Raw genomic sequence first — 57,671 nt, forward strand, 5'->3', positions numbered from 1 at the left:
TTAAGTCAGAGAAAGACCAGCATATCCTCCGCTCGGGCTGAAAAAGAGCAACAGCGACTGTTATTTGAAGGCGATTATCCGGTTTTAGCCTGCGTGGCGAAACGCAAAGGATTTCCGCGACCGTATATTGGCCATCACGGTCAGGCCATTGCCGACTCGCCCTGGTCAGCCATGCAATCGACGAGGCAATAATGCACGGCCGCCTGCTGAACGCCCAACTGCTGAGCACCCTTGCCGGCGTAGGAGCAACCCAGGCGGCGAAACTTGCCCGTATCGGCCTGGAAACAGTAGAAGATCTGTTACTTCACTTACCGTTACGCTATGAAGACCACACTCATCTTTATCTCATCAACGACCTGCTGCCGGGTATTTATGCCACGGTAGAGGGTGAAATATTACGTTGTGATGTGACTTTTGGTCGCCGCCGAATGCTGACCTGCCAGATCAGCGATGGCAGTGGCATGCTGACATTGCGTTTTTTCAACTTCAATGCGGCAATGAAAAATAGCCTGTCACCAGGACAACGGGTGCTGGCTTATGGTGAAATTCGACGCGGTAAACTTGGTGCCGAAATCATTCACCCCGAATACCGGGTTCAGGGTGATAACACACCAGTAGAATTGCAGGAAACCTTGACGCCGGTGTATCCCACCACCGACGGTATTCGTCAGGCCACGCTGCGCAAACTGACGGATCAGGCACTCTCACTGCTGGATACCAACCCGATTGACGAGCTACTGCCGCAGGAGCTCAGTCACACGCTTATCAGCTTGTCCGACGCACTGCGCATATTGCACCGACCACCGCCAGACATGCAATTAAGCGAACTGGAGCAAGGCAAGCATCCAGCTCAGCAGCGATTAATAATGGAAGAACTGCTGGCCCACAATCTGAGTATGCTGGCGGTACGCGCAGGTACGCAACGCCACCAGGCATTACCACTACCGCCCGATAACAGCCTCAAGCTACGTCTGTTAGCCGCCTTGCCATTCACACCCACTCAGGCACAGGAACGGGTGGTGGCAGAAATAGAAAACGATATGAGCCGGCCATTCCCGATGATGAGACTGGTTCAGGGGGACGTCGGTTCTGGCAAAACCCTGGTCGCGGCCCTCGCTGCGCTAAGAGCGATTACCCACGGTAAGCAGGTGGCGCTGATGGCCCCGACCGAACTTCTGGCAGAACAGCATGCCAATAATTTTCGCCACTGGTTTGCACCATTGGGTATTGAGGTAGGTTGGCTGGCGGGTAAACAGAAAGGCAAAGCTCGGCAAAACCAACAGGATGCCATTGCCAGCGGTCAGGTTTCCATGGTGGTGGGAACGCACGCGATCTTCCAGCAACAGGTGCAGTTTAACGGACTGGCACTGGTAATTATTGATGAACAGCACCGTTTCGGCGTGCATCAGCGGCTGGCATTGTGGGAGAAAGGTGAAGAGCAAGGATTCCATCCTCATCAACTCATCATGACCGCTACACCCATTCCACGCACGCTGGCAATGACAGCTTACGCTGATCTGGATACGTCGATCATTGATGAGCTACCTCCCGGCCGGACACCAGTGACCACCGTGGCAATTCCTGATTCCCGACGCAGCGACATTGTTCGACGAGTTGAACATGCCTGCCAGCAGGAAGGTCGCCAGGCCTATTGGGTTTGTACGTTGATTGAAGAATCCGAACTGCTGGAAGCACAAGCAGCAGAAGCCACCTGCCAGGGGCTGCGGGAAGCGCTTCCCGGACTGACTATCGGACTCGTGCATGGCCGAATGAAGGCACAGGAAAAACAGGATGTCATGGCGGATTTTAAGCAAGGCAACATCCAACTGTTGGTGGCCACGACAGTAATCGAAGTAGGGGTCGATGTTCCTAATGCCAGCCTGATGATTATCGAAAACCCGGAACGACTGGGACTGGCACAACTTCATCAGTTGCGGGGACGTGTAGGTCGCGGGGCCATCGCGTCTCATTGCGTCCTGCTTTACAAATCACCGCTGAGCAAAACGGCCCAAAAGCGCTTGCAGGTACTACGCGACAGCAACGATGGTTTTGTGATTGCACAACGGGATTTGGAAATCCGTGGCCCCGGCGAACTTCTGGGTACCCGGCAAACCGGTAACACCGAATTCAAAGTAGCTGATTTACTGCGCGATCAGGCATTGATCCCTCAGGTACAACGGACCGCACGACATATCCACGAAAACTATCCCGAACACGCCAAAGCGCTAGTCGAACGCTGGCTGCCAGAACGAACGCGTTATACCAACGCGTAAACGCGCTCTCGTTAACGGCCGTCGTTATCCCTATTAATTATAATGAAATTGTTGAATCCCTTCCTTTCAAGATAGAAACGCTATTCCGCAAACGATTGCTTTTGTGAAGCAGATCATTAAAATGCGCTTTTTGTCGTTCAGGAGTGCCAGACGCCATGAGTACCACCACCACCGAGCATCTTCAGGCAGAATCAACCGCCGCAACCCAGCACAGTGAACTGATTTACCGTCTGGATGACCGGCCTCCTTTGCCGCAAACCTTATTTGCTGCCTGCCAGCATCTGCTGGCGATGTTTGTAGCCGTGATTACACCCGCATTGCTGATTTGTCAGGCACTTGGTTTACCCGCACAGGATACCCAGCACATTATCAGCATGTCGTTGTTCGCTTCCGGTCTGGCCTCCATTTTACAAATCAAAACCTGGGGACCGGTAGGTTCTGGCCTGCTATCAATCCAGGGCACCAGCTTTAACTTTGTTACCCCGCTGATTATGGGGGGAATGGCGCTGAAAAATGGCGGAGCGGATGTGCCCACCATGATGGCAGCCCTGTTCGGTACGCTGATGGTGGCATCTTGCACCGAAATTCTGCTTTCCCGCGTACTGCATCTGGCACGCCGCATCATTACCCCGTTGGTTTCCGGCATTGTAGTAATGATTATCGGTCTGTCACTGATTCAGGTCGGCCTGACGTCTATCGGGGGTGGCTTTGCCGCCATGAGCAATCACACATTTGGTGCTCCCAAAAATCTGTTACTGGCGGCCATTGTGCTACTGGTGATCATTCTGCTTAATCGCCAGCGCAACCCATATCTGCGTGTTGCATCGCTGGTTATTGCTATGGCTGTAGGCTATATCGTGGCCTGGCTGATGGGGATGTTGCCTGCCGCCGCACCCGCTGGCCAGAGCACGCTCATTATGGTGCCAACGCCACTCTATTACGGCCTGGGTTTCGACTGGAACCTGTTGATTCCATTGATGCTGATATTCATGGTGACATCACTGGAAACCATCGGCGATATTACCGCCACCTCCGATGTATCAGAACAACCGGTAAGCGGCCCACTGTATATGAAGCGGCTGAAAGGCGGCGTATTGGCCAATGGACTGAACTCCATGCTTTCCGCTGTATTCAACACCTTTCCCAACTCCTGTTTCGGGCAAAATAACGGGGTTATCCAGCTCACCGGTGTCGCCAGTCGCTATGTCGGTTTTGTTGTTGCACTGATGTTGATCGTCTTGGGACTGTTTCCGGCAGTGAGCGGCTTTGTGCAGCATATTCCAGAGCCGGTACTTGGCGGAGCAACCATTGTCATGTTTGGTACTATCGCCGCTTCTGGGGTACGCATTGTCTCTCGTGAACCACTGAACCGTCGCGCCATTATGATTATTGCACTGTCGCTGGCAGTCGGTCTCGGCGTATCTCAGCAACCATTGATTTTGCAATTTGCACCAGACTGGCTGAAAACCCTACTCTCTTCGGGTATCGCCGCTGGGGGAATCACCGCCATCGCGCTGAATCTGGTGTTCCCGCACGAGAAAGAATAAGCGCCAGCTTCCAGAAATTTTTCATCTAACATTATAATAGGGGTCGATGATGCAACATCGACCCCTATTTATTGTCTGTAAGATGATTATCTATTGAGCCTACCGGGTAATTACGGCATAAAGCATATATATACCTGACGACTGGCATGGACTTACGCAATGAAATTTATCGGGAAATTGTTTCTCACTCTGCTGTTATTGGCCTTGTTGTTACTGGTGGTGTTCTACGTATTAATGCAAACCGCGTGGGGAGCAAACTGGGTCACCAAGTGGGTGAATCAGCACACCGAGTACCAATTATCATTAGGCAAAATCGATCATAATTGGTCTTCTCCCAGCCATATTCTGTTGCAGGATGTGATTTTTGGTCATAAAAATCAGCCAGCTACAATAGTCGCAAAACAGATCTCCATCGGACTAAGTATCCGCCAGATTACTGACCCCAGTCACATTACCAGCCTGCAACTGAAAGGCGGAACCCTCAATCTGGATCAGACCAACATCACACTGCCAATCGATGCCGATACGCTACAACTAAGCGATATGGCACTACATGCACAGGATAGCAACTGGCAATTGAATGGACAGCAGATAAACGGCGGTATTATGCCGTGGAAACCGGAAGCCGGTTACTTGCTGGGTAAAAAAGCCAACTTTCAGCTCAGTGCCCGCTCTTTGATACTGAACAACATTCCGGCCAGTCAGGTACTGGTGCAGGGAGAAATCAATGGCAATCAGTTGGCACTGAACAACTTTGGTGCGAATGTCGCCCGAGGTGAACTCACTGGCAATGCTATTCGTACCGAAGATGGCAGCTGGCAGATCAACAATTTGCGACTTAGCAATGTGCGTTTTCAAACTAACCAGACACTGGCTGATTTCTGGCAGCCCCTGACTCAGCTTCCAGCACTGACAGTTAACCGTTTTGATCTTATTGGCGCCCGTATGGAAGGGAAAAACTGGGCCTTTAACGATTTGGATGTCACCTTGCAGAATGTAACATTCAAACAGAACGACTGGCAGAGTGAGGACGGTTCGCTGTCGTTCAACGCCACTGACATCATCAATGGCCAAATGCATTTGGTCGACCCCATTGTCAGCCTGGATCTATCCCCGCAAGGGCTGGCAATCAAGCAATTTTCTACTCGCTGGGAAGGTGGGCTATTACGTACTGACGGCACCTGGCAGCGTAGTAACCACCGGTTGGATTTAAATGAATTTATTGTAGCGGGTATGGAGTATACCTTGCCTGGCGATTGGCGTCAGCGCTGGCAACAGGCATTACCTTCCTGGTTGTCGGAAGTGTTTGTTAAAAAGTTTTCCGCCAACCGTAACCTGCTGATTGATATCAACCCGGATTTCCCATTCCAGCTTACCGCACTGGATGGCTTTGGTAACAACCTGCTGCTGGCGCGCGATCATCAATTGGGAATATGGGGTGGATCACTGAACCTTAATGCCAGTGATGCCACATTCAACAAGATAGATGTCCGCCACCCGTCATTGGTACTGAATGCCAATAATAACCAAATCACACTCACCGATTTGAGCGCGTTTACCCAGACCGGACTGCTGGAAGCCAAAGGTATTATCAATCAGCAACCGACCCGGAATTTTACGCTGGAGTTAAATGGCAAGGCCGTTAATTTTGGCATTCTCTCCCATTGGGGATGGACAACACCGCCTGCGCTACCGGCAGGTAATAGCAATTTTCAGTTGCACCTGACAGGCAAACTGGACGCCAGCATGCCATTGAAACCTACACTAAATGGCATGTTACAAGGAATGGATGGAAAAGGACTCCCGATCCGACAGGAAATGCGTCAAGGTACCGTCTTAGAAAACACACCGACAGAACAAAACAATAACCAACAATAAAGCTATCACCAATTGAGTGACGCTGAGTTGGTTGATTTTCACTGCCAAGTGGATTCCGGTAATCGCTGGGGGATCCACTTGGTTATAACATATTGATTAAAATGATTTTATTGTGAAAATAATCATCGGGTAATAAAAGATTGAGCATTTGCTTTAACGAATGGCTGAGCCCCCTTCCTCCAGCGGCTCATCCGGCATCGCGGGTAACACGATGTAAACCCCTTGGAACAGAGCACCTTTGTTCTCGTTTCCAAATAGTTCAACATCCAACTGTACCCGTGCCTTGCGCCCTCTGGCCAGCCGATCCAGATTGCCACTCAGTGACCCCAGATCAGCGACAGCACTTGGCCTGCCAGTTACCGGGGTACTATAACGGATATGCGCGTCTGCCAGAATAATGGTCCCCCCCAGTTGTCTCTCACGTAGTAACAGCCAGATCAATCCCCACCCCGTCAGGGTTGCCAGTGAAAACATACTGCCAGCAAATAGCGTTTGATGCGGATTCTGATTACCAACCTCCGGCATGGTGGTAATGAATTTCTGCCCGGTATACTGACTGATGCGCACACCCATTTTTTCACTTAACGGAATATGTTCATACCAGGCCTGCTGCAACTGACCGCACCAATCGGGACGGTGCAAAATATCATCCAGCGTCTCCACCGGTTTAATCATCAGAAAGTGGCGCACTGGTGTAGTCAATGGTGTCGTAATTTCGCCCTGATTGATGAATCCCAGTTTGGCAAAAAAATCCACAGCATCCTCACGAGCGCTACACACGACACGCTTAACCCCTTCCTGACGCGCCACCGACTCCAGCGCCATTGCCATCAACGTCCCCAGACCTTTACGGCGTACTCCCGGATGAACAGCCAGAAAACGGATGGAAGCCTCATTGTCAGCATTAATAGACAGTCGTCCCACCGCTACCAGTTGCCCTTGCTCATCAACAATCGTCTGATGATGCGCTAGCGCGTCATAAGCATCACGCTCAGATCCCAGTGGCTGATGCAACGGTTTACGCAACATTTCCCAGCGAAATTGATAGTAAGCATCAAGATTTTCGGCGCTTTCAGGCACTCTCAGGTGATACATAGACACAGCCTCGCTAAACAAAGAATTTCTACATCTGGCCTAAACCTGTAACCAGAAGGTTACTGGTCCATCATTCACCAGCGCGACTTTCATATCTGCAGCAAAACGACCAGTTTCGGTAGCAATACCACGCTCACGGCATTGCCCGATAAAATACTGATACAGGCGGTTCGCCTCATCCGGCGATGCCCCACGGGAGAAACTGGGGCGCATCCCCTTTTGCGTATCCGCTGCCAACGTAAATTGAGAAACTACCAGCAAACTACCTCCAGCCTGTTGAACATTCAGGTTCATCTTGTCATTTTTATCGCTGAAAATGCGATAACCAGCGACTCGCTCACAAAGTCGGGCCGCCTTTTTTTCATCATCCCCTTGTTCAACAGCCAGTAACACCAACAATCCCGAATCAATTTCACCAACCACCGATTCATCAACCGTAACACTGGCACCCGATACCCGCTGAATTAACGCGATCATAGAAACGTTGCAACTCCTGTTTAAAATACCTGAACGGCAGCGCATACTTCCGCGCAGGCAGCAGAATCAACAATATGAGCTATTTACTAAAAACGTTATATTTTTGGGCAAAAAAATCAGGGATTACCTTTCGGTCACTCACCAGTATCGACTGAATGCCAAGTTCAGAAGCCGCCGTCACATTAGCAATATTATCATCAAAGAAAATGGCATTATCCGCCGTGACAGCTTCCTGGCGCAGTACATGGTGGTAAATATCCGCTTCTGGTTTGCGAAATCCGATTTCCTGAGAAAGGTACAGATGATCTACGGCTTGCTGTATTTGCGGATATTGAGTTGGCCAGAAATCACAATGCAAGCGGTTGGTATTGGAAAGGATGACCACCCGGTGTCCTTCCTGACGCAAACGCTGCATAATCTCCAATACTTCAGCCCGCAGAGAAACAAATATCGCTTGCCACCCCGTCGAGAACTGTTCAAAGCTAAGGCTAATACCCACTTCATGACACACGCGGGATGCGAATTCCTCATCACTGATCTCGCCACGCTCATGCCGCTCAAAGGTGTCCCCCATAACGAAACGTTCGCGTAACATTGCTAGCGGTACGTTACCAAGATGGCTCCACACACCGAAAACCCGATTAAAATCAATGTCGATGATGACATTGCCCAAATCAAATATATACAGCATGTTTCCTCCCGATTTAACCATAGATTCTCACTTTAGTGGGAAAAATCAGAACTGAACAGCATAGATGATCAAGATAATAATGAGATTGAAAATGGTGCAACATACGGAGAACTAACCGAATAAAGAAAAAAGGCCCCAAAATGGGGCCTTTTGGCGAAGCAAAATAAGATGATTAGTCTTCTTTTGTGGTGCGATTAGCGCGACGGCGATCGTTTTCCGTCAAATGACGTTTGCGAAGACGGATGGAGTGCGGAGTCACTTCCACCAGTTCGTCATCATCAATAAATTCAAGCGCCTGTTCCAGAGACATTTTAATCGCCGGTACCAGTGTCGTGGCTTCGTCAGTACCGGAAGCACGCATGTTGGTCAGCTTCTTACCCGTCAGGCAGTTCACTGTCAGGTCGTTAGAGCGGGTGTGAATACCGATGATCTGGCCTTCATACACTTCAGCACCATGGCCCAGGAACAATTTACCGCGATCCTGCAAGCTGTATAGCGCATAAGCAACGGCTTTACCCTGCCCATTGGAGATCAATACGCCATTCTGACGCTGGCCAATTTCCCCCGGACGCACATCATCATAATGGCTAAAGGTGGAATACAGTAGACCCGTACCCGACGTCATGGTCATAAAGTCGGTACGGAAACCGATCAATCCACGGCTTGGAATCACGTAGTCCAGACGCACACGGCCTTTGCCATCAGGGATCATGTCTCGCATGTCACCTTTACGTATACCCATGGCTTCCATCACAGAGCCCTGATTCTGCTCTTCGATGTCCAACGTCACTTGCTCAAATGGCTCCTGACGACGACCATCAATAGTACGGAAGATAACTTTCGGACGGGATACCGCCAGTTCAAAACCTTCGCGACGCATATTTTCAATCAATACAGACAGATGCAGCTCACCACGGCCTGAAACACGGAATGCATCTGGATCTTCTGTTTCTTCCACGCGCAGTGCTACGTTATGCACCAGCTCTTTGCGAAGACGGTCCAGAATCTGACGTGAAGTCACAAACTTACCTTCTTTTCCGCAGAACGGTGAAGTATTGACGCAGAAGAACATGGTTACTGTCGGTTCGTCTACCGTTAACGGTGGCAGCGCTTCAACAGTAGAAGTATCGCAGATGGTGTCGGAAATATTCAATTCACCCAGGCCGGTAACCGCCACAATGTCGCCCGCTTCTGCCAGCGTACTTTCAATACGTAGCAGACCCATATGACCAAGTACCTGGCCCACTTTACCGTTACGTACTTTGCCCTGGCTGTCGACAATACTAACCTGCTGGTTTGGTTTCACCACACCACGCGAGATACGACCGATACCGATAACACCAACATAGTTGTTGTAATCTAACTGGGATATCTGCATCTGGAACGGGCCGTTGAGGTCGACTTTAGGTGCTTCAACGTATTTTACGATGGCTTCAAACAGCGGAGTCATGTCGTCCGCCATATCATTATGATCCAGACCCGAAACACCGTTCAGTGCGGATGTATAAACAATCGGGAAATCCAGTTGCTCATCAGTCGCGCCAAGGTTAACAAACAGGTCAAAAACCTGATCGACAACCCAATCTGGACGCGCGCCCGGGCGGTCAACCTTGTTGATCACCACAATGGGTTTCAGGCCATAGGCAAAAGCTTTCTGAGTCACGAAACGCGTCTGCGGCATCGGGCCGTCCATCGCGTCCACCAGCAGCAGAACCGAATCAACCATGGACATCACGCGCTCAACTTCACCGCCGAAATCGGCGTGACCTGGCGTATCCACAATATTAATACGGTAGTTATTCCAGTTGATGGCGGTATTTTTAGCGAGGATAGTAATTCCACGCTCTTTTTCCAAATCATTGGAGTCCATGACACGTTCGGTGGGATCATTACGATCATCACCCAACGTACCGGACTGTTGCAGCAACTTATCGACCAGGGTGGTTTTCCCATGGTCAACGTGCGCAATAATAGCGATGTTACGCAAATTTTCGATCACAGCTTTGCCTCAGGCATTTTAGAAATAGCGCGCTATTGTACACGTATTAATCGAGGGACTAAACAGGATCACAAACATCTACCCTAAACAACCTGCCGTTGCCGGGTTTGTGATCACTTTCACGGTGCAATTACGCTACAAACGAGTTGTAACGCACCAAAATAGAGCATCAAGTTTAAAACAAAGCTCCATTTTGGTGCATTACACTATAATAGTGCAAAGGGGTATGACACAAAAAGCCAGCAGGAATGCCCTTTAGCACGAATTAAAAAAGTTGGCACACTTTTAGCTTTAGTTTACTCACGGTAACAACATCATTCCACAACGATATTCGTTCCACGACGATAAATGACACAATCGGGAGAACCAAGTATGTCTGCAGAAAATGTTTTGACGATGCTGAATGAACATGAAGTGAAGTTTGTTGATCTTCGCTTCACTGATACCAAAGGTAAGGAACAGCACGTCACTATTCCAGCACATCAAGTCAATGCTGACTTTTTTGAAGACGGCAAAATGTTTGATGGTTCTTCGATTGGTGGCTGGAAAGGTATCAACGAATCAGACATGGTATTAATGCCCGATCCGACTACTGCAGTTCTGGATCCTTTCTTCGAAGAAACCACACTGAACATCCGTTGCGACATTCTGGAACCAGCCACAATGCAGGGCTACGATCGCGACCCGCGTTCTATCTCTAAACGCGCCGAAGATTTCCTGCGCTCTTCTGGTATCGCGGATACCGTACTGTTCGGGCCTGAGCCGGAATTTTTCCTGTTTGACGATGTCCGTTTCGGCAGCAGCATTTCTGGTTCACACGTATCTATCGATGACATCGAAGCGGCGTGGAATAGCAGCAAACAATATGAAGGTGGCAACAAAGGCCATCGTCCGTCAGTAAAAGGTGGTTACTTCCCGGTTCCACCAGTAGATTCATCACAGGATCTCCGTTCGACCATGTGTCTGACCATGGAACAGATGGGCCTGGTTGTTGAAGCTCATCACCATGAAGTAGCGACTGCCGGTCAGAACGAAATAGCCACCCGCTTCAATAGTATGACCAAAAAAGCTGACGAAATTCAGATTTACAAATATGTCGTACATAACGTAGCTCACGTGTTTGGTAAAACGGCAACCTTCATGCCAAAACCAATGTTCGGTGACAACGGCTCAGGTATGCATTGCCATATGTCTCTGTCCAAAGACGGTGCCAACCTGTTCTCTGGTGATAAATACGGCGGTCTGTCTGAAACAGCGTTGTACTACATCGGTGGTATCATTAAACACGCGAAAGCCATTAATGCCTTGACCAACCCAACAACCAACTCTTACAAGCGTCTGGTCCCAGGGTATGAAGCACCGGTCATGCTGGCCTACTCAGCCCGTAACCGCTCTGCTTCGATTCGTATTCCAGTCGTTTCCAGCCCGAAAGCACGCCGTATCGAGGTCCGTTTCCCGGATCCTGCTGCCAACCCGTATCTGGCCTTCGCAGCTCTGCTGATGGCTGGCCTGGACGGTATCATCAACAAAATCCATCCTGGTGATGCCATGGATAAGAATCTGTATGATTTACCGGCAGAAGAAGCGAAAGAAATCCCAACTGTAGCGGGTTCACTGGAAGAAGCACTAAATGCGCTGAATGCCGACCGTGAGTTCCTGACCCGCGGTGGCGTGTTCACTGAAGACTCAATTGATGCTTACATCGAATTGCGTAAATCAGAGGACGACCGTGTTCGTATGACACCACATCCGGTCGAATTCGAACTGTACTACAGCGTTTAATAATCACGCGTCGACGGCAGGAGAGATACGATGATGTTTAAGCTGCCGTCACACAAAATTTTTATGTTTTGTTTTTGTTGCCGTGGAAACTTTTCAGCCCATCTTCGGATGGGTTTTTTTCTCCACCGGCGTCATATTGTCGCCACATAATATCTATCATTCAGAACATAATGCACTGACATAGTGCGGGAGTCTGCGTTATGGCAACAGGCACGCTGCCCGATGCTGGGCAGATCCTCAATTCTTTGATTAACAGTATTTTACTGCTGGATAAAGATCTGGCAATTCACTACTCCAACCCAGCGGCACAGCAACTTTTAGCACAAAGTTCCCGAAAGCTGTCAGGGACACCGCTGCCGGAGCTACTAGGCTATTTCTCGCTGAATCTCGACCTGATGCGCGAAAGCCTCGACTCAGGACAGGGCTTTACCGATAACGAAGTTACCATCGTGGTAGATGGTAAGGCTCATATCATGTCGCTCACGGCCCAACGGATACAGAATAATTTCATCCTGTTGGAAATGGCGCCAATGGACAACCAACGTCGTCTAAGCCAGGAGCAACTACAACACGCCCAGCAACAAGCGGCTCGCGATCTGGTGAGAGGCCTGGCACATGAGATCAAAAACCCACTTGGTGGGTTACGCGGGGCAGCACAGTTACTTTCCAAAGCACTGCCAGATCCTGAGTTGAGGGAATATACCAAAGTCATCATTGAGCAAGCAGATCGTCTGCGTAATCTGGTAGACCGGTTATTAGGACCACAACAACCTGGCTTGCACGTTACGCAGAGCATTCATCAGGTTGCCGAACGCGTATTCCAACTGGTATCTCTGGAAAAAGCAGACAATGTTACGCTGGTCAGGGATTACGACCCGAGCCTGCCAGAACTGACACATGACCCGGATCAAATTGAGCAGGTATTACTTAACATTACCCGCAATGCACTACAGGCTCTGGGGGAAGAAGGCGGCACCATCACTATCCGTACCCGGACTGCATTTCAATTGACGCTACATGGTGTGCGTTATCGTCTGGCAGCCCGTATTGATATTGAAGATGATGGCCCAGGTGTTCCGGCTCAACTACAGGATACGCTGTTCTATCCTATGGTTAGTGGGCGGGAAGGAGGAACCGGCCTGGGATTGTCGATAGCCCGGAATCTTATCGATCAACATTCCGGTAAAATTGAATTCAACAGTTGGCCAGGTCATACCGAGTTTTCGGTTTATCTGCCCATTCGCCAGTGAGGTTCATGATGCAACGAGGGATAGTCTGGATTGTCGATGACGATAGCTCCATCCGTTGGGTGCTTGAACGCGCACTGACCGGCGCAGGTTTAACATGCGCCACCTTTGATAATGGGAATCAAGCCTTAAGTGCACTGGCAACCCAAACACCGGATGTCCTGCTTTCCGATATCCGCATGCCCGGCATGGATGGTCTGGCATTGCTTCAGCAGATAAAGCAACGCCATCCGATGCTGCCGGTCATTATCATGACTGCACATTCCGATCTTGATGCGGCAGTCAGCGCCTATCAGCAAGGTGCGTTTGATTATCTACCCAAACCTTTTGATATTGATGAAGCTGTCGCGCTGGTGGAGAGGGCCATCAGCCACTACATGGAACAACAACAACCAGTTCGTAGTCAGCCCATTAGCGGACCAACAGCAGATATTATCGGCGAAGCTCCGGCCATGCAGGATGTATTTCGTATTATTGGCCGCCTTTCCCGATCATCTATCAGCGTTCTGATTAATGGTGAGTCAGGAACCGGTAAAGAACTGGTCGCTCACGCGCTGCATCGCCATAGCCCTCGCACCAAGGCTCCATTTATTGCTCTGAACATGGCCGCTATCCCTAAAGATCTCATTGAATCTGAGCTTTTTGGTCATGAAAAAGGCGCGTTTACTGGTGCCAACCAGATTCGGCAAGGTCGTTTTGAGCAGGCTGATGGTGGGACACTGTTTCTCGACGAAATTGGTGACATGCCACTGGATGTACAGACCCGTCTACTGCGCGTACTGGCCGATGGACAATTCTATCGCGTTGGAGGTTACGCCGCTGTAAAGGTGGATGTCCGCATTATTGCCGCCACCCACCAAAATCTGGAGTTGCGGGTACAGGAAGGCAAGTTCCGTGAGGATCTATTCCACCGTTTAAATGTTATTCGTGTCCATTTACCTCCATTGCGCGAACGCCGGGAAGATATTCCCCGGCTAGCCCGCTATTTCCTGCAAGCCACAGCCAAGGAGCTTGGTGTTGAGCCTAAAAATCTTCATCCGGAAACAGAAGCAGCGCTGACCCGCTTACCCTGGGGGGGTAACGTGCGCCAGTTGGAGAATACCTGTCGCTGGCTTACCGTTATGGCTGCAGGCCAAGAAGTCTTGATTCAGGATCTGCCGCCAGAATTATTTGAAACTACCGCGCCAGATTCCACTGTGCATGTGTTACCTGATAGTTGGGCCACGTTGTTGGCACAATGGGCTGACAGGGCATTACGTTCCGGTCATCAAAACCTGTTGGCAGAAGCCCAACCTGAAATGGAGAGAACGCTGCTAACCACCGCACTGCGTCATACTCAAGGTCACAAACAGGAAGCTGCTCGTTTGCTGGGATGGGGTCGAAACACTCTCACCCGGAAACTCAAAGAGTTGGGAATGGAATGACCATTATCGCCACGTTTTGTTGTGCCAAAATGAATCAGTTCAACTGGTGATAAAAAGTACAATACAACGCACGAAATTGTTGGTAATTTGTACTTTACATGGTTCATACCCGCAGTATGATCGTGTCGCTGACAGGAGAGGGGAACCATGCTGGAATCACTTATTCACATAGTGACACATGGCGCAGAAATCAGCAGTACGGTAGGCAATACACCGGAAACTGCCATTGCTGCTGTTCTATGTGCCGCGCTGATCAATTTCTTTAGCTAGCAGACAAGTAAGTTAAGGATATAACGTAAAAACAGCCGCTAAAGGCTGTTTTTTGTTTTAAATAACCCGAGAAAATTGCTGCGTTCGCATCTTGTTACGCAGATAAGTATCAAAGCACATACAGATATTGCGGATCAGCAATCGTCCTCTAGCCGTAACAGTGATACCTTGTTCCTGGATTTCTACCAAGCCATCTTCCGCCATGGGTACCAACAAACGTAAATCGTCAGCAAAATAGGTACTAAAATTGATACCGAACTCTGCTTCAATGACTGCATAACTCAACTGGAAATTGCAAATCAGCGTTTTAATCACATCACGACGGATACAATCGTCTCGGGTCAATGTCAAACCACGCCACAGCGCATTACCCGTCTGTTTCACTTGTGAATAGTAAAGCTTCAGCTCTTTCTGGTTCTGAGCATAACTATCGCCCATCATGCTAATAGCCGAAACTCCCATGCCAAGCAAGTCGGTATTCCCCTGCGTGGTATAACCCTGAAAATTACGGTGTAGTACGCCTTCCCGCTGGGCAATTGCTAATTCATCGTCTGGTCGGGCAAAGTGATCCATACCGATGAACTGGTAGCCTGAGCTGGTCAGGGTTTCTATGGTTTGCTGAAGAATATCCAACTTCTGCTCAGCACTGGGCAGATCAGATTCTTTAATTTTACGTTGAGCAGCAAATAAGTCCGGTAGATGAGCATAATTAAAAACACTGAGTCGGTGTGGATTCAGTTCGATAACACGCTGTAACGTAAAAGCAAAACTTTCTGGAGTTTGTTTAGGTAATCCGTAAATCAAATCAATATTGGTGGAAGAAAAACCCAACGCTTTGGCTCGATTGATTAGGGCAAAAATAAAGGGCTCATCCTGCTCACGGTTCACCAACCGCTGAACATCCTTATTGAAATCCTGAACGCCCATACTCAGGCGATTAAAACCTTCGCTATACAGATGATCCAGAATATCCAGTTCAATTTCACGTGGATCAATTTCCAGCGATATTTCTGCCTGCTCAGAAAATGCAAATTGCTCTCTCAGCAATCCCATCAGCCTGCTAATCTGATTTTTATTCAGATAAGTTGGTGTGCCTCCGCCCCAGTGCATCTGTGTAACCGTGCGGCCAGCAAACAACTTTGCACGATGTCGGATTTCTTGTTCCAATACATCCAGATACTCATCTGCTTTATGCAACTGGCGAGTCACTAGTTTATTGCAACCGCAGAAATAACACAGACGATGGCAAAAAGGGATGTGCAGATACAGTGACAATGGCCGTTGAGGATAACGCTTAGTGGCTCGTTGAAAAGCGGATTCATCGTAACTTTCGCTAAATTCCAGCGCCGTGGGATATGAGGTGTAACGTGGCCCAGAATAATTATATTTTTGTATCAGGGCCAAATCCCAGTCAATCGTCTGCTCAAACATACAGCTCACTCCTTTCGGTATCGTTTACTGCGCGATTGTCTTTGCGGCATTAACCGCCGTTTGGAAAAAACTGCCGCATGCAGCCGATGTTTCCGTTTTGACAGGCACCACAGTTTAACTAACAGACTCAGCAAAAAACATGTAGTCAGAAAGGTTATAAGTAGAAATAGTCCTTTTATCATTAATTATCTTTCGGGTTATTACGCTTAAGTAGCTGAAGCATATCTTCTTCCGGCTCCTCTTCGTCGTCATCCCCTAACTCAATCCCTAATAGCTCCATCAATATGTCGATGCGGTCCAGTTTCTCATCAACCCAGGATTGATCTTTCGCGCTGAGTGTTTCACCTTTTTCCAAACGATCCAGCAGATCATCCAGACGCGAATCATTTTCCAACATGCCTAATTCTTCTTCCGGAGAAAGCTTCTCCAACTTTTCAGCCTTTGGTGCTACCACCTTCATTGGTGCAGCAGTATTGGCAATTAACGATACCGGTTTTTTGCTGCCAATGCGTGGATCGACTATCTTACTCTGACCAGATGATTTGCTGGCGTTACTACCTTCCTGAGTACGGTTACCAGAAGTATGACCTCGATGCTTTTTCTGGCGCTTACGTTCGCGGGCTTCGATATTCAATTCTTCACGACTTTTTCTCTTTATTTTTGGCTTGGTGGATTTATCACCCGGCCCTTTAACTGGCTGTTTCATAGCTTCGCTCTCAAATTCTGAAATACATATAATGTAGGAGATTGCGGCGGAATCTAGCAGAAAGTGTATCAATAAAACAGTATTCAACTTCATTGAAGATACTTTTCTTCTCTCAACTCATTTCACCTACTGGCGTAAATGAACCAGTACGGATAAACACCGTCTTTTATTGTCAGTTACAGGTATAATCTTCACCTATTATTGATCCAGACAGAGACGAAGATTGTGACCCACCAATATAACTACCATGTGACCCGTTTCGTCATCAGTGCCCCTGATATCCGCCATCTGCCCGCCGATAGCGGTATTGAAGTCGCCTTTGCTGGACGTTCAAATGCCGGTAAGTCCAGTGCACTCAACACATTAACCAATCAGAAAAACCTGGCCCGCACCAGCAAAACCCCAGGTCGGACTCAATTGATTAATCTATTTGAAGTAACCGAAGATGTGCGCCTGGTCGATCTGCCCGGTTACGGCTATGCCGAAGTGCCGGAAGAAATGAAACGAAAATGGCAGAACGCTCTGGGTGAATATCTGCAAAAGCGTAACTGCCTGAAGGGATTAGTGGTATTGATGGATATCCGCCACCCACTGAAAGATCTCGATCAACAAATGCTGGAGTGGGCTGCTACTGTCCATCTTCCGGTTTTAGTGTTACTGACCAAAGCCGATAAACTGGCTTCTGGAGCCCGCAAATCACAGTTAACAATGGTACGAGAAGCCGTATTGCCGTTTATGAGCGATATCCAAGTGGAAACTTTCTCTTCCCTGAAGAAAACAGGTGTAGATAAATTACGTGAGAAATTAGATAGCTGGTTCAGCACATTGGACTCTGCGACAGAAGAAATACCAGCCGAATAATACTGATTGTTGCCAGTAGATGGCGTTAACGACATTTTCTGGCAAAAGGCGATAGCATCTGCATCTACTACATTACCACTATCGCCCGCTATTCCACATAATTCCCATAAAAAACGCCCCGGTCAGAAAACTGACCGGGGCGGCTAACATTCAGCCAAATCCGATTACGTGAAGTAAAAGGTCTGAAAGATAGAACATCTTACCTCTGTACCCTACGCCTCTAACTCTACCCTATTTTTTCACTGGAACAAAGGATTTTTTGTTGTTTAATTTCATAAAAAGTGACTACCATTTAAACAAAACCAAACTTGATCACACTATCCTGTAGCTTAATTACATAAAGACCACATTTTTACGATGTAACCGTTTAATACAAAATTATACAAGAAGCAATGCTGTACGCTTTGTCATCAAGCTCTGTATAAACAAACAACATCAGCAATGCAGGTTAATGCGCCTGATCCCAGTTTTGACCAGTACCAACAGCTACCAGCAACGGCACGTCTAATTGCATACTCCCTTCCATCAGCGCTTTAATTTGCTGCCTGGCCACGTCCAATACGGAATCATGCACCTCAAAAACCAGTTCATCATGGACCTGCATTATCATTTTGATTAACGGTTCTTCCTGCTGCTGTAACCAATCGTCAATCGCGATCATCGCTTTTTTAATAATATCCGCAGCGGTCCCTTGCATAGGCGCGTTAATCGCCGCTCGTTCAGCCGCTTTACGGCCCATAGCGTTACGGGAGTGAATATCCGGTAAATAGAGACGTCGACCGTCCAGCGTCGACACATATCCTTGTGCGGCCGCCTGCTGACGTGTCCGTTCCATATAATGCTGTACACCTGGATAACGCTCGAAGTAAAGATCCATGTAACGCTGAGATTCTTTACGCGGAATATTTAGCTGGCGCGATAACCCAAAGGCACTCATACCATAAATCAAACCAAAGTTAATTGCCTTGGCACTTCGCCGCTGTTCGCTGGTGACATTATCAAGTGGGATACCGAACACCTCAGAGGCCGTTGCGCGGTGAATATCCTTACCTTCTGCAAACGCCTTAAGCAATCCAGCATCCTTAGAAAGGTGCGCCATAATCCGCAACTCAATCTGCGAGTAGTCCGCCGCCATAATGCTGTATCCTTTCGGCGCAATAAATGCCTGACGAATACGACGACCTTCATCATTACGGACTGGAATATTCTGCAAGTTAGGGTCACTGGAAGACAAACGTCCCGTTGCTGTTACTGCCTGATGATAAGAGGTATGTACTCGTTTAGTTAGCGGGTTAATCATCAACGGTAATTTATCGGTATAAGTGGATTTCAGTTTTGCCAGCCCACGATGTTCCAAAAGAAGCTTTGGCAAAGGGTAGTCCAGCGCTAACTCAGCCAACACTTCTTCATTGGTGGAAGGTGCGCCCTTCGGGGTTTTTTTGATAACCGGCAGTTGCAGTTTTTCATAAAGAATAGCGCCTAATTGTTTGGGGGAAGATAAATTAAATTCCTCTCCTGCAAGCTCATACGCTTTCACTTCCAACTCCGCCAGGCGTTGTGTCAGTTCCCGCGAATGCTCTGCCAGAATAGTAGTATCAATCAGCACCCCAGTGCGTTCCATCCGGGATAACACCGGCACCAGTGGCATATCTATATCCTGAAAAACTTTGCGCAATTCAGGTTGCTGCTTCAGCTGTTCCCATAGTTTCTGGTGCAGATGCAAAGTGACGTCAGCATCCTCAGCAGCATAGGGTGCAGCCTGTTCCAATGCAATCTGATTGAAAGTTAGCTGGTTTTTCCCTTTTCCGGCAACTTCTTCAAAACTAATAGTTTTGTGGTTCAAATAACGCGCAGACAGGCTGTCCATATCATGACGGCCAGCAACACTATCCAACACATAGGATTCCAGCATGGTATCAAAAGCAATACCGCGTAGCTCAATACCATGGCGCATCATCACACCCTTATCAAACTTTAGATTCTGACCAATCTTCAGTAAGCTGGCATCTTCCAGCAGCGGTTTGAGTGCGGCCAATACCTTTGTACGATCGAGCTGTTCAGGTGCATCCAGATAGTCGTGAGCCAAGGGCAGATATGCAGCCTCACCCGGTTTAATCGCGAATGACATCCCTACCAGATTAGCAGCAAGGGTGTCCAGGCTGTCTGTTTCCGTATCAAAAGCAAACACCTCAGAGCTCTTTAAACGCGTTATCCAGTCCTGTAAGGTTTTTTCATCCAGAATAGTGACGTAATTGTCTCGAGACAGAACGCTTACTTTTTCTTCTTGCGTCTTTTCTTCCATCTTTTTTATTACTGCCGGCACGGCCAGGTTACTTTTTTTATCCTGTAACCATGTTCCGGATTCAATATCAATTAACCAACGCTTAAATTCGTAATGACCAAACAGATCTCTCAGTTCAACAACATTTGGCTCATTAACAGTTAATTGATCGCAATTCAATTCAAGTTCAACATCCGTTTTGATAGTGGCCAATTTATAGGAGAGATAGGCGATCTCTTTGTGCTGTTCTAGCTTGGCCGCTATGGTTTTCGCCCCACGAAAAGACAAACCAGCAATTTTATCCAGATTTTCATACAGTGAATCCAATCCGCCCAATCCTTGTAACAACGCCTGCGCGGTCTTTTCACCGATCCCGGGTACGCCAGGAATGTTATCGGAAGAGTCTCCCATCAGGGCAAGAAAATCGATAATCAACTCTGGAGGAATACCATATTTATTGCACACTTCTTCAGGACCAAGAATACTATTGGTCATCGTATTGATCAGCGTGATATTGGATGTAACCAACTGAGCCATATCTTTATCACCGGTACTAATCAATACCGGTATACCGGCTCGTTCTGCTTGTAAAGAAAGAGTGCCGATAACATCATCTGCCTCTACACCAGAAACCACCAACAAAGGTAACCCCATCGCCGTCACCATACGGTGTAAAGGCTCTATCTGTTCGCGCAGATCGTCTGGCATCGGAGGACGGTGAGATTTGTAATCTTCAAATAGTTCATCACGAAACGTTTTACCTTTAGCATCAAACACCACCGCCACATGGCTGGGATGATACTGGAGTAATAAGCTTCGCAGCATGTTAAGTACACCATACATCGCCCCAGTAGGTTCACCTGCGCTATTGGTTAACGGGGGAAAAGCATGATAAGCACGATATAAATAGGATGAACCATCCACCAGAATCAAAGGGTTTTCAGTAATCTGAGCCATAATTTGTAGCGATCATTGTTTTTTGTCATGGGGTTAAGCATGCCATAGGTGACGGCAAGAAACGAATGTTAACGCGTTATTGTGAAGATTTTTGCATAATACTTCGCAAATCAAAGCTGTGGATAAGTTTGTGAATAGAAAATGAGTAAATAATTTCACAGTACATTATTAGTTCTAGTTATATTAATTAATGATTTAAAATCAATAAATTAAAAACAATACTCAGTTTACGTGTGAGGGAATTATTTTTGTGGATATATATATAAAATCAAATAGACAGATGTGAATAAAAATGTTTTTTGGATATAACTGCGGTGTTAAAAATAAATAACGGCCATACCAGGTTCAACGGCGTGACCGTTATAATTAAGATTATTTTTTGGTGAGCAAATATTTCACTACATCGGCATATTGCTTCACGTAAATATCCATTGAACTGGTATCCAGTCCGTCATTTTTTATCATGTATTTGCCATTAACAAATATGGATGGGACACCACGTAGCTGTAAATCTGCGGCCGCTTTTTCCTGTTGGACAACCAAAGATTTCACCACAAAGCTATTTAATGCACTGTCATACTCTTCCCCTGTTACACCGGCATCGATGAAAACCTGACGAATATCTTCCGGCTTCTCTACGGTTTGAGTTTTTTGAACAGCATCAAACATCAGTGGGCTAATCTTATCCTCTATACCCAAGGCAATAGCAACAGCCCAGGCTTTAGTCAATTCTTTTCCTAAAGGCCCTAGAAAATCAACGTGGTATTTAGTGATTTTAATACCGGTTGGCAGCTCTTTTTGTATTGCATCAGGAATATGATAAATCCGAGCAAACTGATAACAATGCGGACAATAAAACGAAAAAAACTCCAGAACCTGCGGCTCCTGAGTTTCCGGCCTATCCAGCGTAACATATTGCTTGCCATTACTAAAATCAGCAGCTGATGCACTAAATGCCATTATGACACCAATCAGTAAAAGCCATATTTTCTTCATATCAGTTTTCTCTCTATTTAATAACTTCAGTACATCGTCATCAGTTGCAAAGGTGGTTCCTGCAACAGTTTAACCTGCTCAGTAAAGGTAATTACCTGTTTTGACCAAAAATCAGCGTCCTTCATCCACGGAAAGCTCCGGGGAAAAGCAGGATCTAGCCAACGACGGGCCACCCAGGCCAAATAATGAACCATTCGCATCGCTCGTAATGGCTCAATAAGCGCAAGTTCTGTTTCATCAAAAGACGCAAATTCGCTATAAGCCTCTAGCAGAATATCCAACTGAATACGCTGCTCACGACGTTCACCATGCAAGAGCATCCATAGATCCTGAATGGCCGGTCCATTTCGTGCATCATCAAGATCCACAAACAATGGCCCATCGCGCCATAGAATATTTCCTGGATGGCAGTCTCCATGCAGACGCTTGGCTACCCAGTCAGTACGCCAGTACCGCTTTACCTCATTGATTAAACGATCGGTCGCCAGCAGAAACACGTCACGCAGAGCAGCTGGAATAAGAGGGCATTGTGCCAACGTATTACGTGGTTCATACAAATATTCATCCAAACCAATAGTCGGACGTACTTTAAACAGTGATTTATTCCCGATTTGATGGATACGCCCTAAATAACGACCAACGCCTTCCAGTTGCTCATCATTATCCATTTCGTATTGCCGCCCACCAATGCTTGGAAAAACCGTAAAAAAGAAGCCTTCATGTTCATTAAGCATCTTTTCCTGCAAAGACAATGGTGCAACAACAGGGATGTCATCCTCAGCTAACTCACAAGCGAATGCATGCTCTTCAGTAATTTGCTCAGCCTTCCAGCGTTGAGGGCGGTAAAACTTCACAACGTACCGTTTTCTGTTCTCATCGCTGAATTGGTATACTCGGTTTTCATAGCTATTTAGCGCGGTTAAACCAGAGTCAACTCGCACCCCAACAGACCACAACGCATCCATGATCAAATCAGGAGATAGTGTCTGAAAATTAAAAACTGAATCGCTTATCACTGCCATTTTAGGGGACTCAACTCCGATCAATAAACAAAATGGGATAAATACCCCGATATATCAATCCTTAATAACGCCACGGGCTCGCAGTAATGCCGTTTTGAAATCAGCCTCATAATCCTTCTGCAAACCAGGAATAGGCTGCGTTTCGTTCGTGTCACGCATCTTTAAATGATAAATAAGGATATCATCAGTGAGATCGCTAAGCGCCCCCTCAAACCCGGCTTCATGTGCAAGTTTTTGTAAAAATTGCACAAGATTCATATCCGGCTCTTTTTGCCAGGCCGGATGCAACAATTCGATTAACTCATTTACACGATGACATTTCATGGTGGACTCCTGAAGATTAAACCGTCAAAAATAGTAAGTCTTAGTAGTATGAAGAAAGCACTTGGCCTTTAGCCATACTTTTTCGAAAATAACACATCATTTACTTATAGGCTGAGCAACATGATCACAGGTGTCATTCTGGCCGGGGGCCAGGCAATCCGCATGGGGGGGAAAGACAAAGGGCTAATGGAGCTTGATGGCAAACCTTTGTATCAACTTATTCTCTCTCGATTAGCACCGCAAGTTGATAAAATAATTATCAACGCTAATCGTAATCAGGTTATTTATCAGCAAAGCGGGTATCCGGTTGTCAATGATATAAACAAAAATTATGCAGGTCCTTTGGCCGGTGTACTGACTGGCTTGGTAACGGTGAAAACAGAGTGGGTGATATTTGTCCCTTGTGACGTTCCGGCTTTACCACTGGATTTGGTCTCACGCCTTTGGCAAGGTCGTGGAGATAAAAAAGCAGCCTATGCAACTGATGGCAACCGTGAGCACCCTACATTACTGCTAATCCATACCAATCTCGCATCAGCCCTTGATGAATATCTGGCAAAGGGTGATCGTAAGTTAATGTTGTTCCTTAATAAAATAGACGCCCAATCTGTTTCTTTTTCTGATCAGCCTCAGGCTTTTCGTAATTTCAATACCACCGATGACCTGCAACTGTGGCATAAGGATCGTTATGATATTTAAACATCCTCCGTTATTGGCTTTTGCTGCTTACAGTGGCACGGGGAAGACAACGCTGCTTAAACAACTTATCCCATTGCTGAAAAACTCAGGTATACGTGTGGGCCTTATTAAACACACTCATCATAATATGGACATCGATACCCCGGGAAAAGATAGCTATGAATTGCGTAAAGCAGGAGCAGAGCAAACGCTCGTCGCCAATACCGAGCGCTGGGCATTAATGACAGAAACACCGAAACAACAAGAACCAGATCTACATTATCTAGCCAGTCGAATGGATACATCAACGTTGGATTTGATTCTAGTTGAGGGTTTCAAACAAGAGAAGATAGACAAAATAGTTCTGTTTCGCCGCGCAATAAATCGATCTTTTACCGATATTATCGATAGTTTTACTCTCGCGGTAGCCAGTGACGAAAAACTGAATACCACGCTCCCTCTGCTTGATATTAACCAACCAACACATATTGTCAGTTTTATTTCCCACTGGCTTGAAGCAAAAAAGAATAATTAACACAAAAACCCACAATATCCACTGAAGGTTTGCCGTTATTTGATACTGACCCGGCGACAGCATGCTGGTCAGATATCCCATCGCGCATGCCGGCTGCATCAACACTACCGACGTGAAAAAGCCCTCTGCTTTCACAGAGGGCTTCGTCTTGTTGAATGCCTGGCAGTTCCCTACTCTCACATGGGGAGACCCCACACTACCATCGGCGCTACGGCGTTTCACTGCTGAGTTCGGCATGGGGTCAGGTGGGACCACCGCGCTATCGCCGCCAGGCAAATTCTGTTTCATTCCGACCGTCACACTTTTGCGCAACCATCAGAACCAATCTCGGAACATCGCTGAAAATATCTTTGCGTCTCTCTTCCAAAACACCTTCGGTGTTGTAAGGTTAAGCCTCTCGGGTCATTAGTACTGGTCAGCTCAACGCATCGCTGCGCTTACACACCCAGCCTATCAACGTCTTCGTCTTAAACGTCCCTTCAGGGGCCTCTAAGGCCCAGGGAAGACTCATCTCGGGGCAAGTTTCCCGCTTAGATGCTTTCAGCGGTTATCTCTTCCGCACGTAGCTACCGGGCAATGCAATTGGCATCACAACCCGTACACCAGTGGTGCGTTCACTCCGGTCCTCTCGTACTAGGAGCAACCCCCCTCAATCTTCCAACGCCCACGGCAGATAGGGACCGAACTGTCTCACGACGTTCTAAACCCAGCTCGCGTACCACTTTAAATGGCGAACAGCCATACCCTTGGGACCTACTTCAGCCCCAGGATGTGATGAGCCGACATCGAGGTGCCAAACACCGCCGTCGATATGAACTCTTGGGCGGTATCAGCCTGTTATCCCCGGAGTACCTTTTATCCGTTGAGCGATGGCCCTTCCATTCAGAACCACCGGATCACTAAGACCTGCTTTCGCACCTGCTCGAGCCGTCACTCTCGCAGTCAAGCTAGCTTATGCCTTTGCACTAACCTCCTGATGTCCGACCAGGATTAGCTAACCTTCGTACTCCTCCGTTACTCTTTGGGAGGAGACCGCCCCAGTCAAACTACCCACCAGACACTGTCCGCAACCCGGTTTACGGGCCCACGTTAGAACATCAAACATCAAAGGGTGGTATTTCAAGGTTGGCTCCACGCAGACTGGCGTCCACGCTTCAAAGCCTCCCACCTATCCTACACATCAAGGCTCAAGGTTCAGTGTCAAGCTATAGTAAAGGTTCACGGGGTCTTTCCGTCTTGCCGCGGGTACACTGCATCTTCACAGCGAGTTCAATTTCACTGAGTCTCGGGTGGAGACAGCCTGGCCATCATTACGCCATTCGTGCAGGTCGGAACTTACCCGACAAGGAATTTCGCTACCTTAGGACCGTTATAGTTACGGCCGCCGTTTACCGGGGCTTCGATCAAGAGCTTCGCCTTGCGGCTTACCCCATCAATTAACCTTCCGGCACCGGGCAGGCGTCACACCGTATACGTCCACTTTCGTGTTTGCACAGTGCTGTGTTTTTAGTAAACAGTTGCAGCCAGCTGGTATCTGCGACTGCGCAACGCTCCATCCGCCAGGGACTTCACCTCGCACAGCGTGCCTTCTCCCGAAGTTACGGCACCATTTTGCCTAGTTCCTTCACCCGAGTTCTCTCAAGCGCCTGAGTATTCTCTACCTGACCACCTGTGTCGGTTTGGGGTACGATTCGATGTTACCTGATGCTTAGGGGCTTTTCCTGGAAGCGTGGCATTTGTCACTTCGACACCGTAGTGCCTCGTCATCACGCCTCGGCGTTAATAGCGCTCCGGATTTGCCTGGAGCACCCACCTACACGCTTAAACCGGGACAACCGTCGCCCGGCCAACATAGCCTTCTCCGTCCCCCCTTCGCAGTAACACCCAGTACAGGAATATTAACCTGTTTCCCATCGACTACGCCTTTCGGCCTCGCCTTAGGGGTCGACTCACCCTGCCCCGATTAACGTTGGACAGGAACCCTTGGTCTTCCGGCGTGCGGGTTTTTCACCCGCATTATCGTTACTTATGTCAGCATTCGCACTTCTGATACCTCCAGCAATCCTCACAGACCACCTTCAACGGCTTACAGAACGCTCCCCTACCCAACAACGCCTAAGCGTCGCTGCCGCAGCTTCGGTGCATGGTTTAGCCCCGTTACATCTTCCGCGCAGGCCGACTCGACCAGTGAGCTATTACGCTTTCTTTAAATGATGGCTGCTTCTAAGCCAACATCCTGGCTGTCTGGGCCTTCCCACATCGTTTCCCACTTAACCATGACTTTGGGACCTTAGCTGGCGGTCTGGGTTGTTTCCCTCTTCACGACGGACGTTAGCACCCGCCGTGTGTCTCCCGTGATAACATTCTTCGGTATTCGTAGTTTGCATCGAGTTGGTAAGCCGGGATGGCCCCCTAGTCGAAACAGTGCTCTACCCCCGAAGATGACTTCACGAGGCGCTACCTAAATAGCTTTCGGGGAGAACCAGCTATCTCCCGGTTTGATTGGCCTTTCACCCCCAGCCACAAGTCATCCGCTAATTTTTCAACATTAGTCGGTTCGGTCCTCCAGTTAGTGTTACCCAACCTTCAACCTGCCCATGGCTAGATCACCGGGTTTCGGGTCTATACCTTGCAACTTGACGCCCAGTTAAGACTCGGTTTCCCTGCGGCTCCCCTATTCGGTTAACCTTGCTACAAAATATAAGTCGCTGACCCATTATACAAAAGGTACGCAGTCACCCTGATTAATCAAGGCTCCCACTGCTTGTACGTACACGGTTTCAGGTTCTGTTTCACTCCCCTCGCCGGGGTTCTTTTCGCCTTTCCCTCACGGTACTGGTTCACTATCGGTCAGTCAGGAGTATTTAGCCTTGGAGGATGGTCCCCCCATCTTCAGACAGGATATCTCGTGTCCCGCCCTACTCGTCGAACTCACAGCAAGCGCATCTTTGTGTACGGGACTATCACCCTGTACCGTGCGACTTTCCAGACGCTTCCACTGATGCACAAACTGATTCTGGTTCTGGGCTCTTCCCCGTTCGCTCGCCGCTACTGGGGGAATCTCGGTTGATTTCTTTTCCTCGGGGTACTGAGATGTTTCAGTTCCCCCGGTTCGCCTCATGTCACTATGGATTCATGACATGATAGTGTGTCGAAACACACTGGGTTTCCCCATTCGGGTATCGTCGGGTATAACGGTTCATATCACCTTGCCGACGCTTTTCGCAGATTAGCACGCCCTTCATCGCCTCTGACTGCCTAGGCATCCACCGTGTACGCTTAGTCGCTTAACCTCACAACCCGAAGGTGTTTCTTCTTTTCTGAATGGCTGCGCCTCATGAATACTGCGTTGTGCCGTACTCGGTATGCTCATGGACATCACGTCCACTGCGCTTCCTCCGTGCGGTACGCCTTGTCTTCATCGGGCTCGCTCATTCATCGATTCGGAATATCCGGGATGCGATTATTTGAGAGACTCTGATACAGCCAACTCCCGCCATCAAGGCAGGTTTCGCTGTATCGTTTCAATTTTCAGCTTGTTCCAGATTGTTAAAGAGCAAATAACATAAACCTGACTATCGCTAATCAGCTTTAGGTTATCGTCGACCGTGCCTTTCACCCACTGTCATTTTTGGCGTCCCCTAGGGGATTCGAACCCCTGTTACCGCCGTGAAAGGGCGGTGTCCTAGGCCTCTAGACGAAGGGGACACATCATGTCGGCTTCGCTGACGCGCGCTCTGTTTTCATCAGACAATCTGTGTGAGCACTTCACACAACGGCTATCTTTGGTAAGGAGGTGATCCAACCGCAGGTTCCCCTACGGTTACCTTGTTACGACTTCACCCCAGTCATGAATCACAAAGTGGTAAGCGCCCTCCCGAAGGTTAAGCTACCTACTTCTTTTGCAACCCACTCCCATGGTGTGACGGGCGGTGTGTACAAGGCCCGGGAACGTATTCACCGTAGCATTCTGATCTACGATTACTAGCGATTCCGACTTCATGGAGTCGAGTTGCAGACTCCAATCCGGACTACGACGCACTTTATGAGGTCCGCTTGCCCTCGCGAGTTCGCTTCTCTTTGTATGCGCCATTGTAGCACGTGTGTAGCCCTACTCGTAAGGGCCATGATGACTTGACGTCATCCCCACCTTCCTCCGGTTTATCACCGGCAGTCTCCCTTGAGTTCCCGCCATTACGCGCTGGCAACAAAGGATAAGGGTTGCGCTCGTTGCGGGACTTAACCCAACATTTCACAACACGAGCTGACGACAGCCATGCAGCACCTGTCTCTCAGTTCCCGAAGGCACAAAACTGTCTCCAGTCTCTTCTGAGGATGTCAAGAGTAGGTAAGGTTCTTCGCGTTGCATCGAATTAAACCACATGCTCCACCGCTTGTGCGGGCCCCCGTCAATTCATTTGAGTTTTAACCTTGCGGCCGTACTCCCCAGGCGGTCGACTTAACGCGTTAGCTCCGAAAGCCACGGCTCAAGGCCACAACCTTCAAGTCGACATCGTTTACAGCGTGGACTACCAGGGTATCTAATCCTGTTTGCTCCCCACGCTTTCGCACCTGAGCGTCAGTCTTCGTCCAGGGGGCCGCCTTCGCCACCGGTATTCCTCCAGATCTCTACGCATTTCACCGCTACACCTGGAATTCTACCCCCCTCTACGAGACTCTAGTCTGTCAGTTTTGAATGCAGTTCCCAGGTTAAGCCCGGGGATTTCACATCCAACTTAACAGACCGCCTGCGTGCGCTTTACGCCCAGTCATTCCGATTAACGCTTGCACCCTCCGTATTACCGCGGCTGCTGGCACGGAGTTAGCCGGTGCTTCTTCTGCGGGTAACGTCAATGAAACACTCTGTTAAAGTGCTCCCCTTCCTCCCCGCTGAAAGTACTTTACAACCCGAAGGCCTTCTTCATACACGCGGCATGGCTGCATCAGGGTTTCCCCCATTGTGCAATATTCCCCACTGCTGCCTCCCGTAGGAGTCTGGACCGTGTCTCAGTTCCAGTGTGGCTGGTCATCCTCTCAGACCAGCTAGAGATCGTCGCCTAGGTGAGCCATTACCTCACCTACCAGCTAATCCCATCTGGGTTCATCCAATGGCGTGAGGCCCTAAGGTCCCCCACTTTGGTCTTGCGACGTCATGCGGTATTAGCTACCGTTTCCAGTAGTTATCCCCCTCCATCAGGCAGATCCCCAGACATTACTCACCCGTCCGCCGCTCGCCGGCGGGGAAGCAAGCTTCCCCCCGCTGCCGCTCGACTTGCATGTGTTAGGCCTGCCGCCAGCGTTCAATCTGAGCCATGATCAAACTCTTCAATTTAAGATTTGTTTGATGTGCTTCCGAAGAAGCGATGCTCAAAGAATTTATAACTGTTTATTCGTAATGAATTTACTGTCAGTCACTCTTCAAGTCTTTTCGTATTGATTACGATAGGGTCCTGTGAGTGCCCACACAGATTGTCTGATTATATTGTTAAAGAGCGTTCGTCGCGGCGCTGCCGCTGACGTGAGGTCGCGTATACTACGCCATCCTCTTGCAGAGTCAACGAATAATTCGTTTTTCCCGGCCTGACTCGGCGTTGTGTTGTTCACCAGCACCGGGTCAGTGGAGGCGCATTATAGGGACTTCCTGACAGGCCGCAATAGGTATTTATCACAAAAATGATCGTTTGCTGCATTCCACAGCAAAATGCCGTTTTATACCCTTTTTCGCACAGGGTTATCCACAATACTTTCCAGAACTGAAATTTGACGAGCGTCACGCAAACGTTTTCGCTACAATTCGTCCCCTGATAAAATAGGTGCCCAATATCGAGCGTTACCTGAATATTTATCTAGAAGCCCCCATTTTTGCTTTCTACATACGCAATATTCACGTGGCGCTCTTTACATTACGAACCTAAGCCAAGGGATCAAACCATCATGCAACAACGTCGTCCTATCCACCGCGCTCTGCTCAGTGTTTCAGACAAAGCCGGCATCGTCGAATTTGCTCAGGCACTCTCACAACGAGGTATTGAGCTACTCTCTACTGGTGGTACCGCACATTTGCTGGCCAACGCCGGTCTGCCTGTCACCGAAGTATCGGATTACACCGGATTCCCGGAAATGATGGATGGACGGGTCAAAACACTGCATCCCAAGGTACACGGCGGCATTTTGGGTCGACGCGGTCAGGATGATGGAATTATGGAACAACACGGTATCAAGCCGATCGACATGGTAGTGGTAAACCTTTATCCGTTTGCCCAGACAGTTGCCAGGGAAAATTGCTCACTGGAAGATGCCGTGGAAAATATTGATATCGGTGGCCCAACGATGGTGCGCTCCGCCGCCAAGAACCATAACGACGTGGTCATTGTGGTTAAAAGCAGCGATTACAACACCATTATTCAGGAAATGGATGCCAATCAGGGTTCCCTGACCTATAAAACCCGTTTTGATTTGGCGATTAAAGCCTTTGAACATACCGCTGCGTACGACAGTATGATCGCCAACTATTTTGGCAGCATGGTACCGGCTTACCATGGTGATACCACTCAGCCGTCTGGCCATTTCCCCAGAACACTGAATCTGAACTTCATCAAAAAGCAGGATATGCGCTATGGTGAAAACAGCCACCAACAAGCAGCGTTCTATATAGAAGAGAAAATCTCCGAAGCCTCTGTGGCCACCGCTCAACAGCTACAGGGCAAAGCACTCTCCTACAACAATATTGCAGATATCGATGCAGCGCTAGAATGCGTGAAAGAATTCGACGAACCTGCCTGTGTTATCGTCAAACATGCCAACCCTTGTGGCGTCGCCATCAGTACTTCCATTTTGGATGCTTACGAACGCGCCTATAAAACCGACCCAACCTCAGCCTTTGGCGGCATTATTGCGTTCAACCGTGAGTTGGATGCCGACACAGCTAAAGCCATTATCAGCCGCCAGTTCGTGGAAGTGATCATTGCACCTTCTGCCAGTGAAGAAGCGTTGCAGGTAACTGCCACGAAGCAGAACGTCCGTGTTCTGACCTGCGGACAATGGCAGCAGAAGGTATCCAGTCTGGATTTCAAACGCGTTAATGGCGGCCTGCTGGTGCAAGATCGTGATCTGGGGATGGTGGATGCGTCGCAACTACGCGTAGTAACCAAACGTCAGCCAACCGATGCTGAACTGCGTGATGCGTTGTTCTGCTGGAAAGTCGCCAAATTTGTCAAATCCAATGCGATTGTCTATGCCCGCGACAATATGACCATCGGTATTGGCGCTGGCCAGATGAGCCGTGTTTACTCCGCCAAGATCGCTGGCATCAAAGCCAGTGACGAAGGACTGGAAGTCAAAGGTTCCGTGATGGCATCCGATGCATTCTTCCCGTTCCGCGACGGTATTGATGCCGCTGCCGCAGTGGGTATCTCTTGTGTAATTCAGCCCGGGGGCTCTATTCGTGATGATGAAGTCATTGCATCTGCCAACGAGCACGGAATTGCTATGCTGTTTACCGATATGCGCCACTTCCGTCATTAATCCGGGATTATAACCATGAATATTTTAATTATTGGCAATGGTGGGCGTGAGCACGCGCTGGCCTGGAAAGCCGCTCAGTCATCGCTGTCTGACAAAGTCTATGTGGCTCCGGGTAACGCCGGTACCGCGCTGGAACCAACACTGGAGAACATCAGTATTGCCGCGACGGATATTCCCGCATTGGTGTCTTTCGCCCAGCAAAACGCTATCGGCCTGACCATCGTTGGTCCAGAAGCACCATTGGTGATTGGCATAGTGGATGCTTTCCGTGCTGCGGGATTGAAAATCTTCGGACCGACGCAGGCAGCTGCACAACTGGAGGGATCCAAGGCATTCACCAAAGATTTTCTGGCACGCCATCATATTCCGACAGCGGAGTATCAAAACTTTACCGAAGTTCAGCCAGCACTGGAGTATATCCGCCAACGGGGTGCGCCTATCGTAATCAAAGCAGATGGTTTGGCCGCGGGTAAAGGTGTTATTGTCGCCATGACGCTGGAAGATGCGGAAAATGCTGTAACCGACATGTTGGCAGGCAATGCGTTTGGTGACGCAGGTCACCGTATCGTGGTAGAAGAGTTTCTGGACGGTGAAGAAGCCAGCTTTATCGTTATGGTAGATGGCGAACATGTGCTACCGATGGCGACCAGTCAAGATCATAAGCGAGTTGGTGATAAAGATACTGGCCCCAATACCGGGGGCATGGGCGCTTACTCTCCAGCACCGGTGGTCACGGATGAAATTCACCAGCGCGTCATGGAACAAGTGATTTGGCCAACCGTGCGTGGTATGGCCACCGAAGGAAATGTGTATACCGGTTTTCTGTATGCCGGTTTGATGATCTCCGCCGATGGTCAACCAAAGGTAATTGAATTTAACTGTCGTTTTGGCGATCCGGAAACCCAGCCAATCATGTTGCGCCTGCGTTCTGATTTGGTCGCATTATGCCTGGCCGCCTGTGAAGGCAAGTTAGATAAAACAAGCTCTGATTGGGACGAACGTCCATCTTTAGGGGTGGTACTGGCAGCGGGAGGTTATCCAGCGGATTACCGCACCGGTGACGTGATTAACGGCCTCCCCGCTCAGGAAGTAGCGGATGGGAAAGTCTTTCATGCGGGTACCGTGTTAAACGGTAAAAATGTGGTAACCAATGGTGGTCGAGTCTTATGCGTTACTGCTCTGGGTAATAGCGTGGCAGCTGCACAGCAACGAGCCTACGAGCTGGCGAAAGATATTCATTGGGATGGCTGCTTCTGCCGTCAAGATATCGGTTATCGCGCTATCGACCGCGAAAAAGCCTGATTTATCTTCCAGGTGGGCCCTCTGGGCTCACCTCTCCACCCCACCTCGCGAGCTTCCCATCTCCGCCAAATTTACATCACATTAATTTTGCCAGGGATGTCACTATCTCCGGCTTGGAGATAAATAACGTATGTCACTCCCACATGTCTATGGTTTTGGCAGTAGGTTCCCAACGGCAAAAATCGGTGTTCACCACTAACAACAACTGCGAACCTTCAGGGGACTCCAGCCAGGCAATACTGAGCACACCGGTCGAGTGCTGACGACGTTGGGCAATCCACGACAAAGATGAGCGATCCAGATCCGGGCGTACCAGTTGCCCATTGCAGGTCATTACTTGATTATTCTGCCATATGCCCTGTTTGAGCTGTATATTACCTACCCGCAATGCATCACTTAACTCCAGCATACGTTTGGCATCAAACTGATACAGCGCTATTTCATCCTCAGACAAAGACTCTCGGTGTTCAGGAAATTGACGTTGCATATAGCTGACGGTGCCATTGGCATCAAAACGCAAACGGGTCTCTTCTTTTGGCGGTCCAGATTTACTTTGTTGGATTTCGCGCACGGTACCCTGCTGGAACCGGGAATGGGTAATTTGCGTATTCTGGCCCTGATGCGGACTATAAACCGTCATCAGCGTCGTGACATGTTGCTGAACATCATCTTTACGCCATAAACGCACGACACCGCGATCAGCAAGATATCCTCCCGCATAGAAGTCTGATGGAGGCGAATGGGAACTACAGGCGGTCATCAGCATGACGCCCACCCCAATACAGATGCTGCGAAAGAAAAACAAAAGGGGCATATTCGCCCCTCTGTTTAAACCTTTTCCCAACATACCGTTATTTTACAGCGTCTTTCAATGCTTTACCGGATACAAAAGCAGGCACATTGGCAGCAGCAATTTTGATTTCTTTACCCGTTTGCGGATTGCGGCCAGTGCGCTCATTACGATGATTGACTTTGAAAGTACCAAAACCGACTAATTGTACTGCATCACCTTCTTTCAGAGACTCAGTAATCGCCGCCAGAGTCGCTTCCAACGCTGCTTTGGCGTGAGCCTTAGAAAGGTCAGCTTTATCAGCAATTACATCAATCAGTTGAGTCTTATTCATAAGTTATCCTTACAGTGTGTTTATCACTTGCTAAGCATCGAGTGCGCCGGAAATGCCATAACAGCGATCTCCTGCATACACGCACCGACAGCCACTTTTTTTACGCTCCCCAAATGTAGACCAGACAGGGTGCGGATGTGAAGTCTCACAGGCCATTTCAGGCCTTAAATCACGTTTTACCGTGTTATTGGTATAAATTTATCCCAATATTACTGCTACCGTCCTCACGCAAGTCTGCGCGCAGCCCTTTTATCAATTCTATATCACGCTCTTCGCAGGCTGCCAACAAACGAAAAATCTCCCATTGAATGTCCCATTCCTGTTCAATAGCGGGCAGAATTTTCAGTTCTTCATCTGTCATTTCCCGACCCGCCTGCGTCATTTCCAGCATGGCCACAGTACGAATGGAAGTTTCACTGATAGCAATGGTATGTTCCAGTGTTTCACCGCTTAAACGGGAGTGAACAAGTTCTCCCAAAGCAATACAGGCATCAATCGCGGGGTAAACGCCGTAAATATCATAATTTTCAGCAGACGGGACCGCATCTTCAAGTTTTTCCAACTGATTATCAAAGTTGACTTTGACATCCTTGACCACCAGCGTTTCCCAGACCAGGTCGAGGATACGCCGGTAGACCTGAGCATCACCGAAGCCGGTTTGCTGGCAAAATTCATGATAATTAGGGTACATCCGCTCACAAAGGCATGCCATAAAAGTGACATGTTGCCAACTTTCCAGTTTTTCCAAACGCAAATGAATAGGGTTACGTAACATCGGTCATCTCACATAAATTATGGGCGGGAGTGTACCTGAAATCAGGCCAATGCCCTATTCCTGAATTCCTAAAGTGCGTTTATCAGTATTATTCATCATCACTGCTGCTGCCAGCGCTGGAAGGTCTTCCGATTTGATGCCACGGCATCCGCCCAGCGGGTCGGCTCAGGTAAACGGTAGCCACGAACACAGCGCGTTACCCATGCTAACGCGGTATTGATACTGACGCGATGTCCAGTGGAAACAAACAGCGGATTACAACGTACCTTGCTTCTCCACACCCACCCGATCTGTTCACCATGATCAAACAGCGGCTGCTGGCTGCCCACGGGTTCTTCCAGCGGAGAAAACTGGCCGCATAGCCGGCGCTTCGCCACGCCAATGGTAGGTATATTTACCAGCAGGCCAAAGTGGCTGGCCACACCAAAACGACGGGGATGGGAAATACCGTGACCATCCACAAACAGTAAATCAGGTCGATGTTGCAATTTTTCCCACGCGGCCAGCAGCGCTGGATATTCGCGAAAAGAAAGGAAGCCGGGGATGTAAGGCATGATCGTAGGGATACGGGCAATCTGATATTCCACCAGCATCAGCGACGGATATTCAAGTATCACAATCGCCGCTCGTGTCACCGCGCCTTGCTGCTCGAATCCTACATCAGCACCAGCGATATAAGCAGGTTGCTCAAACGGTAAATTATCACGGCAAATGACCTGTGATGCCTTGTCGAGTTGCTCTTCACGCAGTGCCTGAATATCCATCATGCCATCCGATGATAGGGAGCCGATAACCGATGCACCGCATCAACAAAAATGCCTGGATTTTCAGGCGGCACATCCTGATGAATACCGTGTCCCAGATTGAATACATGGCCACTACCGGAGCCGAATCCATTCAGTATTGTCGCCACTTCCTGCTCGATCCTGGACGGAGAGGCATACAGCATGGAAGGATCCATATTCCCTTGCAGAGCGACACGATTTCCCACCCGATGTCGGGCCTCGGCAATATCGGTGGTCCAATCCAGTCCCAGCGCGTCACAACCAGTACCGGCCATGGCTTCCAGCCATTGACCGCCGCCTTTGGTAAACAGAGTGACCGGTACTCGTCGTCCCTCATGTTCACGCAGCAGTCCATCAACAATTTTATGCATATAATGCAAGGAAAACTCGCGGTAATCTGCACAACTCAGCGCGCCACCCCAGGTATCAAAAATCATCACAGCCTGCACACCGGCCTTAATCTGGGCATTCAGATACAATGTGACGCTATCCGCCAGCTTATCCAGTAACAGATGCAATGTATCCGGTGAGGTAAACATCATTTTCTTAATAACGGTGAAAACTTTACTGCTACCGCCTTCTACCATGTAGGTTGCCAGCGTCCACGGGCTACCGGAAAAACCAATCAGCGGCACGGTACCCGCCAGATTTTTACGGATAGTACGTACCGCATTCATCACGTAGCCCAGTTCCAGTTCAGGATCCGGTACCGGCAATTTTTCCACATCCGCATGACAAGTGATTGGCGAAGTAAATCTCGGCCCTTCACCGGTTTCAAAATAGAGCCCCAGTCCCATGGCATCGGGAACCGTGAGAATATCCGAAAATAGAATGGCCGCATCCAGATTATAACGACGCAGCGGTTGCAACGTCACCTCACAAGCCAGATCGGCATCCTTGCACAGTGACATAAAATCTCCGGCCTGTTCCCGTATAGCACGATATTCAGGCAGATAACGACCTGCCTGACGCATCATCCATACTGGGGTCACATCCACTGGCTGACGTAACAGCGCACGCAAATAGCGATCGTTTTTCAGATCAGTCATATTTTTTCCTTTAGTATCAACTCACTGGCATCGTTATTATTGGCAACCATCTACAACCAAACCGTGTGACCACGAAATTCAGCGCCACCAGGTGTTACGAACCTGTTCAATCGTCAGCCTCGCGGCACAGCACTACGGTATCTTCAATCAGACGACGAGCCACCGTACCCGGTGGCGGTAATTCCGGCAACCGATCATAACGGAACCAGGCTGCATCCCGCAGTTCTGAAGGGTCTGCTTGCAGCTCTCCCCCCGCATATTCCGCCATGAAGGCCATCATCAATGAATGAGGGAACGGCCAAGGCTGGGAGCATACATAGCGCAGATTTTTGACATGGACATGACTCTCTTCCATGACTTCTCGCGCAACTGCCTGCTCCAGCGTTTCACCCACCTCTACAAAACCCGCCAACGTGGTATACATATTGCCGCGATGGCGCAAATGCTGGGCCAGCAGAATTTTATCCTGATGCTGGATGGCCACGATCACACAAGGAGCAATCTGTGGGTAATAACGTTCCTTACAGTGTGAACACAGGCAGGCCAGCTCTGTAGTACTGGTGTGCATTTCATGTCCGCAGTAGCCACAAAAGCGATGCGAACGATAGAACTCAGCCAACTGTACACCCCGTCCCGCCAGATGGAACAGACCGGCATCCTGGCTCAGCAACTGACGCACTGATCCCATGCTGTCCGTCATAGAACGTGATACTAGCCATACCAGCACGCCCTGCCACTCGCCGATCTGGCGGGCGCGAAAATTCTGCAAATCCCATTGCGCGGCGGTTCCCTGCGGCAATTCGCCCTGTGGTAACCAGATCTGATTACCATGGCTGACGACCCACCAGCCGCTTTCATCACCTTTTAGTATCAGTTCCATACTTTTAATGCCTCACTCATTACCAGATTGACATTTTACAGCTATGTTTAATGGATAATTACACTGCTAACAGTCATCATTGATGTATGAAGGGAGTCAATAATGCTAAAGCAACTACAAAGTTTGACTGAGTATGTTGGCGGCAATAATGCGTTAATCGATCAGTGGCTACAAGCTCGTAAGCAGTTACTGATCACTTACTATCACTTGGTCGGCATGAAGCCAAATAAAGAAACCCATACCCGCCTGGATGAAAAAGCGCTGGATGATTTCTGCCATAATCTGGTCGACTATCTTTCAGCTGGCCATTTCCACATTTACGAACGAATGCTACAAGAAGTTGCCCCATTGAATGAAAAAAAGCGAGCGCTCGCCGCACAGCTCGATTCGATATTACAAGGCAACACACAGCAAATCATGGACTTTTATGATAGTCATCTGGTTGCCGCCATCGATCAAGATAACTGTTTCGAATTTCAGCAAACATTATCAAGCGTGGGGGAATCCTTGGCAATGCGCTTTACCCTGGAAGACCACATGATCCGGCTAGTATTTGAACAGTAAATCAGACTGAACTATCGATAGTGCAGGGCGCCTTTTCACCTGATGTAACTTTTTGACACCAGGCCGGGCTCGGCATAAAGTGGTAACGTTTTATCCGCTCCAGCGTTTTGGAGCTATATCTTGTCGGAGTGCCCCGCACATATCATCGTGCATGGGCTGAGACCGTTAATTCGGGATCCGCGGAACCTGATCAGGCTAATACCTGCGAAGGGAACAAGAGTAATTCATTCTGTTGAACCCCAGCGCCATAGGCATTTATCCGGGTTCACACCCTGTCATTACTCCCTCCGAACTCCAGACAAGCAATCTTCCCATTCAGTATTTATAGGAACTTGCTATGTCTACAGAAAAGAAAGCCCCTGGTCGTCGTGAACAACGCGCCGCCGCCCAACAGTTTATTGACACTCTTCGGGGTACCGCATTCCCGAATTCACAGCGAATTTACATTTCTGGCTCACGCGAAGATATCCGTGTTCCCATGCGGGAAATTCAGCTCAGCCCCACCTTGACTGGTGGTAGCCGGGAGAATCCCAGCCATGAACCCAACGAGCCCGTCCCCGTCTATGATACGGCTGGCCCATATGGCGACCCTGCCGCTACACCAGACGTTCACCTCGGCCTGGAAAAAGTCCGGGCCGCCTGGATAGCCGAGCGCAACGACACACAAGCGCTTTCTCAGGTCAGTTCTGGTTTTACCCAGCAACGCCTGGCCGATGCAGGATTGGATCATCTGCGGTTTGAACAATTGCCGCAGCCGCAGTGTGCCAAAACCGGCAAGCGGGTAACGCAACTGCATTATGCTCGTCAGGGGATCGTCACACCCGAAATGGAATTCATTGCCATCCGTGAAAATATGGGGCGTGAACGTATCCACAGTGAGGTGCTGCGCCAGCAACACCCCGGCCAAAGCTTCGGTGCCAACTTGCCCGACAGTATCACCCCGGAATTTGTACGTCAGGAAGTTGCCGCCGGACGCGCCATTATTCCCGCCAATATCAATCATCCCGAGTCAGAACCGATGATTATCGGCCGTAATTTTCTGGTGAAGGTCAATGCCAATATCGGTAACTCCGCCGTGACATCGTCCATCGAAGAAGAAGTGGAAAAGCTGGTGTGGTCAACGCGCTGGGGTGCGGACACCGTGATGGATTTGTCCACCGGACGTTATATTCATGAAACTCGTGAGTGGATACTACGTAACAGCCCGGTTCCCATTGGTACGGTACCTATTTATCAAGCTCTGGAAAAAGTTAATGGCGTTGCGGAAAATCTGACCTGGGAAATGTTCCGCGACACACTGCTGGAACAGGCAGAACAAGGCGTTGACTATTTCACCATCCATGCTGGGGTGCTGCTGCGCTATGTGCCGATGACCGCCAAACGCCTGACGGGCATTGTCTCTCGCGGTGGCTCCATCATGGCGAAATGGTGTCTTTCTCATCATCAGGAAAATTTCCTGTATCAGCACTTTCGTGAAATTTGTGAACTCTGTGCAGCCTATGATGTATCCCTGTCATTGGGTGATGGTCTTCGCCCTGGCTCTATTCAGGACGCCAACGATGAAGCCCAGTTCGCCGAGCTCCACACACTGGGTGAGCTGACCAAAATCGCCTGGGAATATGACGTTCAGGTCATGATTGAAGGCCCCGGTCATGTGCCGATGCAAATGATCCGCCGCAACATGACTGAAGAGCTGGAGCATTGCCATGAAGCGCCGTTCTACACGCTCGGCCCACTCACCACCGATATTGCACCGGGCTATGATCATTTCACCTCCGGTATTGGTGCGGCCATGATTGGCTGGTTCGGTTGCGCCATGCTGTGTTATGTCACGCCAAAAGAGCATTTGGGATTGCCAAACAAGGATGATGTCAAGCAAGGGCTGATTACCTACAAGATCGCCGCCCACGCGGCCGACCTGGCCAAAGGCCACCCTGGCGCACAGATCCGCGACAACGCCATGTCAAAAGCACGCTTTGAATTTCGCTGGGACGATCAGTTTAATCTGGCGCTCGATCCGCAAACCGCACGCGCTTATCACGACGAAACCCTGCCGCAGGAATCCGGCAAAGTGGCCCATTTCTGCTCCATGTGCGGCCCCAAATTCTGCTCGATGAAGATTTCTCAGGAAGTACGTGATTACGCCGCGCAGCAGGAAGCCGTGGCCCAGCCCATTGATGTCGGGATGGCGCAGATGTCAGCAGAATTCCGTGCCCGCGGCAGCGAGCTATACCACACTGCCACCAGTCTGCCACAGGAGGAATCCTGATGAGCCGCGTCTTTCCCTCCACCGCAGAACAGCTCGGGCTCTATCCGGTGGTGGACAGCGTGTTGTGGATCAACCGCCTGCTGAACGCCGGTGTGAAAACCATTCAGTTGCGGATCAAAGACCTGTCGAACGATCAGGTAGAGCCAGAGGTGATTCAGGCAATCAACCTGGGACGACAATTTCAGGCACGGCTGTTCATCAATGACTATTGGCGACTGGCGATCAAACATCAGGCTTATGGCGTCCATCTGGGACAGGAAGATCTGGATACTGCTGATCTCGCCGCCATTCATCAGGCTGGTCTGCGGTTGGGTGTTTCCACCCATGATGATACCGAGCTGGAACGCGCTGTTGCCGTCAATCCTTCCTACATCGCATTAGGACACATCTTCCCAACGCAAACCAAAGCCATGCCGTCATCACCACAGGGTCTGCCTGAACTGACCCGGCACATCAGCGCACTCCAGGGGCGTTTTCCCACGGTTGCCATTGGCGGTATCAGTGTCGATAAGGTTCCTGCCGTACTGGCGACCGGCGTTGGCAGCATCGCGGTAGTCAGTGCCATTACCCAGGCACCGGACTGGCGTCAGGCAACCACCACATTACTTCGGATGATTGAAGGACGGGAGAAATAACGTGTTAAACGATCAGGAGTTTATGCGTTATAGCCGCCAGTTACTGCTAGAGGACGTCGGCGCTGAAGGTCAAAAAAAGCTCGCGGCCGCCTGCGTGTTGCTGGTAGGTATGGGTGGACTCGGTTCACCTGCGGCTCTGTATCTGGCCGCGGCAGGGGTGGGTAAGCTATTGCTGGCGGATAGTGACGAGCTGCATATTTCCAATCTTCAACGACAAATTCTCTACCGCACTCGTGATATTTCCCAACCCAAAGCCATGCTGGCTCAGCGTCAGTTGCAGGCGCTGAATCCCACGATTACCTGTGTGGCGCTTAACCGACGGCTGGAAAACGGTGTCCTGCAACAAGCGGTAGCGAAAGCCGATCTGATACTGGACTGTAGTGACAACATGGCCACTCGCCATGCTGTCAATGCCGCCTGCGTTGCAGCAGAGAAAACCCTGATCAGTGCCAGTGCGGTAGGACTCAGCGGTCAACTACTGGTGCTGACGCCGCCTTATGCTCACGGCTGCTATGCCTGTCTGTATCCAGATGCCAGCGAACCGCAGCGTAACTGCCGTACCGCTGGGGTATTAGGTCCGGTGGTTGGCGTAATGGGCACATTACAGGCGCTGGAGGCTATCAAACTACTGTGTGGCCTGCCCTCTCCACTCAACGGCAAACTGCGCTTATTCGATGCCCGGCAGCATAGCTGGAGCACATTACAACTAACGCCTTCTCCAACGTGCCCGATATGCGGAGACCATCCATGAAAATCCGGCTCAATGAAGAAACGTTGGAACTGGAAAAACCCGTAAACATTGAACAGTTGCTCAATCAGCTGAACCGCCTCCAGCCCGGTACAGCACTGGCCATCAATCAGATCATCATTCCACGCAGTGCCTGGCATCAACATCAGGTACAGGAAGGGGATGACATTTTGCTTTTTCAGGCGATAGCAGGAGGATGAATGCTACATATTGCCGATACAACATTTTCATCCCGGTTACTGACCGGTACCGGGAAATTTGCCAGCGCGGAACTGATGCTGGAAGCGTTGCAAGCTTCCGGATCGCAATTGGTGACAATGGCGATGAAACGCGTGGATCTGACGGGCGGTAACGACGCTATTCTGGCCCCTTTACGACAGTTGGGCGTGAGACTGCTTCCCAATACGTCCGGTGCCAAAACCGCAGACGAAGCCATATTTGCTGCTCATTTGGCACGTGAAGCGTTAGGTACTCACTGGGTGAAGCTGGAGATTCATCCAGATATGAGGTACCTGTTACCCGACCCGATAGAAACCCTGAAGGCAGCAGAACAGCTGGTCAAAGAGGGGTTTGTGGTACTCCCATACTGTGCTGCCGATCCGGTGCTATGTAAGCGTCTGGAGGAGGTGGGTTGTGCCGCGGTCATGCCGCTGGGGGCGCCGATCGGTTCGAACCAGGGTCTACAGACCCGCGATTTTCTACGCATCATCATCGAACAGGCACGGGTGCCGGTAGTGGTGGATGCTGGCATTGGCGCCCCCAGTCATGCCGCAGAAGCTATCGAGATCGGCGCCGATGCGGTGCTGGTGAATACCGCCATCGCTGTAGCCCGCGACCCGGTAAACATGGCGCAGGCGTTTCGGTTGGCGATAGAAGCCGGAACGTTGGCACGGCAAGCAGGTTTGGGCCGCCGTCAACAGGTTGCCAGCGCTACCAGTCCGTTGACCCATTTTCTGCAACAGACAACAGAGGCAGTTGGCTAATGGAAACCCATTTTCAACAACGTTGGCAACAGTTGCACTGGGATGACCTGACACTGCGGATTAACAGCCAAACAGCCGCCGATGTGGAACGGGCATTGACAGCAGACCAACTCAGCCGCGATGACTTTATGGCACTGATCTCTCCAGCCGCCAGGCACTATCTCGAACCATTGGCACAGCGTGCCCAACAGTTAACCCGCCAGCGATTCGGCAATACCGTCAGCTTTTATGTACCACTGTATCTCTCTAATCTGTGCTCCAATGATTGTACTTACTGCGGTTTTTCCATGAGCAACCACCTCAAGCGCAAAACGCTGAATGAAGAAGAAATTCTGCGTGAATGTTTGGCAATCAAAGAAATGGGGTTCAATCACCTGCTGCTGGTGACGGGCGAACATCAGCGGAAGGTGGGAATGGATTATTTTCGCCAGGTATTCCCGATCATCCGCCCGCATTTCAGTTCACTGATGATGGAAGTGCAACCGTTGAATCAGGCTGAATATGCGGAACTGAAAATGCTGGGGCTGGATGGCGTCATGGTGTATCAGGAAACTTATCATCCATCGACTTACGCTCAACATCATCTGCGCGGCCAGAAACAAGACTTCAGTTGGCGACTGGATACACCAGATCGACTGGGTAACGCCGGGATCGACAAGATCGGATTAGGCGCGTTGATCGGTCTTTCCGATAGCTGGCGTACTGACTGCTATATGGTGGCCGAACACCTGCTGTATTTGCAGCAAACCTACTGGCGGAGCCGCTATTCAATCTCCTTCCCGCGTTTACGCCCTTGTGCCGGAGGTATTGAACCTGCGTCAATTATGGATGAAGCCCAGTTAATGCAGGTCATCTGTGCGTTTCGCCTACTTTCTCCAGATATTGAGCTCTCCCTCTCAACCCGGGAATCATCGTTCTTCCGTGACCACATGGTTCCAATCGCCATCAACAACGTCAGCGCCTTCTCCAAAACCCAACCGGGTGGCTACGCGGACAATCATCCAGAGCTGGAGCAGTTTACGCCCCATGATGGTCGACGCCCGGAAGAGGTGGCTGCCGCCATTGTCAAGGCGGGTTTACAACCGGTCTGGAAAGACTGGGAAGGGTATCTGGGCCGACCGACCACACACCAGTAATGCCAGAACGGCAATGTTACGGGGCGCTGACGCCCCGTGTATTACCCTACGGTTATCACAGGATTGTTCATCATTTCGGCAATCACGTTCCCCAGCCTGACGATACCCTCCTCACGCTCTGGCGTGAGCGGCATGGCATAGCTCAACCGCAGGCAATGACGATACTTGCCAGCCACAGAAAACAGTGACCCTTCATAAACCCTGATTTTCTCGCTGACCAGCCGTTGGTTCAGCCGCACGCCATCAAACGTTTCCGGAAACTCAATCCACAGCACAAATCCACCTTGTGGTCGGCTGATACAGACCTTCTCCGGAAACGTGTGCCTCACCCGGTTGACAAAACTTCCCAGGTTACGTTGATAAAGCGCACGCATGCGGCGCAAATGTGGCATGTAATGCCCTTGCCGAATAAACTCTGCCACGGCCTGTTGAGGACAAATGGCAACAGACCCGGTACTGGTGTATTTCATGTGTAGCGCTCGATCCAGATAGCGCCCCGGAACTATCCATCCCACTCGCAGACCAGGCGCCAACATTTTTGAAAACGAGCTGCACAACAGGACTCGCCCCTCATAATCCAAAGATTTCAGGGTGATCGGGCGCGGGTAGTCATATGCCAGTTCACCATACACATCATCCTCAATGATGGCGATATCATAGCGCTGCGCCAACGTCATCAATGCCCGCTTGCGGTGTTCCGGCATAATAAATCCCAGCGGATTATTACAATTCGGTACCGTCAGCACCGCTTTCACCGGCCATTGCTCCAGCGCCAACTCCAATGCTTCAAGGCTCATCCCTTGAGAAAAATCAGTGGGAATTTCAATAACCTTAATGCCAAAACCACACAGTATCTGCATGATGCCATGAAATACCGGCGACTCAATAGCCACAATATCACCGGGGTTACACACGGACCGAACCGCTATGGACAGCGCTTGCGTACAACCATTGGTGATAACAATATCCTGTTCAGACAACTGACAGCCACTATCAATCATCAACCGGGCAATCTGTTCACGCAGCCGCGGTAACCCATGCAGACTGTCATAGTTCAGCATGGAGATATCCTGTTTTTGCCCAATACGGCTAATATTCTTCCATAACGGCTTAAGTGTGGTCGGCGTGAGGTCGGGAATACTGCCGCCCAATTGCAGAATATCGGGATCAGAACGGGAACAGATCTGTTCCAGTACCGAATCCCACGTAGTGATTTCCACCGGGCGCTGTACCGGTCGCGTCATGGCAGGAATGGGGGCCACCGCCATACGTGGCTTCACAAAGTAGCCAGAACGCGGCAGTGGCACGATTAATTGCTTCTCTTCCAGCAAATGGTACGCCTGCTGGACGGTACTAATACTGACACCATGCTCCTGACTCAGTGAGCGCACTGACGGCAAACGTTCACCACACTGATACAACCCTTGTTCAATTCGCTGTATCAATATGGTGGCCAGAAATTGATATCGCGTCATCTGTATCCTCCGAATAAATAGAAATAAGAAAAAACAATACAGATAAGCTCCCAAACAACCGTTCAGATACGGTATCGCGCATTTTGTATCATAAATAAAGTAAATTTCTGAATCTGTATCAATTCCAATCTCTCCTGCATGATGGCAGTCAACCAGCGACAGGGGAGAAAAACCATGACAAAACGATTTATTACCCGGCTACGCATACACTTGAGCCTGAGCATGCTTTATCAGCTCTGGCGGCACCGAAAGGCACAAGCTGAATCAAAAAAACTACTGTTGAGCATGAATGATGACCGTCTAAAAGATATTGGTCTAACACGCGCAGATATACACAACCTGTTCTCGTCAAGAAAAGACCGTTAAATCGTGCTGACTGTATGCAGTTACAGATTTACAAGCTACAAGACAGCTGGCATGGAGAAGATCGAACTGACAAGACAGGAAGTTGTTCGACGGTGATAATCTGATACAAACGGTAGTTATGTTCTTGCACAAAGGAAACGTCCAGCTTGTGCGGCGTAACGCAACACACTGAAACATTTTCAGACAATCGGTTTTTCTGTACAGCACGATATGCAAGGCAACAAACGGCATCTCGCACCACACCGTGCTCATGGCTACAGTGGGCACGCTGGTAAAACGTGCACCAGCCGGGGCGAACAGTCCGGGCGTCCCGCTCACCAGACCGCCGATACAGGTTCGCCTGTATCGGCCCTTCCCGTCCATAATCAGACAGAGCTACTCAATAGGATAGCCGGGCATAGCCCAGACAGAGGGCCAGTCTCCCGGTTGCCCGCCATTGCATTCAGGCTGATAGTTATAAGCGACCAGTTGGAAGTTTTTACCGTCAAACACCCACTGCGCACTCTCACCACAATCCGCAATACCGCGCCCTTTGGCGGAGTAGTACAGCATGCCGATTTCCGGATCGTACTCCGCTTCAGTGAACCAGCGAATTTTGTCATCCTGACTGTCCGCTATTTTTATAGGTCGCGACAATACCAGTAATTGCGCACCCTGCGGATTATTGCGTGGTGTGACAAACAGCATGCTGGAAGATTGATAAGCGCCCATACCACAGTTCAGCATGACCAACGCCAACTCATTGGTCAGCGGTTCTGCTTCACTCAATGCACGAGCCTCTTTGCTCAAACCACAACCTTCTTCTTCCAGAATGGATCTTTTAGCCGCGACTACCGCATCGATAAGTTCGTCAGTTTTCACCAACGGCGGCGGTTGAATATAAGCAGGGTTGATATCCTGACTCACCGGCACGGCGGGAACAGATGAAACGTCACCATCTCCCACTTGCAGTAATGCACTACGGTTATTTAACCGTCCTTGTCGTTCATCCACCAGCAATAATGCGGCATTTAAACCCGTCAGGGAGATTGCTTCTTCTTCACTGGTGTTATCTGCAGACAACGTTAACCATTTGGCATTTTTAGTCGCCTGAACAAAGCGCTGAATGACATCAAGTTGCTCGGTATGTACATAGAAGGCTCCCTCTTCTTCATCTGGCTGCCACGCAGGTTGAGTCAATGGGAACCGCACACCATCCATAAAAAGCGCCTGCCGTTTGTCCGCCAAATCAAAATCCAGGGAGATTTTTCCTTGTGGGCCTGATTCACGCTTGAGTGTAACGCGTAGGTAAGCATCACTATTCCTGACATCACAATCATTCAGGTTATTGCAGGTCACCTGCCAATGTTTGAACATCTTTTGTATTGGCTTTACCCCTTGCCAGGGAGACGGAGATGTCGTGACGTTCTGGGCGTTAACCGGGCTGATAATCAACTGAGTCAGTAATATGACAAAAAGTATTGTTTTTAATCGCATTGAACATGCCTTTTTGATGCGTCCATCAGAATGTTATAGCGTAATAATCAAATGTTCTGTGCATAAAAAACGCCGGAAGTGTTTTTAAACGCTGTGTAGAAACGGACCAAAGCAGGGTCGGCGGCAGATAGACGCCATAAAAAAACCGCTCCTTACTGCTAAGGAGCGGTTTTTATCAAGCCTGACTAACGATTACTTGTCGTCGTTGTTACCCAGACCAGCATTCAACAACTCTGCCAAATTGGCCGTAGCTTCTTCAGCGCTAACCTGAGGCGTAACCGGGGTATCAACCACCTGACGACGGCGCATACGCTCCTGGTGGTACGAATAACCAGTCCCAGCCGGGATCAAACGGCCCACGATCACGTTTTCTTTCAAACCGCGCAGCTCATCACGTTTACCCGCAACCGCAGCTTCAGTAAGCACACGAGTGGTTTCCTGGAATGATGCCGCAGAGATGAAGGACTCGGTAGCCAGAGAAGCTTTGGTGATACCCAGCAAATCTCGGGCATACGTTGCCGAGATCTTGCCGTTTGCTTCCAATTGGCGGTTGGCGATCTTAACGCGGGAAATTTCCGCCTGTTCGCCTTCCAAGAACTCCGAGCTACCTGAACTCGCGATGGTACATTTACGCAGCATCTGACGAACGATAACTTCAATGTGTTTATCGTTAATCTTAACACCTTGCAGACGGTAAACGTCCTGAACCTCGTTGGTGATATAGCGCGTAACAGCATGGACACCACGCAGACGCAAAATATCATGCGGAGATTCCGGGCCATCGGAGATAACATCACCGCGTTCTACGAGTTCACCTTCAAACACGTTGAGCTGACGCCACTTCGGAATCATCTCTTCATACGGTTCACTGCCATCTATTGGTGTAATCACCAGACGACGTTTACCTTTGGTTTCTTTACCGAAGGAAACGACACCGCTGATTTCGGCCAGAATAGCCGGTTCTTTCGGACGACGGGCTTCGAACAGATCCGCAACACGTGGCAAACCACCGGTAATATCCTTGGTACCGCCGGATTCCTGCGGGATACGTGCCAGTGTGTCACCTGCATTGATTTGTACACCATCTTCCAACTGGACAATGGCTTTACCCGGCAAGAAGTATTGAGCAGGCATATCCGTACCCGGAATCAATACATCATTGCCATTGGCATCTACAATTTTCAACGCCGGGCGTAGTTCTTTACCACCACCGGTACGTTCCGCACTATCCAGTATCACGATAGAGGACAACCCAGTCAGTTCGTCAGTTTGACGAGTGATGGTCTGGGTGTCGATCATATCAGTGAAGCGAATGTTACCGCTCACTTCAGTGATAACCGGCATGGTATGCGGATCCCAATTAGCAACAGTTTCGCCACCGACAACATCAGCACTATCGCCCTTCGCCATGACCGCACCATAAGGCACTTTATAGCTTTCTTTGGTGCGACCGAATTCATCAATCAGCTTCAATTCGGTATTACGCGATGTAATCACCAGTTTACCCACGTTGTTCATAACGAACTTCGCGTTAAACAATTTCAGGCTACCTTTGTTTTTCACCTGAATACTGGATTCAGCTGCCGCACGAGACGCTGCACCACCGATGTGGAACGTACGCATGGTCAGCTGAGTACCTGGTTCACCGATAGACTGTGCCGCGATAACCCCGACTGCTTCACCCTTGTTGATGATGTGCCCACGCGCCAAGTCACGTCCATAACACTTGGCACAAACGCCAAAGTCAGTTTCGCAACTTACGACAGAACGGACTTTAACCGCATCGACAGAGTTTTCTTCCAGCAGGTCACACCATTTCTCGTTCAGCAACGTATTACGTGGAACCAGAATATCAGCTGTACCCGGTTTGATAACGTCTTCAGCCGTCACACGACCAAGCACACGCTCACGCAACGGCTCTTTAACGTCACCGCCCTCAATAACCGGGGTCATCATGATACCTTCGTGAGTACCACAATCATCTTCAGTGACTACCAGATCCTGCGCCACATCAACCAAACGGCGAGTCAGATAACCGGAGTTTGCGGTTTTCAGTGCCGTATCCGCCAGACCTTTACGAGCACCGTGAGTAGAGATGAAGTACTGGAGTACGTTCAGACCTTCACGGAAGTTTGCGGTAATAGGTGTTTCGATGATGGAGCCATCCGGCTTCGCCATCAGACCACGCATACCCGCCAACTGACGAATCTGTGCCGCAGAACCACGCGCACCGGAGTCGGCCATCATAAAGATACTGTTAAAAGAAACCTGTTGCTCAACTTCGCCATCACGATTAACCACATCTTCAACAGACAGGTTTTCCATCATCGCCTTGGCAACGCGTTCGTTTGCCGCAGCCCAGATATCGATAACCTTGTTGTAACGTTCACCAGCAGTTACCAGACCAGACTGGAACTGTTCCTGGATCTCTGCAACTTCGGTTTCTGCTTCTTCGATAATCCCCGCTTTCTTCTCTGGGATCACCATATCATCAATACCTACGGATACACCTGAACGGGCAGCGTAAGCAAAACCGGTGTACATGATCTGGTCAGCGAAGATAACCGTCGGCTTCAGGCCCAAAATGCGATAACAGGTGTTCAGCATTTTAGAGATAGCTTTTTTACCTAACGGCTGGTTAACGATAGAGAACGGCAGACCTTGAGGAACGATCATCCACAGGATCGCACGGCCTACAGTTGTATCGATAATAGACGTCCGGTGTATCGACTCGCCTTCGGTATTCCTGATCTCTTCGGTGATACGCACTTTGACACGCGCATGCAAGGAAGCCAGACCGGCGCGATAAATACGCTCAGCTTCTTTCGGCCCCGTCAACACCATGCCTTCGCCTTTGGCGTTAACACAGTCACGGGTCATGTAGTACAGACCCAACACCACGTCCTGGGAAGGAACGATGATTGGCTCACCATTCGCCGGTGACAGAATGTTGTTGGTGGACATCATCAACGCACGCGCTTCCAACTGGGCTTCCAGTGTCAGCGGTACATGAACAGCCATCTGGTCACCATCGAAGTCGGCGTTGTATGCCGCACAAACCAGCGGATGCAGCTGGATGGCTTTACCTTCGATAAGTACTGGTTCAAACGCCTGAATACCCAAACGGTGCAGGGTTGGCGCACGGTTCAGCAGTACCGGGTGTTCGCGAATCACTTCGTCGAGGATATCCCAGACGACAGCTTCTTCACGCTCAACCATTTTCTTGGCTGCTTTAATGGTGGTAGCCAGACCACGCAGTTCCAGCTTGCCGTAGATGAACGGTTTGAACAGCTCCAGCGCCATTTTCTTCGGCAGGCCGCATTGATGCAGGCGCAGGTACGGACCCACGGTAATAACGGAACGACCGGAGTAGTCCACGCGTTTACCCAGCAGGTTCTGACGGAAACGTCCCTGCTTACCTTTGATCATGTCAGCCAGCGATTTCAGCGGACGCTTGTTGGAACCAGTGATCGCACGACCGCGCCGACCATTATCCAGCAATGCATCGACCGCTTCCTGCAACATACGTTTTTCATTGCGTACGATGATATCCGGCGCAGCCAGATCCAGCAGACGTTTCAAACGGTTGTTACGGTTTATCACTCGACGATACAGATCGTTCAGATCAGAAGTCGCAAAACGGCCGCCATCCAGTGGTACCAGCGGACGCAGATCCGGCGGCAATACGGGCAGAACGGTCAAAATCATCCACTCTGGTTTGTTACCAGACTGTATGAAGGCTTCCAGCAACTTGACGCGCTTGGTCAGCTTTTTACGTTTGGTTTCAGAGTTGGTTTCATTCAACTCTTCACGCAGCTGTTCGCATTCTTGCTCCAGATCCATGCCTTTCAACAAGGCCTGAATAGCTTCGGCACCCATTTTGGCATCGAACTCATCACCAAACTCTTCCAGCGCATCCAGATACTGCTCTTCAGTCAGGATCTGTCGGCGCTCCAGGTTGGTCATACCGCCTTCAACCACTACATAGGATTCAAAGTACAGTACGCGTTCGATATCACGCAGCGGCATATCCAGTAATAAACCGATGCGGGATGGCAACGATTTCAGGAACCAGATGTGTGCCGTCGGAGAAGCCAGTTCGATGTGTCCCATACGTTCACGACGCACTTTGGTCTGGGTCACTTCAACGCCGCACTTCTCACAAATAACACCACGGTGTTTCAAGCGCTTGTACTTACCGCACAAGCACTCGTAATCTTTTACTGGCCCAAAGATACGAGCACAGAAAAGGCCATCACGTTCAGGTTTGAACGTACGATAGTTAATAGTCTCTGGCTTTTTAACTTCACCAAAAGACCAGGAACGGATCATGTCTGGCGAAGCCAGAGCAATTTTGATCGCATCAAACTCTTCGGTTTTAGTTTGCGCTTTCAGAAACTTCAATAAGTCTTTCACGGATTGGCTCCTGTCGGAGTTAGACCTGTTAGACACCTGAACCGAAATTCAGGTGTCTCTGTAACGAATGCCAGCAACTCGATCGAGCTTTAATTAATCTTCTTCCAGCTCGATGTTGATACCCAGCGAACGGATTTCTTTCAACAACACATTGAAGGACTCCGGCATGCCTGGTTCCATCCGGTGATCACCATCCACGATGTTTTTATACATCTTGGTGCGGCCATTCACGTCATCAGATTTCACCGTCAGCATTTCCTGCAGAGTATAGGCTGCACCGTAAGCTTCCAGCGCCCACACTTCCATCTCACCGAAGCGCTGACCACCGAACTGCGCCTTACCACCCAACGGCTGCTGAGTAACCAGACTATAAGAGCCGGTAGAACGGGCATGCATCTTGTCATCCACCAAATGGTTCAGTTTCAGCATGTACATGTAGCCCACAGTAACCGAGCGCTCGAATTGCTCACCAGTTCGACCATCGAACAACGTAATCTGACCGGAAGTCGGCAGATCACCCAGTTTCAGCAATTCTTTAATCTCGCTTTCTTTGGCACCGTCAAATACCGGTGTGGCGATAGGCATACCTTTTTTCAGGTTTTCCGCCAGCCTCAGCACTTCTTCATCGGTAAAGGTGGTCAAGTCAACTTTCTGGCGAACGTCATTACCCAAATCATAGGCTTTCTGGATGAATTCACGCAATTTGGATACTTCTTCCTGCTGCTTCAGCATGGCATTAATCTTGTCACCAATACCTTTCGCAGCCATACCCAAATGGGTTTCCAGAATCTGACCGATGTTCATACGTGATGGTACGCCCAGCGGGTTGAGTACAATATCTACCGGCGTGCCGTTTTCATCGTAAGGCATATCTTCGATCGGGTTGATCTTGGAGATAACACCCTTGTTACCGTGGCGACCAGCCATCTTGTCGCCTGGCTGAATCTGACGTTTAACCGCCAAGTACACCTTAACGATCTTCAGTACACCCGGGGCCAGATCATCACCTTGAGTGATCTTGCGACGTTTAGCTTCGAGTTTTTTCTCGAACTCGTGCTTCAATTCGTCATACTGCTCCGCCAGCTGTTCTAACTGATTTTGCTTCTCTTCATCAGTCAAACCCAGTTCCAGCCAACGCTCACGCGGCAGTTTGTCCAACTTCTCAGCTTCAATGCCACCGGCAACCAGCACGTAGTGAATACGGGCAAACAGGCCGGCTTCCAGAATCTGCAGCTCTTCCGTCAGGTCTTTTTTGGCCTGCTTCAACTGCATTTCTTCGATTTCCAGCGCACGTTTGTCTTTTTCCACACCATCGCGGGTAAAGACCTGAACATCGATAACCGTACCGGAAACACCGTTTGGCACACGCAGTGACGAATCTTTAACGTCAGACGCTTTTTCACCAAAGATGGCTCGCAGCAGCTTCTCTTCCGGCGTCAGTTGAGTTTCGCCTTTCGGCGTTACTTTACCCACCAGAATATCACCACCGGTCACTTCAGCACCGATATAGACAATGCCGGACTCATCCAGTTTGGAGAGCGCTGCTTCACCCACATTCGGGATATCCGCAGTAATCTCTTCAGGCCCTAACTTGGTATCACGGGATACACATGCCAGTTCCTGAATATGGATAGTCGTGAAACGATCTTCCTGTACTACACGCTCGGATACGAGAATGGAGTCTTCGAAGTTGTAACCATTCCACGGCATGAACGCCACGCGCATGTTTTGACCCAGAGCCAATTCACCCAGGTCGGTAGACGGGCCGTCAGCCAACACATCACCGCGTTCAACCGGCTCACCCAGTGATACGCAAGGCATCTGGTTGATACAAGTGTTCTGGTTGGAACGGGTATATTTGGTCAGGTTATAGATATCAATGCCGGCTTCGCCCGGATACATTTCATCTTCGTTAACCTTGATCACGATACGGGAAGCATCTACGTACTGAACGGTACCACCACGTTTGGCAACGGAAGTTACACCCGAGTCCACCGCTACCGCACGCTCCATGCCAGTGCCTACCAGCGGCTTATCAGCACGCAGAGTCGGTACCGCCTGACGTTGCATGTTCGCACCCATCAATGCACGGTTGGCGTCATCGTGTTCCAGGAACGGAATCAGTGATGCACCGACAGAAACCACCTGCTGGGTGGAAACGTCCATATAGTCAACTTGATCGCGGCTAAACAGGCTGGATTCGCCTTTGTTACGACAAGTAACCAATTCATCTATGAAATGGCCTTCTTCGTCCAGATTGGTGTTCGCCTGGGCAATAACGTAATTGCCTTCTTCAATCGCGGACAGGTAATGAATTTCATCTGTCACCACATCATCACGAACACGACGATACGGGGTTTCCAGGAAACCATATTCGTTAGTCTGTGCATATACAGACAACGAGTTAATCAGACCGATGTTAGGACCTTCAGGTGTCTCGATAGGACATACACGACCATAGTGTGTCGGATGTACGTCTCGAACTTCAAAGCCCGCACGTTCACGGGTCAGACCGCCAGGGCCCAGAGCAGAAATACGACGCTTATGCGTAATTTCAGACAGTGGGTTGTTCTGATCCATAAATTGAGACAACTGACTGGAACCGAAGAACTCTTTTACTGCAGCAGAAATCGGCTTGGCATTGATCATATCCTGCGGCATTAATGTGTCCAGATCGCCCAATGACAGGCGTTCTTTCACCGCACGCTCAACACGCACCAGACCCACACGGAACTGGTTTTCAGCCATTTCACCAACAGAACGGATACGACGGTTACCCAGGTGGTCGATATCATCCACCTCACCTTTACCGTTACGGATATCGATGAGCTTCTTCATCACTTCGATGATGTCTTCTTTGCTCAGGATACCGGAACCTTCGATCTCCTCACGCAGCAAAGAACGGTTGAACTTCATACGACCAACCGCCGACAGATCATAACGATCTTCAGAGAAGAACAGGTTTTCAAACAGCGTTTCAGCCGCTTCACGTGTCGGTGGCTCACCCGGACGCATCATGCGGTAAATTTCAACCAATGCACTCAGACGATCACTGGTTGGGTCGACACGCAGCGTCTCAGACATATACGGACCATGATCAAGATCATTGGTAAACAGCGTTTCGATATGTTTGTGGCCTGCCTGGCTCAGTTTAGCCAGCAAATCCAGCGACAGTTCCATGTTCGCCATCGCGATCACTTCACCCGTGCCGACATCAATATAATCTTTAGCCAATACTTTACCGGCAATGTATTCCACCGGTACTTCAATACGCTCAATGCCATCTTTTTCTAACAGACGGATATGGCGAGCCGTGATACGACGGCCTTTTTCAATGTAGACCTTGCCATTCGCTTCAATATCAAAAGAAGCAGTTTCGCCACGTAAGCGCTCTGGCACCAGTTCCATCTGCAACTTATTGTTGTCGATTTCATAGGCTACTTTGTCGAAGAACAAATTCAGAATTTCTTCGGTAGAGTAACTCAATGCACGCAGAATGATGGTCGCAGGTAATTTACGGCGACGGTCGATACGGACAAACAGATTGTCTTTCGGGTCGAATTCAAAATCCAGCCAGGAACCACGGTAAGGAATAATACGTGCGTTATACAGCACCTTACCGGAAGAGTGGGTTTTACCCTTGTCGCTGTCAAAGAACACACCTGGACTACGGTGCAACTGAGATACGATAACGCGCTCAGTACCGTTAATGACAAAGGTGCCGTTTTCTGTCATGAGCGGAATTTCGCCCATGTAAACTTCTTGTTCTTTAATATCTTTAACGGTGCCTTCCGGCGCTTCGCGCTCGTAGATCACCAGACGCAACTTCACACGCAGCGGTGCAGAAAACGTTACACCACGGATTTGACACTCTTTAACGTCAAACACCGGCTCGCCCAAGCGATAGCTAACGTATTGCAGCTCTGAATTACCGCTGTAACTCTTAATTGGGAAAACAGAACGGAATGCTGCTTCCAATCCGTACTGACCTTCCGGATCTTGCTCGATGAACTTCTGGAACGAGTCAAGCTGGATAGAAAGGAGATAAGGTATGTCCAACACTTGCGGACGTTTACCAAAATCCTTACGAATACGTTTTTTCTCGGTATAGGAGTAAACCATAGGGTTCCTCAACTCGCTGAAAAGTCGAACCACTCTGTCCGTCCTAAATAAAAAGGACAGTTCATACAACACCGTTTATATCGATCGGAAAATGGAACACTTTCCGCAATATTTATTTCTATCACTCTTAAATCATTTCATTACACCGTGTACAGAGAAAAGCTCTAACAAGAAGTGCAATATATTAAGTCGTCGATAGAAAAAAATATTGTGGGCTAATCAGTGGCCAAACAGTGTGGAACACCACTGACTCCCTACAGCGCAAAAAGGCTGGTGACCCAAAAGTCACCAGCCGCCAGCCTGATTAAGTCAGGCTGCAACCTGGAAGTTAAACTTATTTAACTTCAACAGAAGCACCAGCTTCTTCCAGGGATTTTTTCAGAGCTTCAGCGTCATCTTTGCTGATAGCTTCTTTAACAACAGCCGGTGCAGATTCAACCAGATCTTTGGCTTCTTTCAGGCCCAGGCCACTTGCGCTACGAACGGCTTTGATAACCGCAACTTTGTTAGCACCGATAGCAGACAGGATAACATCGAACTCAGTTTTTTCTTCAGCAGCTTCAGCCGGACCCGCAGCAGCAACAGCTACAGCAGCCGCAGCAGAAACGCCGAATTTTTCTTCCATTGCAGAAACCAGATCAACAACGTCCATAACAGACATCGCTGCTACTGCTTCCAGAATTTGGTCTTTAGTGATAGACATAACAATTGTTCCTAAGAATCAGAAATAGTTTATACGTTAGCAAATCCGATAACAGAAAAAGTGCAATTAAGCAGCTTCTTTCTGGTCGCGAACAGCAGCCAGAGTACGGACCAGTTTGCCGGCAGCGGCTTCTTTCATGGTCGACATCAGACGTGCCAGTGCTTCTTCGTAAGTCGGCAGCGTTGCTAGACGGTCAATTTGAGCCGCCGGAATCAACTCACCTTCAAAGGCTGCAGCTTTAACCTCAAATTTTGCATTCGCTTTGGCGAACTCTTTGAACAAACGGGCAGCAGCACCCGGGTGTTCCATAGAATATGCAATCAAGGTTGGACCAACAAACGTGTCTTTCAGGCATTCAAATTGAGTGCCTTCAACGACGCGACGCAGCAGGGTGTTGCGAACAACACGCATGTATACGCCAGCTTCACGACCTGCTTTACGCAGTTCGGTCATTTTATCTACGGTAACGCCACGAGAATCCGCAACAACCGCAGACTGCGCGCCTTTGGCCACTTCACTGACTTCAGCAACAATCGCTTGTTTGTCTTGAAGATTTAATGCCATTAGCTTTTGCTCCTGGATTTAGCCGGAGAAATTCTCCGGAACTCACTTCACCTGACACCAAAATAGCGAACAGGCGTTAAAACACGGTGAGCAGAATCCAGCAAAGACTATTTCTATAAAAATAAAGAAAAAATGTTCTTTAGGCTCTGTCACCGTCTACGCAGGAAGATTAAGTTTCTTACGAAACACCTGCGGTCTTGGACGGAGGCCTGGATTAGGCCAGGCTCCAACCGAAAATTCGTTTTTGTTCCTTAATGGAACAACGGGCGTAAGATTATAAAGAAATCTCACGTCCCGGTAA

Annotated in this window: 44 protein-coding genes, 1 tRNA gene, 3 rRNA genes and 1 riboswitch (1 of these 49 cut by a window edge); of the genes, 21 read left to right on the plus strand and 27 right to left on the minus strand. The window is 49.4% G+C overall.

Going from position 1 to position 57,671, the window contains the following annotated elements:
- The 4 genes from CWC46_RS02135 to CWC46_RS02150 form a co-directional block, all read left to right on the plus strand.
- Nucleotides 1-192, plus strand: partial view of an RNA methyltransferase gene (locus CWC46_RS02135; protein WP_021013804.1) — the end only. Its footprint begins 228 nt before the window's first position; the window shows 192 of its 420 coding nt (coding positions 229-420); the start codon falls outside the window, past its left edge; its stop codon occupies nucleotides 190-192.
- Nucleotides 192-2,273, plus strand: coding sequence for an ATP-dependent DNA helicase RecG (gene recG / locus CWC46_RS02140; protein ID WP_021013803.1), 2,082 nt, complete (start codon nucleotides 192-194; stop codon nucleotides 2,271-2,273). The genes CWC46_RS02135 and recG overlap by 1 nt, the downstream gene beginning before the upstream one ends.
- A 155-nt stretch (nucleotides 2,274-2,428) precedes the next feature.
- Nucleotides 2,429-3,820, plus strand: a complete 1,392-nt coding sequence (locus CWC46_RS02145) for a nucleobase:cation symporter-2 family protein (protein WP_021013802.1) — start codon at nucleotides 2,429-2,431, stop codon at nucleotides 3,818-3,820.
- Nucleotides 3,821-3,979: 159 nt separating this feature from the next.
- Nucleotides 3,980-5,698, plus strand: coding sequence for an AsmA family protein (locus CWC46_RS02150; RefSeq protein ID WP_021013801.1), 1,719 nt, complete (start codon nucleotides 3,980-3,982; stop codon nucleotides 5,696-5,698).
- Nucleotides 5,699-5,851: 153 nt separating this feature from the next.
- Here CWC46_RS02150 and fabY read toward each other — a convergent pair whose 3' ends face one another.
- From fabY to typA, 4 genes are all read right to left on the minus strand, one after another.
- A complete protein-coding gene (fabY, locus tag CWC46_RS02155) occupies nucleotides 5,852-6,793 on the minus strand; it encodes a fatty acid biosynthesis protein FabY (RefSeq protein WP_021013800.1) in 942 nt (313 codons plus the stop codon).
- 39 nt (nucleotides 6,794-6,832) lie between these two features.
- On the minus strand, nucleotides 6,833-7,270 hold the full coding sequence (gene dtd, locus CWC46_RS02160) for a D-aminoacyl-tRNA deacylase (protein WP_021013799.1): 438 nt from the start codon (nucleotides 7,268-7,270) through the stop codon (nucleotides 6,833-6,835).
- Nucleotides 7,271-7,349: 79 nt separating this feature from the next.
- Nucleotides 7,350-7,961, minus strand: a complete 612-nt coding sequence (gene yihX, locus CWC46_RS02165) for a glucose-1-phosphatase (RefSeq protein WP_021013798.1) — start codon at nucleotides 7,959-7,961, stop codon at nucleotides 7,350-7,352.
- Nucleotides 7,962-8,133: 172 nt separating this feature from the next.
- Entirely contained in the window at nucleotides 8,134-9,960 is a 1,827-nt protein-coding gene (gene typA / locus CWC46_RS02170; RefSeq protein ID WP_021013797.1) for a ribosome-dependent GTPase TypA, read from the minus strand.
- Nucleotides 9,961-10,332: 372 nt separating this feature from the next.
- Between typA and glnA the strand changes: the two genes are divergently transcribed.
- The 4 genes from glnA to CWC46_RS22770 all read left to right on the plus strand — a co-directional run bounded on the left by glnA (nucleotide 10,333) and on the right by CWC46_RS22770 (nucleotide 14,683).
- Complete coding sequence (glnA, locus tag CWC46_RS02175; RefSeq protein WP_021013796.1) at nucleotides 10,333-11,742, plus strand: glutamate--ammonia ligase; 1,410 nt, start codon at nucleotides 10,333-10,335, stop codon at nucleotides 11,740-11,742.
- Between the two features lie 200 nt (nucleotides 11,743-11,942).
- Nucleotides 11,943-12,992 carry a nitrogen regulation protein NR(II) gene (gene glnL / locus CWC46_RS02180; RefSeq protein ID WP_021013795.1) on the plus strand — a complete coding sequence of 350 codons (1,050 nt, stop codon included), beginning with the start codon at nucleotides 11,943-11,945 and terminating at the stop codon, nucleotides 12,990-12,992.
- An 8-nt stretch (nucleotides 12,993-13,000) separates the two neighbouring features.
- Entirely contained in the window at nucleotides 13,001-14,413 is a 1,413-nt protein-coding gene (gene glnG / locus CWC46_RS02185) for a nitrogen regulation protein NR(I) (RefSeq protein ID WP_021013794.1), read from the plus strand.
- A 147-nt stretch (nucleotides 14,414-14,560) separates the two neighbouring features.
- Complete coding sequence (locus tag CWC46_RS22770; RefSeq protein ID WP_021013793.1) at nucleotides 14,561-14,683, plus strand: YshB family small membrane protein; 123 nt, start codon at nucleotides 14,561-14,563, stop codon at nucleotides 14,681-14,683.
- 57 nt (nucleotides 14,684-14,740) lie between these two features.
- Here CWC46_RS22770 and hemN read toward each other — a convergent pair whose 3' ends face one another.
- Together hemN and yihI are read right to left on the minus strand one after the other, a co-directional pair.
- Nucleotides 14,741-16,114: an oxygen-independent coproporphyrinogen III oxidase gene (gene hemN, locus CWC46_RS02190; protein WP_021013792.1), complete on the minus strand. Its 1,374-nt coding sequence runs from the start codon at nucleotides 16,112-16,114 to the stop codon at nucleotides 14,741-14,743.
- A 181-nt stretch (nucleotides 16,115-16,295) separates the two neighbouring features.
- Nucleotides 16,296-16,820, minus strand: coding sequence for a Der GTPase-activating protein YihI (gene yihI / locus CWC46_RS02195; RefSeq protein ID WP_021013791.1), 525 nt, complete (start codon nucleotides 16,818-16,820; stop codon nucleotides 16,296-16,298).
- 225 nt (nucleotides 16,821-17,045) lie between these two features.
- Between yihI and yihA the strand changes: the two genes are divergently transcribed.
- The gene (yihA, locus tag CWC46_RS02200) at nucleotides 17,046-17,681 is read left to right on the plus strand and encodes a ribosome biogenesis GTP-binding protein YihA/YsxC (protein ID WP_021013790.1); all 636 of its coding nucleotides are present in this window, start codon (nucleotides 17,046-17,048) and stop codon (nucleotides 17,679-17,681) included.
- A gap of 150 nt (nucleotides 17,682-17,831) precedes the next feature.
- Here the strand turns inward: yihA and spfP are convergent, their stop codons facing one another.
- The 5 genes from spfP to CWC46_RS02220 form a co-directional block, all read right to left on the minus strand.
- Nucleotides 17,832-17,879, minus strand: a complete 48-nt coding sequence (spfP, locus tag CWC46_RS23755) for a small protein SpfP (protein ID WP_071892919.1) — start codon at nucleotides 17,877-17,879, stop codon at nucleotides 17,832-17,834.
- Nucleotides 17,880-18,129: 250 nt separating this feature from the next.
- A complete protein-coding gene (gene polA, locus CWC46_RS02205; RefSeq protein WP_021013789.1) occupies nucleotides 18,130-20,919 on the minus strand; it encodes a DNA polymerase I in 2,790 nt (929 codons plus the stop codon).
- Nucleotides 20,920-21,291: 372 nt separating this feature from the next.
- Nucleotides 21,292-21,915, minus strand: coding sequence for a thiol:disulfide interchange protein DsbA (gene dsbA, locus CWC46_RS02210; protein WP_021013788.1), 624 nt, complete (start codon nucleotides 21,913-21,915; stop codon nucleotides 21,292-21,294).
- Nucleotides 21,916-21,941: 26 nt separating this feature from the next.
- Nucleotides 21,942-22,928, minus strand: a complete 987-nt coding sequence (locus CWC46_RS02215) for a serine/threonine protein kinase (protein ID WP_037380986.1) — start codon at nucleotides 22,926-22,928, stop codon at nucleotides 21,942-21,944.
- Nucleotides 22,929-22,991: 63 nt separating this feature from the next.
- Nucleotides 22,992-23,261, minus strand: coding sequence for a YihD family protein (locus CWC46_RS02220; protein WP_021013786.1), 270 nt, complete (start codon nucleotides 23,259-23,261; stop codon nucleotides 22,992-22,994).
- 120 nt (nucleotides 23,262-23,381) lie between these two features.
- Here CWC46_RS02220 and mobA point away from each other — a divergent pair, with 120 nt between their 5' ends.
- Together mobA and mobB are read left to right on the plus strand one after the other, a co-directional pair.
- The gene (gene mobA / locus CWC46_RS02225) at nucleotides 23,382-23,960 is read left to right on the plus strand and encodes a molybdenum cofactor guanylyltransferase MobA (RefSeq protein ID WP_021013785.1); all 579 of its coding nucleotides are present in this window, start codon (nucleotides 23,382-23,384) and stop codon (nucleotides 23,958-23,960) included.
- On the plus strand, nucleotides 23,950-24,474 hold the full coding sequence (gene mobB / locus CWC46_RS02230) for a molybdopterin-guanine dinucleotide biosynthesis protein MobB (RefSeq protein ID WP_021013784.1): 525 nt from the start codon (nucleotides 23,950-23,952) through the stop codon (nucleotides 24,472-24,474). Before mobA ends, mobB begins: the two co-directional genes overlap by 11 nt.
- 157 nt (nucleotides 24,475-24,631) lie before the next feature.
- Here mobB and rrf read toward each other — a convergent pair.
- The 4 genes from rrf to CWC46_RS02250 all read right to left on the minus strand — a co-directional run bounded on the left by rrf (nucleotide 24,632) and on the right by CWC46_RS02250 (nucleotide 29,806).
- A 5S ribosomal RNA gene (rrf, locus tag CWC46_RS02235) occupies nucleotides 24,632-24,747 on the minus strand.
- Between the two features lie 111 nt (nucleotides 24,748-24,858).
- A 23S ribosomal RNA gene (locus CWC46_RS02240) occupies nucleotides 24,859-27,767 on the minus strand.
- A 339-nt stretch (nucleotides 27,768-28,106) separates the two neighbouring features.
- Nucleotides 28,107-28,182 (minus strand) — tRNA-Glu (locus tag CWC46_RS02245).
- A gap of 81 nt (nucleotides 28,183-28,263) precedes the next feature.
- A 16S ribosomal RNA gene (locus tag CWC46_RS02250) occupies nucleotides 28,264-29,806 on the minus strand.
- Together the 16S, 23S and 5S rRNA genes with 1 tRNA gene alongside form the textbook arrangement of a ribosomal RNA operon.
- A 602-nt stretch (nucleotides 29,807-30,408) precedes the next feature.
- On the opposite strand from CWC46_RS02250, the gene purH reads away from it, so the two are divergent.
- Both purH and purD read left to right on the plus strand, forming a co-directional pair.
- Entirely contained in the window at nucleotides 30,409-31,998 is a 1,590-nt protein-coding gene (gene purH, locus CWC46_RS02255; protein ID WP_021014071.1) for a bifunctional phosphoribosylaminoimidazolecarboxamide formyltransferase/IMP cyclohydrolase, read from the plus strand.
- A gap of 15 nt (nucleotides 31,999-32,013) precedes the next feature.
- Entirely contained in the window at nucleotides 32,014-33,300 is a 1,287-nt protein-coding gene (gene purD, locus CWC46_RS02260) for a phosphoribosylamine--glycine ligase (RefSeq protein WP_021014070.1), read from the plus strand.
- 133 nt (nucleotides 33,301-33,433) lie between these two features.
- On the opposite strand, the gene CWC46_RS02265 is transcribed toward purD, so the two are convergent.
- From CWC46_RS02265 to nudC, 6 genes are all read right to left on the minus strand, one after another.
- Complete coding sequence (locus CWC46_RS02265) at nucleotides 33,434-34,147, minus strand: DUF1481 domain-containing protein (protein WP_037380499.1); 714 nt, start codon at nucleotides 34,145-34,147, stop codon at nucleotides 33,434-33,436.
- 4 nt (nucleotides 34,148-34,151) lie between these two features.
- Complete coding sequence (gene hupA, locus CWC46_RS02270) at nucleotides 34,152-34,424, minus strand: nucleoid-associated protein HU-alpha (protein ID WP_021014068.1); 273 nt, start codon at nucleotides 34,422-34,424, stop codon at nucleotides 34,152-34,154.
- Between the two features lie 184 nt (nucleotides 34,425-34,608).
- The gene (locus tag CWC46_RS02275) at nucleotides 34,609-35,199 is read right to left on the minus strand and encodes a YjaG family protein (RefSeq protein WP_021014067.1); all 591 of its coding nucleotides are present in this window, start codon (nucleotides 35,197-35,199) and stop codon (nucleotides 34,609-34,611) included.
- 98 nt (nucleotides 35,200-35,297) lie between these two features.
- Nucleotides 35,298-35,966, minus strand: coding sequence for a deoxyribonuclease V (nfi, locus tag CWC46_RS02280; RefSeq protein ID WP_037380496.1), 669 nt, complete (start codon nucleotides 35,964-35,966; stop codon nucleotides 35,298-35,300).
- A complete protein-coding gene (hemE, locus tag CWC46_RS02285; RefSeq protein WP_021014065.1) occupies nucleotides 35,963-37,033 on the minus strand; it encodes a uroporphyrinogen decarboxylase in 1,071 nt (356 codons plus the stop codon). The genes nfi and hemE overlap by 4 nt, the downstream gene beginning before the upstream one ends.
- 106 nt (nucleotides 37,034-37,139) lie before the next feature.
- Nucleotides 37,140-37,913 carry an NAD(+) diphosphatase gene (gene nudC / locus CWC46_RS02290; RefSeq protein ID WP_021014064.1) on the minus strand — a complete coding sequence of 258 codons (774 nt, stop codon included), beginning with the start codon at nucleotides 37,911-37,913 and terminating at the stop codon, nucleotides 37,140-37,142.
- 102 nt (nucleotides 37,914-38,015) lie between these two features.
- Between nudC and CWC46_RS02295 the strand changes: the two genes are divergently transcribed.
- The 7 genes from CWC46_RS02295 to thiH all read left to right on the plus strand — a co-directional run bounded on the left by CWC46_RS02295 (nucleotide 38,016) and on the right by thiH (nucleotide 44,248).
- Nucleotides 38,016-38,477: an Rsd/AlgQ family anti-sigma factor gene (locus CWC46_RS02295; protein ID WP_021014063.1), complete on the plus strand. Its 462-nt coding sequence runs from the start codon at nucleotides 38,016-38,018 to the stop codon at nucleotides 38,475-38,477.
- 114 nt (nucleotides 38,478-38,591) lie between these two features.
- Nucleotides 38,592-38,707: riboswitch (TPP riboswitch) on the plus strand.
- 107 nt (nucleotides 38,708-38,814) lie between these two features.
- The gene (gene thiC / locus CWC46_RS02300; protein WP_021014062.1) at nucleotides 38,815-40,746 is read left to right on the plus strand and encodes a phosphomethylpyrimidine synthase ThiC; all 1,932 of its coding nucleotides are present in this window, start codon (nucleotides 38,815-38,817) and stop codon (nucleotides 40,744-40,746) included.
- Nucleotides 40,746-41,381 carry a thiamine phosphate synthase gene (gene thiE, locus CWC46_RS02305; RefSeq protein WP_021014061.1) on the plus strand — a complete coding sequence of 212 codons (636 nt, stop codon included), beginning with the start codon at nucleotides 40,746-40,748 and terminating at the stop codon, nucleotides 41,379-41,381. The genes thiC and thiE overlap by 1 nt, the downstream gene beginning before the upstream one ends.
- Before the next feature lies 1 nt (nucleotide 41,382).
- Nucleotides 41,383-42,132 (plus strand): HesA/MoeB/ThiF family protein, encoded by a 750-nt coding sequence (locus CWC46_RS02310; RefSeq protein ID WP_021014060.1) that lies wholly within the window; start codon nucleotides 41,383-41,385, stop codon nucleotides 42,130-42,132.
- A complete protein-coding gene (gene thiS / locus CWC46_RS02315; protein ID WP_021014059.1) occupies nucleotides 42,129-42,329 on the plus strand; it encodes a sulfur carrier protein ThiS in 201 nt (66 codons plus the stop codon). Before CWC46_RS02310 ends, thiS begins: the two co-directional genes overlap by 4 nt.
- On the plus strand, nucleotides 42,330-43,112 hold the full coding sequence (locus tag CWC46_RS02320; RefSeq protein ID WP_021014058.1) for a thiazole synthase: 783 nt from the start codon (nucleotides 42,330-42,332) through the stop codon (nucleotides 43,110-43,112).
- A complete protein-coding gene (thiH, locus tag CWC46_RS02325; RefSeq protein ID WP_021014057.1) occupies nucleotides 43,112-44,248 on the plus strand; it encodes a 2-iminoacetate synthase ThiH in 1,137 nt (378 codons plus the stop codon). The genes CWC46_RS02320 and thiH overlap by 1 nt, the downstream gene beginning before the upstream one ends.
- Before the next feature lie 41 nt (nucleotides 44,249-44,289).
- On the opposite strand, the gene CWC46_RS02330 is transcribed toward thiH, so the two are convergent.
- Complete coding sequence (locus CWC46_RS02330; protein ID WP_021014056.1) at nucleotides 44,290-45,723, minus strand: aminotransferase-like domain-containing protein; 1,434 nt, start codon at nucleotides 45,721-45,723, stop codon at nucleotides 44,290-44,292.
- 222 nt (nucleotides 45,724-45,945) lie between these two features.
- Between CWC46_RS02330 and CWC46_RS23570 the strand changes: the two genes are divergently transcribed.
- Entirely contained in the window at nucleotides 45,946-46,089 is a 144-nt protein-coding gene (locus CWC46_RS23570; RefSeq protein WP_416354392.1) for a YjiS-like domain-containing protein, read from the plus strand.
- Between the two features lie 375 nt (nucleotides 46,090-46,464).
- Here the strand turns inward: CWC46_RS23570 and CWC46_RS02340 are convergent, their stop codons facing one another.
- From CWC46_RS02340 to rplJ, 5 genes are all read right to left on the minus strand, one after another.
- Nucleotides 46,465-47,565: a DUF1176 domain-containing protein gene (locus tag CWC46_RS02340; RefSeq protein ID WP_021014054.1), complete on the minus strand. Its 1,101-nt coding sequence runs from the start codon at nucleotides 47,563-47,565 to the stop codon at nucleotides 46,465-46,467.
- 192 nt (nucleotides 47,566-47,757) lie between these two features.
- Entirely contained in the window at nucleotides 47,758-51,981 is a 4,224-nt protein-coding gene (gene rpoC, locus CWC46_RS02345) for a DNA-directed RNA polymerase subunit beta' (RefSeq protein ID WP_021014053.1), read from the minus strand.
- A gap of 93 nt (nucleotides 51,982-52,074) precedes the next feature.
- Nucleotides 52,075-56,103: a DNA-directed RNA polymerase subunit beta gene (rpoB, locus tag CWC46_RS02350; protein ID WP_021014052.1), complete on the minus strand. Its 4,029-nt coding sequence runs from the start codon at nucleotides 56,101-56,103 to the stop codon at nucleotides 52,075-52,077.
- A 334-nt stretch (nucleotides 56,104-56,437) separates the two neighbouring features.
- On the minus strand, nucleotides 56,438-56,806 hold the full coding sequence (gene rplL, locus CWC46_RS02355; RefSeq protein ID WP_021014051.1) for a 50S ribosomal protein L7/L12: 369 nt from the start codon (nucleotides 56,804-56,806) through the stop codon (nucleotides 56,438-56,440).
- A 66-nt stretch (nucleotides 56,807-56,872) separates the two neighbouring features.
- Complete coding sequence (gene rplJ / locus CWC46_RS02360) at nucleotides 56,873-57,370, minus strand: 50S ribosomal protein L10 (RefSeq protein ID WP_021014050.1); 498 nt, start codon at nucleotides 57,368-57,370, stop codon at nucleotides 56,873-56,875.
- Between the last annotated feature and the right edge of the window lie 301 nt (nucleotides 57,371-57,671).

The sequence above is a fragment of the Prodigiosinella confusarubida genome, from assembly GCF_002847015.1.
Classification (GTDB): domain Bacteria; phylum Pseudomonadota; class Gammaproteobacteria; order Enterobacterales; family Enterobacteriaceae; genus Prodigiosinella; species Prodigiosinella aquatilis.

What these genes read in the sequence shown, in the direction of transcription:
- thiH (WP_021014057.1), top strand. Translation starts at nt 43,112, where the DNA reads ATGGAAACCCATTTTCAACAACGTTGGCAACAGTTGCACTGGGATGAC.
- rpoB (WP_021014052.1), bottom strand. Translation starts at nt 56,103, where the DNA reads ATGGTTTACTCCTATACCGAGAAAAAACGTATTCGTAAGGATTTTGGT.
- CWC46_RS02150 (WP_021013801.1), top strand. Translation starts at nt 3,980, where the DNA reads ATGAAATTTATCGGGAAATTGTTTCTCACTCTGCTGTTATTGGCCTTG.
- thiC (WP_021014062.1), top strand. Translation starts at nt 38,815, where the DNA reads ATGTCTACAGAAAAGAAAGCCCCTGGTCGTCGTGAACAACGCGCCGCC.
- recG (WP_021013803.1), top strand. Translation starts at nt 192, where the DNA reads ATGCACGGCCGCCTGCTGAACGCCCAACTGCTGAGCACCCTTGCCGGC.
- CWC46_RS02330 (WP_021014056.1), bottom strand. Translation starts at nt 45,723, where the DNA reads ATGACGCGATATCAATTTCTGGCCACCATATTGATACAGCGAATTGAA.
- rplL (WP_021014051.1), bottom strand. Translation starts at nt 56,806, where the DNA reads ATGTCTATCACTAAAGACCAAATTCTGGAAGCAGTAGCAGCGATGTCT.
- CWC46_RS02220 (WP_021013786.1), bottom strand. Translation starts at nt 23,261, where the DNA reads ATGAAATGTCATCGTGTAAATGAGTTAATCGAATTGTTGCATCCGGCC.
- CWC46_RS02265 (WP_037380499.1), bottom strand. Translation starts at nt 34,147, where the DNA reads ATGTTGGGAAAAGGTTTAAACAGAGGGGCGAATATGCCCCTTTTGTTT.
- fabY (WP_021013800.1), bottom strand. Translation starts at nt 6,793, where the DNA reads ATGTATCACCTGAGAGTGCCTGAAAGCGCCGAAAATCTTGATGCTTAC.
- thiE (WP_021014061.1), top strand. Translation starts at nt 40,746, where the DNA reads ATGAGCCGCGTCTTTCCCTCCACCGCAGAACAGCTCGGGCTCTATCCG.
- CWC46_RS02320 (WP_021014058.1), top strand. Translation starts at nt 42,330, where the DNA reads ATGCTACATATTGCCGATACAACATTTTCATCCCGGTTACTGACCGGT.
- glnG (WP_021013794.1), top strand. Translation starts at nt 13,001, where the DNA reads ATGCAACGAGGGATAGTCTGGATTGTCGATGACGATAGCTCCATCCGT.
- glnA (WP_021013796.1), top strand. Translation starts at nt 10,333, where the DNA reads ATGTCTGCAGAAAATGTTTTGACGATGCTGAATGAACATGAAGTGAAG.
- nudC (WP_021014064.1), bottom strand. Translation starts at nt 37,913, where the DNA reads ATGGAACTGATACTAAAAGGTGATGAAAGCGGCTGGTGGGTCGTCAGC.
- rplJ (WP_021014050.1), bottom strand. Translation starts at nt 57,370, where the DNA reads ATGGCATTAAATCTTCAAGACAAACAAGCGATTGTTGCTGAAGTCAGT.
- glnL (WP_021013795.1), top strand. Translation starts at nt 11,943, where the DNA reads ATGGCAACAGGCACGCTGCCCGATGCTGGGCAGATCCTCAATTCTTTG.
- purH (WP_021014071.1), top strand. Translation starts at nt 30,409, where the DNA reads ATGCAACAACGTCGTCCTATCCACCGCGCTCTGCTCAGTGTTTCAGAC.
- mobA (WP_021013785.1), top strand. Translation starts at nt 23,382, where the DNA reads ATGATCACAGGTGTCATTCTGGCCGGGGGCCAGGCAATCCGCATGGGG.
- hemN (WP_021013792.1), bottom strand. Translation starts at nt 16,114, where the DNA reads ATGTTTGAGCAGACGATTGACTGGGATTTGGCCCTGATACAAAAATAT.
- thiS (WP_021014059.1), top strand. Translation starts at nt 42,129, where the DNA reads ATGAAAATCCGGCTCAATGAAGAAACGTTGGAACTGGAAAAACCCGTA.
- CWC46_RS22770 (WP_021013793.1), top strand. Translation starts at nt 14,561, where the DNA reads ATGCTGGAATCACTTATTCACATAGTGACACATGGCGCAGAAATCAGC.
- nfi (WP_037380496.1), bottom strand. Translation starts at nt 35,966, where the DNA reads ATGATGGATATTCAGGCACTGCGTGAAGAGCAACTCGACAAGGCATCA.
- hemE (WP_021014065.1), bottom strand. Translation starts at nt 37,033, where the DNA reads ATGACTGATCTGAAAAACGATCGCTATTTGCGTGCGCTGTTACGTCAG.
- CWC46_RS02340 (WP_021014054.1), bottom strand. Translation starts at nt 47,565, where the DNA reads ATGCGATTAAAAACAATACTTTTTGTCATATTACTGACTCAGTTGATT.
- yihI (WP_021013791.1), bottom strand. Translation starts at nt 16,820, where the DNA reads ATGAAACAGCCAGTTAAAGGGCCGGGTGATAAATCCACCAAGCCAAAA.
- dtd (WP_021013799.1), bottom strand. Translation starts at nt 7,270, where the DNA reads ATGATCGCGTTAATTCAGCGGGTATCGGGTGCCAGTGTTACGGTTGAT.
- CWC46_RS02295 (WP_021014063.1), top strand. Translation starts at nt 38,016, where the DNA reads ATGCTAAAGCAACTACAAAGTTTGACTGAGTATGTTGGCGGCAATAAT.
- hupA (WP_021014068.1), bottom strand. Translation starts at nt 34,424, where the DNA reads ATGAATAAGACTCAACTGATTGATGTAATTGCTGATAAAGCTGACCTT.
- mobB (WP_021013784.1), top strand. Translation starts at nt 23,950, where the DNA reads ATGATATTTAAACATCCTCCGTTATTGGCTTTTGCTGCTTACAGTGGC.
- polA (WP_021013789.1), bottom strand. Translation starts at nt 20,919, where the DNA reads ATGGCTCAGATTACTGAAAACCCTTTGATTCTGGTGGATGGTTCATCC.
- CWC46_RS02145 (WP_021013802.1), top strand. Translation starts at nt 2,429, where the DNA reads ATGAGTACCACCACCACCGAGCATCTTCAGGCAGAATCAACCGCCGCA.
- dsbA (WP_021013788.1), bottom strand. Translation starts at nt 21,915, where the DNA reads ATGAAGAAAATATGGCTTTTACTGATTGGTGTCATAATGGCATTTAGT.
- yihX (WP_021013798.1), bottom strand. Translation starts at nt 7,961, where the DNA reads ATGCTGTATATATTTGATTTGGGCAATGTCATCATCGACATTGATTTT.
- purD (WP_021014070.1), top strand. Translation starts at nt 32,014, where the DNA reads ATGAATATTTTAATTATTGGCAATGGTGGGCGTGAGCACGCGCTGGCC.
- CWC46_RS23570 (WP_416354392.1), top strand. Translation starts at nt 45,946, where the DNA reads ATGCTTTATCAGCTCTGGCGGCACCGAAAGGCACAAGCTGAATCAAAA.
- CWC46_RS02275 (WP_021014067.1), bottom strand. Translation starts at nt 35,199, where the DNA reads ATGTTACGTAACCCTATTCATTTGCGTTTGGAAAAACTGGAAAGTTGG.